The sequence below is a fragment of the Streptomyces sp. Act143 genome (assembly GCF_003143935.1).
Classification (GTDB): domain Bacteria; phylum Actinomycetota; class Actinomycetes; order Streptomycetales; family Streptomycetaceae; genus Streptomyces.
In genome coordinates, this window is the sequence record NZ_QFRX01000001.1 from 8,009,021 (window position 1) to 8,065,016 (window position 55,996).

The window sequence follows — 55,996 nt, forward strand, 5'->3', positions numbered from 1 at the left end:
CGGGCTTGCAGCGGGCGGTGGGGGAGAAGCTGGGGCTGCCGGTGGTCGACGGGGTGGGGGCCGCGGTGAAGCTGGCGGAGTCGCTGGTCGGGCTGGGCCTGGGGACGAGCCGGGTGGGCGGTTATGCGCGACCGTTGCCGAAGGGGCGGGTTTGGGGGAGGCGGGTGGAGTGAGGGTCCGGCGGGTGGAGCGAGGGGGCAGATGAGGGAGGGGCCGGCAGGTGGAGTGAGGGGGCGGATGGGGGAGGGGCCGGCGGGTGGAGCGAAGGGTCTGGATGAGTGAGGGGCCGGCGGGGGCAGTGAGCGGCCCGCATGGGTGAGGGGCCGCCGTCGGGGTGATCCTGGTGCGGGCCGGGCGGGCGTGCGCCGGTGTGGGGGCGGTGCGGTCGCACACTTCCGTCGGGACGAGTCGCGCCGCCGCCTGCGTCCCGCGCCGCTCCCGGCGCCTGGTATCGGCGGCGGGAACGGAGTTGCCGGTGTTCGGGTGGTCGTCACTGGCCGGTGGGCGGGCTTCGCGTGCGGTGCTCGCCGTGCTGCTCGTCGGCGTGTGCTGCACCGGCGCCTCGGGCGGGGTGCCGGACGGCGGCCCGTGCCGCCTCGGACAGCCCGCGGCCTCGGCGCACTGCACTGCCCCCGAGTCGTTCTGGACGAACCCCGACTCACGGGCCGCCCGGCAGGCCGCCGAGTGGAGGCGGGCGGGGCGGCACACGGAGGCCGCGTTGATGGACCGCATCGCGACGCGCCCCCAGGCCGAGTGGCTGAACGGCCCGCACCCCGGCCCCGTCGTCCGCGCCCGCACCACGGCCGCGGCGCGCACCGGCCGGACGGCCGTACTCGTGGCGTACTACATCCCCCACCGCGACTGCGGCCTGTTCTCCACCGGAGGTGCCCCGAGCGCGGCTGCCTACCGCGCGTGGGTGGACGAGTTCGCCGCAGCCCTCGGCGACCGGGCCGCCTATGTCATCGTCGAACCGGACGCCGTCGCCCAGGTGGTGGCGGGCTGCACACGGATCGTCGCGAAGGACCGCTACGCCCTGCTCGCCTACGCCGTCGACCGTATCGAGCGGCGCCCGCACACCCGCGTCTACCTCGACGCGGGCAACTCCGGCTGGATTCCGGAGGCGTGGCGTCTGGTCGACGCCCTGAAGGCGTCGGGAGGGACCCGCGCCGACGGCTTCGCGCTCAACGTCTCCAACTTCCAGACGAGCGCCGCCAGTTCCACCTACGGGGACCAGCTCTCGAAGGACCTCGGCGGCAAGCACTACGTCATCGACACCAGCCGCAACGGCAACGGGCCCTACGCCGGCACCGACGGCTGGTGCAATCCACCCGGACGCGCCCTGGGCGAACCCCCGACGGCACGCACGGGACACCCTCGGCTGGACGCGTACCTGTGGATCAAGCGCCCGGGTGAGTCCGACGGAACCTGCCGGGGTGGGCCGGCGGCGGGCCGCTGGTGGCCGTCGTACGCGCTGGGGCTGGCCCGAAACGCGCGCCGCTGATCCTCCTCGGGTTGCTCACGGCTGCCAGACGTACCGCACGTCCGGCTCCCGCTCCTCGTTCCCGCTCCCGTCCGTCGACTCGGCCGCGACGAAGCCGTGCCGCTCGTAGAAGCGGTGGGCGGGCTTGTTGACCTGGAAGGTCCACAGGTGCAGCCCCTGCGGACTGCGCTCCTTGGCGAGCGCGACGAACCGGTCCCCGACGCCCCGCCCGCGCCACTCCGGGGCGAGGTAGAGCTGGGAGAGCAGGTCGCCGTCGAGCACCATGACCCCCACGATCTCCCGGTTCCCGGGACCGGACGTCTCCGCGACCCAGGTGTCCCGCAACGGCACGACCACCGCCCGGAAGTAGTCCCGTACCTCGTCGTCGGACCGTGGCCGGACGACCGTCGGCAGTGCGGCACCGAACGACCGCAGCCAGACGTCGGCCGCCGCGGCGGCGTCAGGGGCGGTGGCCCGGCGTATCGAGACGCCTTGTCCGGCGTTCATCGCGCCTCCTCCGGGACCGCGGCCGTCGCGGTGATCTCCACCAACTGGCCGCTGTACCCGAGGCAGGCCACGCCGATCAGCGTGGACGAGTGCGGCCCGGTGCTGAGCCCGGACGCCTCCACGACCTCCCAGACGGCGGAGAGAGCTGACGTCTCATTGCTCACGACATACACGTCCGTGGAGAGCACGTGGGTCAAGTCGCTGCCGATCACCCGCAGTTGCTCCTCCAGATTGGCGATCACCTGCTCGGCCTGGCGCACGGGGTCTCCCTCGCCGACCAGTCGGCCCTCACCGTCCAGCGGCACCGAACCGGCGAGGAACGCGAGTCTGGTCCCGGCCTCCACGACGGAGGCGTGGGAGTAGGTGGGGGGCGGGAAGAGGGCGGGGGCGGTGACGCGCCGGATCAAAGCGGCTCCCGAGGCGGTGGACGGGGAACGGGCAACCCGGCGATCATCCACGGAGCGGTTGTGCAGCGCATCCAATTTTTCCGGCAGGGCCGTCCGACCCGGCCGCAGCTCCCGACTCCGCTCCGCCGCCTCGACTCGCTCGACGCGATACAGGCGCACCGGGGGCGCCGCTCTGACCCGCGGATTCACACTCAGTCGGTCCGGCGGCCCGAGCAGCCGGTGCACCATGCTCCCGGCCCAACCCCGCATACGCAGTCCGGCCAAGGAGACGTACCGCCGTCCGTCCTCCTCGTGCTCCCCACGACCCGCACTCGTCATCGCAGCCTCCCCCGTGGCACACCACGACCTCCCGGCCGCGGCCCGTCCGTCACACTCTGTGACGACGCATCCCATTGAAGCGCGTCCCACTGACAATCGTCCGAGCCGGCGGCTGCCCGTGGACAACCGCGCATAACCGCTCGACGCGAGGAGGCGGTCGGTGCCAGCCTTCGGCGGACGGCGCTTCGCGCGACGGGCGCCCACAGCCGCAAGTGCTCTGCGTTTCAGGAGGCTCGTGCGTGTCCCGCACCGCCCATCACGTCCCCAGCCGGCACCGCATCCTCCCCGCCTTCTGGGCGCTGGGCCTGCCGGGCCCGTGGACCGGCCACGCCATGCCTGAACTCCGCTACTCGCACGCGGAGTTGGCCCGCGCCCGCCGCGGGGGGCGGCGCCCCGTGCCGAGGCGTGTCGTGCGGAGCTTCACGTCGTACACGTACTCCCGGGCGCTGAACGAGCGGACGAGCAGCCCCTATGAGCGCCGCGCCCGTGCCGCCCTCCAGGCCTTCCGGGCCGCCGCTCACCGCGAACTGCGCGCCGCTGCCGCCGATCCCGCCGCTACCGCGGAGGCGCTGCCCCGGCGGGCCGAGGACCTGGACCATCCGCCGGTCCGGCATCGGCACCGGGATCTCCGGGATGCCTGAGCGAGAGGGGTCTCCCCGCTCCCGGACGCGGAACCGGCCCCTCCGCGACAGGCCGTACGGCCGAACTCCCCGCGCCCGACATGGACTTCACGCCCCGGAACGGTCAGGACCCCTGTGGCCTGTGGGGGGGGGACCCCGCCCCCGAGGACCGTGGCGTCGGAAGATCGATCAGGTCGCTGACGTCCGCCACCTCCTGAAGAGTTCGCGCCAGCGAGACCAGGGTCTGACGAACCTCGCCGATCCGTTCGCGCAACGCGCCCGCGTGTTCCCACTCCCGTTCCCACGCCACCGGGTCGTACCCCTCCGGGCGCTGGGACTCGTACGCCGTCAGCCGCGGATGCCACGCCGCGAGCAGGGGCCGCAGGACGCGGTTGAGGACCGTGACCGCGAGGACGCCGAAGCTGACGTGGCCCGGGGCGAGGGGCGGGGCGACGTCCGGGCCGTAGCGGCGCAGTATCTCGCGGGTCGTGTTGAAGAAGGTGTAGAGGGAGGACAGCGCCTCGCGCAGGAAGCCCTCACCCGGGTCGAGTTCCTCGACCGACACGCGCGTGACCAGCTCCAGGTACAGCTCCCAGGCCGCGCTGCGCTCCGCGTCCGCCGGTTCCCACGTGCCCGAGATCTCGCCCACGAACGGAATCGTCAGCTTGGCCGTGACCTGAGCCGGGCCACCCGGTCGACGCCGCCTGCGCTGCCTGTTTGCCATGATCGACCTCCCCGGTACCCACAGTAGGGTAAGTCGCCGTGTGGGACGTCTTCCTCAGCTACAGCCGCGGTGATGTGGAGCGGGTCCGTCCGCTCGTGCGCGCGTTGCGCGACGGCGGGCTGGCGGTGTTCACGGACGAGACCGGGGTCGCCTCCTTCACCGGCATCAGCGACACCATCCGCCGCGAACTCGCCCGTTCCAAGGCCCTGTTGGCCTACTACTCCACCGGCTACCCGGAGCGCGCGGCCTGCCAGTGGGAGCTGACGACCGCCTACTTGGCGGGACTCGGGGAGGGCGACCCGCGGCGTCGTGTCATGGTCGTGAATCCGGAGCGGGGCACCGGCCACATCCATCCCGTCGAACTCCGGGACGCCCGCCACGCCACGCCCGACGACCCCGGCGCCCTCGTCGCGGACGTGCACGCGCACGTGGCCCGCCTCGACACCCCCATGACGATCGCCGAACCAGGCCTACGACGCTGGCGACTCGGTACCCCCGAGCCGCGTCCGGAGTTCCTCGGCCGCCTTTCCGAACTCTGGCAGGTCCACTCCGCCCTGCACGCCCACTCCGCCCCGCTCGTCACCGGCCGCGCCGCCGCCCACGCCGTGCAGCTCCGGGGCATGGCCGGCATCGGCAAGACACTGCTCGCCCAGGAGTACGCCCTGCGCTTCGAGGCGGCGTACCCGGGCGGTGTCTGCTGGGTGGACGGGGAGTCGTACGACGCGTCCGTGCGCGCCCTCGGCACGGCCGACCTCTTCTCCTACTTCGACGACCTCGGCAAACCGTTCCTGTGGATCGTCGACGCCGTCCCCGCGGGCCGCCTCGCCGCGCGCGACATCGCCGCCATGGCGGCGCCCCACCCGCTGGGCCGCACCCTCTTCACGCTCCGCACCCGTTCCTACGACGCCCTCGGCACCGCCGTCGACCTGGGGCCGCTCGACGCGCCCCACGCGCGCGTGGTGGCCGGAGGGGACGAGGTCCTGGCCGAAGCGGTGGGAGGACATCCGCTCGCCCTCGCCCTGCTGGGCCGGGCGGTCTCGTCCGGGGAGCGGCCCCGGACCTTGTACGACCGTCTGCACGCCCGCGGCCGGTCACTCCTCGACACGCTCGCGGCGGAAGACGTGACGGGGGCGGTCGTACGGGACGTGGACACGGCGGACGCCGCCGACGTCCTGCGCTGCGCGGTCGCCCTCCACCCCCTGCCCCTGACCACGGAGGACGCCGAACGCGTCCTGGCCTCCGCCGACCGCGTCCCTCAGGCCGTCGCCCGCCGACGGGCGGCCAACGGAATCCGTGAGCTGCGCGCCCACAGCCTGCTGACCCCGGACGCCGACGACGGCTGGGCTCTGCACCCCATGACCCTGCACGCCTGGCACCACCACGACCCGTCCCCCGCCCGCACCGAGGCCCTGCGCCATGCCGCGCTGCGCACCCTTTACGGCCGCCGCGGCCCGGTTACGCTGGCCTTCCCCGGCAGCCGAAGGGAGGCACCCATGACAGCGCCGAGCGAGTCGGAGCGGATGGCGGCCTTCGACATCCAGGTCGAGTTGGTCACCCGGATCGGGGTGCAGGAACTGGCGCCGGGGACGGGCAGTCTGCGCGAGGCGCTGACGTCCCTGAAGTCCCTGATCGACTTCACGCGCGCGACGCTGCACACGTACAGCATCGGGCTGGAACGGGGTTCGGCCGGTGGCGCCCCTACTGTCCAGAGCCTCGCGTACGGTCTGATCAACGACGTCATCCGCCCCTTCACGGCCGCCTGGCACCCGCGTCTGGCCGCGTACGAGGCCCGCTGCCCGGCGGACACCGCCCCGCTCGACCACGAGACGGCCTGGCCGGAGGCGGACACGATGCGTGCCGAACTGGCCTCGCTCCAGGGGCCCCTGCGGTCTATCGCCGGTCGGCTGGGGGACATCTCGGGGGCGGACTTCGGGGTGGCTGCGGGCGCGTGAGGGCGGGGACGGCCGATGCCGGGCTTTGGGCTGGTGGCGGGCGTGTGATGGAGGGGGTGGCCGACGCCGGGCTTCGGGGTGGTGGCGGCGCGTAATCGCGTGGAAGTGCGGCACCCGGCTTCGTACGCTGCCCTCATGCCCACGCCCGCCCTCTCCGACGCCGCCTTCCTCGACAGCACCGCCGATCGCCTCGCCGCGCTGCCGACCGTCCGGGCGGTCGCCCTCGGCGGCTCCCGCGCCCAGGGCACCCACGGCCCCGACAGCGACTGGGACCTGGCCGTCTACTACCGCGGCCCCTTCGACCCCGCCGACCTCCGCGCCGTCGGCTGGGAGGGCGAGGTGTCGGAGGTGGGCGGCTGGGGCGGAGGCGTCTTCAACGGGGGCGCGTGGCTGACCGTCGACGGGCGACGCGTCGACGTCCACTACCGCGATCTCGACGTCGTGGAGCACGAGTTGGCGGAGGCGGAGGCGGGGCGGTTCCGGGTGGAACCGTTGCTGTTCCATCTCGCGGGGATTCCGAGCTATCTGGTGGTGGCGGAGCTGGCGATCAACGAGGTGCTGCGGGGCGAACTGCCGCGCCCGGCGACCTATCCGGAGAAGCTGCGCCGTGCAGCGCGCGACCGCTGGCACGGCACGTCTCGGGCGACCTTGGCCTACGCACGCGCCAACCATGCCCCCTCGGGCCGTCTGACGGAGACCGCGGGCGCCATTGCGACGGCCGTCGTACAGGCGGGACACGGGGTGTTGGCGGGACGCGGAGAGTGGGTCACCAACGAGAAGCGGCTGGTGGAGCGGGCAGGTCTGAGGTCCGTGGACGCCGTCGTCGCATCGCTCTCTGCGGGGGCAGACGCGGACGCGTTGAGTCAGACGATTGATCAAGTGCAGGCGCTGTGTGAGAAGGCGGCAACCTGAGGCTCTGCTTTGAGCGAGAGCATCATGCTTTGGTGTGAACAGCAGCTCTTGCCATGTGGCTGGATCGGTTTTCCCGTAACGCTCAAGGGCCCGTGCCCACATAGAGACAGGCCAGGCCAGCCCTCGTCGCAGGCGGGACCCGACGCTCATCGACGTGCATGCACTCGTCTCTTTTCAGCCACATCCGCATATTTGCCCAGCATGTACAGTCCGATCCCCGCTTGAGGGGATATGCGGATGGCGCGAGTGCGCCGTGAACACGGGGAGAGACAAGTGAAGAAGACCCTGCTGACCACGGGGATCGTAGGCGCTCTGATGGCAGTGACGGCCGCACCGACCGGCGCCATCTCCGACACCGGCTCGACGGCTCTGCCCGGCACGGGCGCGAAGGTGGTGGCCAGCGCGTGGCACTGCAACGTCTATGCCGACAAGTGTTCCTTCAAGACGTCGACCAAGGCCATGAAGGGGCGCCACAAGTACAAGGTCAGCAAGATCACCAACGTGGCGACGGTGAAGGCCAACGGCTGGCAGGCCACCCTTTCGCTCAGTCCGAGCGGCACGATGGTGAGTGAGAACACCCGGCAGGTCAGCTGGACGAACAAGAACTCCTGGATCGCCGACATCAGCGGGATCGCCGATCCCGGCGGCTCGCTCAACACGAGCATTACCACCTGCTCCGACGGCGGCGCCTTCAAAGCCGGTGTGAAGGCGTTCGCCTCGGCGTGTGCCAACGACTGACCCGCGAACGCGTGAAGAACAGCCTTCTTCCGGGCCGCACAGGACGCCGCGGCCGGATGATCGCCGCCGTGGCGGTGGCGTGTGCCGCGGCTGTCCTGGGGGTCTCCATGTGCGGTGGCGGGCCGGTGAACCGGCCCACCCGGCCTGGTGCTGAACTGGCTGAGCACCTCGACGCCCTCCGCGGAGCCAATGATCTTGTCCGCGCCACCCGGGCCGACGTCGGACGGGACCCTGCGCTGTACCCGACGGCGTACGGCCGTCTGGAGGCCGAAGTGCGCGCGGGCGAACGTACCGGCAAGCCGATGCCTGAGGTCCGTTCAGGTGCTCTCACGAAACTCGCGCGCACCGACATCCTGGACACCCCCGCCTGGCGGGCGTACTACGTCTGTCTGTCGCTGGCCGGCTCCACGACGGGCGACGCGGTGACGATCTTGGAACGAGCCGGGCTCCGCAAGGACGCAGAGAAGGAGGCGCTCGCCTATCTCCGCTCACCGGACCCTGAAGACGATGCCCTGACCTCGCTTGCTACGCGGGCCGCATTCCTGGACACGCTGAGCTGCACTGGCCACGACGGTGATGCGCCCCGCGCAGCCGTGGACCGCCTTGCCGCGGACACGGCTCGCGTCGGGCAACCCGTTCCGGTGCTCTACGCGGTGGAGGCGCTGCGGACGGTGGGCGTGCACGTTCGTCCGGCACGGGCTTTGCGGGACGCTGACGGGCTGCTGAAGGCCGAGTGCACCGCTCTCGACCCCATCCAGCGAGCCGCTCTGGCGTTGCTGCGGCAGCAGTCGACGCCGCAGACCCGTAAGTGCCTGAAGCCCGCGCTGCACAACCCCGATCCCCAGACCCGGTGGCTGGCCCGGCGCGCACTCACGATCGGCGTCAGCAATGACGCATCGTCACTTCCCGCGCCGAAAGGGCACATCCGAACGGACGGTCTCGTCGCCAAGTCTCCAGCTCAGCTCGGCACCCTCACTGCCACGTACAACGCCGCCCGCGCCCTGACCGCTGGTGCGCAACAGGGGCGTGTGCCGGACTGGTTGACGCAGCAGCTGAAACAGCTGGGCTCCGGCCGCGCCCTCGAACCGTCCGACCGCCTGCTGCTCGCCATGACATGCCACCGGCTGTCCCTGGCATGTGGCCCACAAGCGGAGAAAGGAGCCAAGGAGATTGCCAGGCTCCCGGTACCTCGCCGATTGACGCGGGAGAACCAGCGTCGCTGGTACGCCGCCACGGTGGCTCGGGCGGAGTTCGGTCTGCCGTGCCGCCATGCGTCCATCGAGCTACCGCGAGGTGACGAGTCCGTGTTGTCCGCACGCTCGCTGCGCATCGTGGTGGCTCTCGCAGACGCCGGTTGTGCGACCGAGGCGGAACGGCTCACCGAGAAGGCTGATCTTGTTGCTCAGGCCCGTCGGAGCCTGGGGGATGGTGATCTCCTCAGCGCTTCGGACGCGGTCCAGGCGGCCCTCGCTTCCGACCAGAGCATCCCGCAGACCTTCTGGGACGACCTGCCCGGACTGATGGAGCCCTACCGCGACACCAAGTACCCCGACCTGTATGCCGATTCACCAGGCGGCACTGCTTCCGCGGACGCCACGAGAGCCGCGTATTACCTCCTCGCCTGATCCCACACCCCAAGGAACTCCGCGACATGAACACAGCCTCCCCACCCGCGGTCATGGCCGAAGGCCTGGCCTTCACCTACCCGACCGGCGGCGGACTGGCCCGCGCCGACCTCGTGCTGGAGGCGGGCGCGACGGCCGCCGTGGAGGGCCCCTCCGGCTCAGGCAAGAGCACCCTCCTCGCCCTCCTCGGGCTCATCCTCACGCCGGCCGCGGGCTCCCTGTCCGTCGGCGGGACGGACACCGGCTCTCTGACGCCGAGCGAGCGGGATCGGTTGCGGCGATGTGAGATCGGGATCGTTCTTCAGGACCTCGGGCTCCTGACCTTCCTCAACGCGTGGGAGAACGTCGCCGCCGCTTTCGGGCCGCGGCTCGGGCGGCATCGTGGTGCGGCTCGGGATCTGCTCGGGGACCTCGGAATGGCGGAGCTGGCCGACCGCCCCGTCTCCGAACTCTCCGGTGGGCAGCGGCAGCGCGTCGCCGTTGCTCGGGCCGCTGTGAAGCAACCCGTGCTGGTCCTGGCCGACGAGCCGACCTCGGGACTCGACCCGAAGAACGCCGACCTCGTGATGGGCTCCCTGCGTTCGTGCGCCGCGCAGGGCGCCGCCGTACTGCTCGTCACCCACGATCGCGGCGTCGCCACGACCTGCGATCGGCGGTACGCGCTCGACGAGGGAGTGCTGTCTCCCGCCTCCATGGAGAACGCTCGCACCGACAACGCTCGCAAGGAGAATCTGACATGAGCCGTTGGAGTCTCTACACCTGGAAGCGGGACGGGCGTTCGCTGCGTCGCGCGCTGCCCACCCTCGCCGTCATGGCCGCCCTGCTCACCACCGCCGCAGGAGTCGCCGCCGGCGCCGCCGGGGCCGTGGAGCGGGACGTGCTCGGGTCGGGTGGGCTCACCCAGGTCGAGTTGTCGTCGTTCGAGGGGGACGACTCGGTTCGGCCGCTCACCGACTCCGCTCTACGAGATGCAGAGCAGACGCCCGGCGTCCGTCACGTCGTCGCCGACTACTCTGCCACCCTGTACGCCGAGGACGAAGGAACGTACGACCTCACCAGCCACACCCTCACCCCGGCCGACGACCTGCCCGTCACGAGGGGTGCCGTGCCGGCCCGACTCGGCCGGGACCAGGTCGTGTTGCCTGCCTCCGCCCAAGGAACCGACTTCGCCCCGCTTCTCGGTCGTACCGTCGCCTTCGGGTACACGAGAGCGACTGGGGCCGGGGCCGGTACGACCGCCGTCGTCAAGCTGCACATCGTCGCCCTCTACGCCCCGAGTTGGCAGGCCGACGGACCCGGTGTCGCGTATCTCTCCGAGGACACCGCCGCCCTGCTCGCCGCGGCGCGCGCCGGGCAGACCGTGGAGGCGTTCCGGGGCAAGGAGGGTGCTCAATCCGCCGTCGTCGTGGTCGGGCATCAGAGGCAGGTTGCCGGGATCGTCAAGTCCTTGCAGAGCGGCGGCTTTTCCGCCTCCGCAGTGTCCGACCGGGTCCGGCATCTGCCCGGACTCTTCGGGGCCGCCGATCTCGCGATGCGTGGCGGTGTGCTCGTCCTGGCACTGGGCGCCGTCTGGCTCGGTGCCGTCCGGGCCGCGGACAGTGCGCGGGTGCGGATCGGGCAGCTCGCGATTCTGCGGATTCTCGGGTCCGGGCGCGCTGAGCTGCGGCGGATTCTGCTCGGTGAGGCCGCGTTGTCCGGGGGAGTGGCGGGGACGATCGGGGCGGTTGTCGGTACCGGGGTGTCCGTCGTGCTCGCCGGGCCGCTCAGTGATGTTCTCGGTCTGCCCATCACCGTTCCGGATGCGTTGCCCGGTCTGGAGATGGCGATTGCGGCACTCTTGCTCCCCGGTCTTGGGCTGGCCGCCGGAACTCTGCTCGGCAGCCGGGAAGTTCTGCGCCGCGATCCTTATCTCACCGCTCGCTCGCACAGCTGACGGCGCGATGCCACAAGGTCCCGAATAATCCTTCGAAAAGGGGCCCTTGTCGCTGCTAACGTCCCTCACGTGGCAAAACTCAACCAGATCATCGCAGTCGAGAAAGGCGTCAAGTCCAAGGCGCACCAGGACCTGACGGCCGCTCACCACGGGCTGCAGAAGCCCGCGTTGCTGGCCGGCATTTCGCGTACGTATCAGCCGAAGGACGAGGAGGGCGAGCAGCTGCCACCCGAGTCGACGCGGGTGCAGGTCAAGGCCGAGGACGTGCTGCGGGAGACCGCGGCCACGCTTACCCGGCTGTTCGATGTGACCGCCACCAAGGACTGGGCCAATTGCGAGGCCCGTGCGGACGTGACCGTGGACGGGCGGGTGCTGGTCGCCGGCGTTCCCGTCTCCTATCTGCTGTTCCTCGAGAAGCAGCTCGTCGATCTCAACACCTTTGTGCGGAAGCTGCCCGTGCTCGACGCCTCCGAGGCGTGGGTGCAGGACCCGTCGACCGACTCGTGGAAGACCGAGCCGGTGCGGACCCTTCGTACGAAGAAGGTTCCCCGTAATCATGTGAAGGCCGAGGCCACCGAGAAGCATCCAGCCCAGGTCGAGGTCTATTACGAGGACATCCCCATCGGGTACTGGACCACCGTGAAGTTCTCCGGTGCTCTTCCCGCCCGGCGCGTCAACGAACTCCTGGACCGCGTCGAGAAGTTGCAGAACGCCGTGAAGTTCGCCAGGGAAGAGGCCAATGGCGCGGAGGTCGTCGACCAGCGGGTCGGGGACGCCGTGTTCGGTTACCTCTTCGGGTAACACCCACAGACCCCCTGGTCCTTGTGATTTGTGACCGGGGTGCGCGAGGAGCGCAAGCTGAAACTGAAGCTTGTCGTGATGAAGCGGTGTCAGGTCCCAGAACCGGCCGCGGTCAATCTCAGACTCTCGCTCCAGATTCAGTATTCGCCGTCGATCGCCGGATCGACCGGGCCCAGACCCAGGGCGTCGAGATGCTGGTTCAAGTCCAGTCCGCACAGCTCGATGTGCGGTGGTCCAAAGGCAGGACGCGACGACATGATGACTGATCTGGGTCCTCAAGCGTGCCGGCGTGCGAAATGGACGGCATCACTCAGGGCCCGGGGGCAGGCTACGCCCTCGGGCCCGCTCCCGTTTTGCGGAGCCCGCGGACAGTTGCGTTCATAAAGAAACCGGCCTCCCCGCCAACCGTCACACCCCCGAAATACGACCGCCCCATTTCCTCCCCCTACGCGATCTACCGTGGACACCTACCGCCCGGCCACCGTCGCCCGAAGGCACACCCCCGCCCTCGACCAGACGACAGGAGCCTCGTGCCACGTTCGTTCGCTCTCCCGCCCTGGCTCGCCCACACCCTCCGTACCCAGCGCGGCCCGGTTCCCTGGAACGCCGTCGTGCGCGGTGCCCTCTCCGCCGGGCCGCTGCTGCTCGCCGCCGTGCTCGCCGACCGCACCTCCCTCGGTGTCGTCGCCGCCATCGCCGCGATGCTCGCCGGGATCAACGACCGGCCCGGCAGCCGGCGGGCCTCCGTCCAGCGGATCGGGGTGCCGGCGGTGGCCGGGGCGCTGGGGATGCTCGTCGGGACGTACGCCGGACAGGACGTCTCCGCGCTGCCGCTCACCCTGCTGCTCACCGGGCTCGGGCTGGTCGCCGGGGGCGTGAGCGCCATCGGGCCCGTCGCCTCGGGGGCCGGTACGCAGCTGCTCGTCGCCTCCGCCATCGGGGCCGGGATGCCGTTGCCGGAGGCCGGTTGGCAGCGGGCGGCCGGCTACCTCGCGGGCGCCGGATGGCTCCTCGCGCTGCGCCTGGCCCTGCCCACGCCCGGCTCCCTCACCGGTGACTTCCGGTTCGACGGAGAGCGGGAGGCGGTCGCGCGGGTGTACGACGCCGTCGCCGACCTGCTCGACGCCGTCGGCGCCGAGCACGCCACCGCCCGGCGCGCCGCCCTCACCGCCGCCCTCGACCACGCGCAGGACGCCCTCGCCGGGCCCCGGCTGCGGCGCTACGCCAGCTCCGCCACCGAGCGGCGCCTGCACGCGCAGTACGCGGCAGCCCTCCCGCTCGCCGAGGCCGCCACCGCGCTCGCCTGGGCGGGCGAAGCCCTCACGGGCCGGGCGGGGCGGGCCTCAGCCGGGCCCCGGCGGCTCGCCGTCGCCGTACGGGAGAACACGCACACCGGGCCGCTGCCCGCGCCCAGCCGGTCGGCGCCCGCCCTGCGCGCGCTCGACGACGCCCTGCTGCACGCTGCCGAGGCCTTCGACCGGGGCAAGGGCGGCGATCTGCACACCCGTCCGCGCTCGGCGGGGGATCTGCTGCGGGCCGCGTTCGGCAGCGGCGGACGGGAGTACGGGCTGCGGGTCGCCCTCTGCTTCGGCGCCAGCGCCGCCATCGCCCAGGGCCTGCACCACGCCCACTGGTACGGGCAGCACGAACACTGGTACTGGCTGCCCGCGACCGCCGTCTTCCTCGTCAAGCCGGATCTGGGGCCCCTCGCCTCCCGCGTGCTGTGCCGGGCCGCGGGGACCGTCCTCGGCGCGCTCGTGTTCGCCGCGTTCGCCGCCGTGCTGCCCCGGCCCGAGGGGCTCATCGCGCTGGTCGCGGTGAGCGGGGCGCTCATCCCGGTCGCCACCCGGCACTTCGCCGCCCAGACCGCCGTGGTCACCGTCCTCGTGCTCGCCCTGGTGATGGTCGGCGGCGAACCGCAGGCCTCGGCCGGCCGGATCGGTGAGACGTTGCTGGCCTGCGCGATCGTCCTCCTGGTGGGCCACCTGCCGATGCCCGGGCAGCGCGGCGGCGGTGTGCGGGCCCGGCTCGGCACGGCCGGCGCCGCCGCGCAGGCGTATCTCACCCATGTGCTGAGCGACCCGGACGACCGTGCCACCCGTTGGACCCTGCGCCGCGAGGCCTACCGGACGCTGGCCGAGGCCCGTACCGCCCTCGCCCTCGCCGCCGCCGAACTCCCCCCGCTCGCCCGGCACTCGGAGGGCGCGGAAGGGGTGGTCGGCACGCTGGAACGGCTCGTCGACACGACCACCGCGTGTGCCGTCCACCTCGACGACTGCGGACGGCTCGAACCGCACCACACCACACGGCTCTCCGAGCTGCTCGCGGAGTTGGCGCGCAGCCGCGTTCAAGTTGGCCTGCGACTGCCCGAGTTGTCCCTCGCCGGCTAGCCGGTCCGCACCCACACCGGGGCGTGATCCGACCCCGGCGCCCCTCGCCGCTCCCTCGGGTCCGGGCCCACCGACGGCAGTCGGGGAGCCGCCTCGCCCGGCAGGCCCGTCCCCGCCGCCGCCAGGCGGAAGACCAGGCGATGGCTCACCAGGATGTGGTCGATCAGCTCGCGACGCCCGGAGTTGAGGCGGGAGTAGCGCTGGTCGGCGGGAATCATGGGAGCGGTGTTCCAGAGCCGTTCCCCGTCACCCTGGTCCGGCTTGTCGAAGCCTGGTGTGCCGATCTCGGAACCCTGTGGGCCGAGCAGGATCTGCGTGGTCGCCGCCTGCACCTCGTCGTTCAGATCCCCCAGCACCACGACGTCCCGCTCCCGTCCGTCCCCCGCCAGCAGCGCATCGGCCAGGGCGCGCAGCGCCGTCGCCTCCGCCGCCCGCCGGTACAGCGCGTACGCCGCGCAGCGGGCCCGTTCTCCCTCGTCGCGCGGCAGGAACCGGCCGTCCGGGTAGGCCAACAGCTTCGACTTCAGATGGCAGACCGCCGCCCGCAGCGGGCCGTCGGGCGTCGCCGCCTCCACCGCCAGGAAGCCGCGGCCCGTCTGCCCGGTCGTCCCGCCCTCGTCGTCCGCCTGCACCGGACGCAGCCGCGCCGGGAACGCGTTCGTGTCGGACAGCACCTCGAACGGGACGCGGCTGAGGAAGCCGACCCGGATGCCGCGGCTGTCCGGGTGCCGGGACAGGGCGATGTGCCAGGTGCCGTCCAGCATGCCGGTCAGGTCCCGCAGCGCCTCCGGCTCACCGACCTCCTGCACGCCCAGCAGTGTCGGGTCGAGCGCCGTGATCACCGCGGCGAGGGCGGCCAGCTTCGTCTCGTACGCGGCCTTGTCCTCGGGGCCGAACGGGCCGCCGGGGCGATACAGGTTCTCCAGGTTCCAGGTGCCGATGAGCATGCCGGTCCCCCTTCCGCACGCTGCCGAGTGGTGAGGCCAGCGTGCTCGTCCGGGCGGCGCCGCGACAGAGCCGGGACAGGATGCGCGGTTCGGCTCACCCGACCCGACGACGACGCCCTACGTTGGCGGGATGACCGACTCTCCCGCCGACCTCGTCATCACCGGTTGCACCGCCCTCGTGCACGACGATCAGGAGCGCGTCGGATTCGAGGAGAACGCCACGATCGTCGTACGGGACGGCGTCATCGAGTCCCTCACGGCGACCGCGACCGAACCTCCGTCCGCCGCCGAGCACATCGACGCCCGTGGCCAGGTGGCCATGCCCGGGCTCGTCAACTGCCACACCCACGCGCCCATGGTCGCGCTGCGCGGTGTCGCCGAGGACCTGCCGACCGAGGAGTGGTTCAACGACGTCGTCTGGCCCGTCGAGTCCAACCTCACCGCGAAGGACGTGGAGGTGGGGGCCCGGCTCGCCTGCGCGGAGCTGATCCGCGGGGGCGTCACCTGCTTCGCCGACCACTACTTCGCCATGGACGCCGTCGCCGCGGTGGTCGAGGAGTGCGGCATCCGGGCGCATCTCGGGGAGGCGTACTTCTCCTCCCAGGGGCCCCAAGGGCGGGAAAGGTCAGTGGAGTTCGCGCTCCGCAACCGTGGCCGGGCCGCCGGCCGCGTCACCACCGCCCTCGCCCCGCACGCGCCCTACACCGTTGACGACGCCGACCTCGCCGCCACCGCCGACCTCGCCCGCGCCCACGGCCTCCCCCGTCCACCTCCACGCCGCCGAGAACCGCGACCAGGCCGAGACCAGCCTCCGGCGCCACGGCGTCACCCCCATCGAGGTCCTCGCCCGCACCGGTGTCCTCGACACCGACGTCCTCATCGCCCACGGCACCGGCATCCTCGACCGCGACCTGCCCGTCCTCGGCGCCGCCTCCGGCCGGGTCTCCGTGGCCACCGCGCCCCGCGGCTACCTCAAGTTCGCCTGGCCCACCACCACACCCGTCCGCGCCCTGCACGACCTCGGCATCCCCGTGGGCCTCGCCACGGACGGCGCCGCCTCCAACAACTCCCTCGACGTGTGGGAGTCGATGGCGCTCACCGCGCTCGTCCAGAAGTCCACGACCGGGGACCCCCGCTGGATGACATCCCGTCAGGCTCTGCACCACGCCACCCTCCAGAGCGCCCGCGCGATCGGACTCGGCGACACCCTCGGCACCCTCGCGCCCGGCCGCCGCGCCGACATCGTCCTCGTCGACCTCACCGGCCCGCACACCCAGCCCGTCCACGACCTCGCCGCCACCCTGGTGCACAGCGCCCGCTCCTCCGACGTCCGCACGACGATCGTCGACGGACGCGTGCTGATGCGCGACCGCGAGCTGCTGACCATCGATGTGCCCGGCGTCGTGCGGGAGTTGGGGGCTCGGCTGCCGGCCCTCCTGGACCGCGGGCACGGCAGGCGCATCCAGGAGTACGACACCTGAGGACCGTCCGGAAGAAATTCTCCGGCGCGGCGATGAGTTCCGCCCTTCCCGACGGTCACCACCTCAGAACGGACCGTTGCACAGGAGGGGCCATGTCGCTTCCGGAGATTGTCTCGCGTGCGCAGTGGCGCGCGGCACGCGGAGAACTGCTGGTCAAGGAGAAGGCGGCCACCCGGGCGCGGGACGCGCTCAACGCAGAGCGGCGGCGGCTGCCCATGGTGGAGATCGGGACGGAGTACGTCTTCGAGGGCGGCGACGGGAAGGCGACGCTGCTCGACCTCTTCGAGGGGCGGTCCCAACTCGTCGTCTACCACTTCATGTTCGCCCCCGAGTGGGACGCGGGCTGCCGCAGCTGCTCGGCGTTCCTGGACCAGATCGGGCATCTGGCGCATCTGAAGGCGCGGGGGACGACGTTCGCCGCCGTGTCCCGGGCGCCGTACACGAAGATCCTGCCCTTCAAGGCGCGGATGGGATGGACCGTGCCCTGGTACTCGTCGTACGGCAGCGACTTCAACGCCGACTTCGAGGCGACCCTGGTGCACGAGGGCGAACTCGTCGAGCGGCCCGGCGTCAGCTGCTTCCTGCGGGAGCGGGACCGCGTCTTCCACACCTACTCGACGTACGAGCGAGGCCTGGACGGGCTCGGCTCGACCACCAGCCTGCTGGACCTCACCGCGCTGGGCCGGCAGGAGGAGTGGGAGCAGCCCGAGGGGCGCGCGTCGGCGCTGGGGGCGCCCGCGGGGAGCGAGCGCGTCCGGTATCACGACGAGTACGAGGAATGACGCGGAGAGTGTCGCGAATGACGCGGACGGTTACGGAAGTGACCGTTCGGTAACCGCATTTTCACGCTGCGCGCCGAAGCCGTGTCGAGTACGTCTCAGTCCCGCAACTCAGCGAGCCGTTCGCCCCCTCCACAGCGTTAACTCCTTACAAGAACGACGCTTATCGGAGGTGCGAGATGGTGAACGGGCGAACGGTGCTCGAGCGCTTTCCCGCCGGTGGCCCGCGGGGCTCCTGGCCCGCGGAGGAGTTCGCGCACGCGCGACGGATGGAGGGCACGCCCGCCGAGGTCGTCATGGACCTCGCGACGGACGCGTTCCTGGTCGTCGTCCCCGCGGACCCGGCGATCAGCTCGCCTTCGGTGCCGTGAACTGGTCCGCCTGGAGCGAGTACAACTCGGCGTAGACGCCGCCGGTCGCCAGCAGCTCCTCCGGGGTGCCCGACTCGACGAGCCGGCCCTGCTCCAGCACATGCACCAGGTCCGCGTGGCGCACGGACGCCAGCCGGTGGGTGATCAGGACCACCGTCTGCCCGCTGCCCGCCAGCGCGCGGATCTTCTCGAAGACCTCCAGCTCGGCCCGCGCGTCCAGGGCCGCCGTCGGCTCGTCCACGATCAGGATGCGACCGCGCCGATAGGCCGCCCGCGCGATGCCGAGGCGCTGCCACTGCCCGCCCGAGAGCTCGTGCCCGCCGCTGAAGTGGCGGGCCAGCAGGGTGTCCAGGCCGCGCGGCAGATCCGCCACCACGTCCTGGGCGCCGGCCTCGGCAATCGAGTCGGCCATCCGCTCCTCGGTCAGCGGCGCCGCCGACCGGCCGACCGCCACATTGACCCGGGCCGTGAACGGCCAGCGTTTGAAGTCCTGCGCCACCATCGCGATCCGCTCGGCGAGCAGCCGCCGGTCCGCGTCCGCCGTGTCCACGCCGTCCCACAGGATGCGGCCCCGGTCCGGCTTGTAGAGCCCGGCCAGCAGCTTCACCATGGTCGTCTTGCCCGAACCGTTCTCGCCGACCAGCGCCACGATCCGGCCGAGCGGGAGGGTGAGCGTCACGTCGTCCAGGGCCGGGCGCGTGGACTCGCCCGGGTAGCTGAAGCTGACGTTCTCGAAGCGGATCTCCCGCGGGTCCTCGGGCAGTTCCCGCCCGCCGACCGGTATCGCCCGCTGCTCCGCCTCGACGTACAGCCGCTGGAGGTCCCCGACGAAGAGGGCCTCCTGGTGGAGCTGGTTCACCTCCAGGACCAGGCTGTCGAGACTCGCCGAACCCGAGCGGATCGCGATCACGGCCGTCCCCGCCACCGACAGCGCCATCGCCCCGGCGAGCAGCAGCCCGCCGAGCGTCGCGTACGTCGCCACGGTCGCGAGCCCCGTCCAGAACGCCGCGAACAGCCCGGTCCGGGCCGCGAGCCGCGCCAGCCGGGCCTGCTCCGCCTCCGCGACCTCCGACATGGCCCGGTAGTGGCGCAGCAGGAAGGGCGCGACGCCGTGCACCCGGATCTCCGGTGCCGCGGTCGGTTCGGTGAGCAGTTCGCTGAGCAGATGGCCGGCGCGGGCGTGCTGCACCCAGGTGTGGAAGGACTCGTACCGGCGCCGGGCGATGGTCAGGGCGCTCCAGGCGCTGGGCAGGGTCATGGTCACCAGCAGCGGCAGCAGCGCCGGGTGGAGCACGGTCAGGACACCGGCCGCGGCGATCAGGGAGATCGCCGCATTCATGACCCGGGTGGCATAGGCGATCATGCGGCGCGCGGACGAGGCGCCGTACTGGGCGGTGTCCAGCAGCTTGTGGAAGGCGTGGTCCTCGATCGCGGCCAGCTCCACGGCCGCGGCCCGCTCCAGATACCGCTCGGTCGCCACCCGCTCCACCTTCGGTTCGAGGCGCCCGGTGGCGTACGTCGACGCGGCCCGCAGCAGCGCGGCCACGAGCATGACCGAGCTCATCGCGACGAGGGCGGGGACGGCACCCCGTAACCGGTCCTCGATCGGCCCACCGCCGATCAGCCGCCCCAGCACACTGTTCACGGCCAGCAGACTCACCGCCTGCGCCGCGCCCCGGCCCGCCTCGGCCCCGAGCACGACCTTCGCGGCCCGCCGGTCGGCCTGCCAGGCGAGCCGGAAACTGAGCGAGAGCAGCGCGGGGAGCTGCCGCACCATCTCCCGGAACGTCAGCTGGAGCCGGGCGTCGGAGTGGCTGTTCCAGCCCGTGTCGTAGCGCAACGGCCCACCGAAGAGCAGCCGCTCCGACTCCGACACCTCCGGCGCACCGGTGCCGTGCTTCTTCCCCACCGTCGACCTCCCCCGATCGTGGACGGACGGCCACTATCGCGGGAGGGGGCGTGCGGGGGGAGAGCGCGGAGACCGGGCACGGTTACGCGCGGGCGTGCGCCCTGGTGGACGCCGGGTGCCCTTTTTCCGGGTGCCCCCTTTTACGGTGAGCGGGGCGCCCGGCGCCGGGGCGTGCCGTGCCGTGCCGGAGGCTCAGGCGGGACGGGGCGTCGGGCCGTGCCGGATGCTCAGGCGAGACGACGGGGGCGTCGGGCCGTGTCGCAGGCGCAGGGCGCGGCTGGGCACCGGTCCGTGTCGCAGGTTCAGGCGCTGACCGGCCGTGACCAGGCGGGTGTCGTTCCCGTCAGCCGGCACAGGGCCAGGTACAGGGGGATCGGCGGGGTGTAGGGGACGGTGCCGTCCGGCTTGTGGATCAGACCGGGGACGGCTGGGGCGTCGGGGACGATCGCCCCGGCGGCGTAGCGCGCGGGTGCGGGCCACTCCAGGGCGTAGTCGGAGTCCGACGGAACGATCCACCACCAGTGCGCCTCATCGGCGTAGACGCAACCGACGCGGGGCAGCCGGGGCATCACCAGCGGGCCGAACCGGGCGGGCACCGCCACCGCGTCGCAGCCCAGCGGGGCCGTCATGCCGTCGGGCACGGGGAGCCGTCGGGGGGCGACCGGTGTGTGCAGTCCCCGCCGGAGGCGGACCAGCGTGTCCAGCGTCATTGCCTGGCCACCGGTCGCAGCCCTCAGAGCCATGGGCCCCCCGTCCCGTGGTGCGGCGCCGTTCCGTGGTGCCGGGATGTGCCGTGGTGGCGGGCTTCCGCCCCGTCGTACCGGACTTCCGTGCCGTCGTGCCAGGGCGCCCCGTAGTGCAGGGCTTCGCCGCCGTCGCGGCGGGGCCTGCCGAGATGCCAGGACTCGTGCCCGGCGGGCCAGGGCTCCGCACCGTGGTGCCGGGGAGCCCCGTCGTGCCGGGTCTCCGTGCCGTCGGCGCGGGGGGTTCCGTCGTGCCGGGCTCTGGCCGCGTCGGGCCGGGGTATTCCGTGGCCGTGCGCGGGGGTGGCGTCGCTGTGCCCGGCAATCGCGTCACCGCCCCCGGATATCGCCTGGTGGTGCGCGTCGGCGTCGGCGTTGACGGGAGCGTGGTGGTGCGTGTCGGCGTCGACGGGAGTGTCGTGTCGCGCGTCGGTGTCGAGGGGGGCGTGATGGTGCGGGTGGGCGCCGACGGGAGCGTCGTGTCGCGCGTCGGTGTCGAGGGGAGCGTCGTGTCGCGCGTCCGCCTCGTCGTCCTCGCCGCCGGAGCCGCCGGCCGGGCCGGGCTTGGGGCGGGCTCCCCAGCCGAGGTCGTTGCGCGGGGCGCAGTCGGTCCGGTCCGGGGCGTGGTCCAGGTCCTCGCCCGGGGCGGCGCCCTCGCGGGACAGTTCCGCCCAGACCAGGAGGCCGGGGCCGTGCTCAAGGGTGCCCCACGAGTCACACAGGGCGTCGACGAGAAGCAATCCCCTCCCGTGCTCCTCCTCGCCGCGCGGTGCGCACGGGTGCGGCTCGCCCGGGGCGCAGCCCTCGTCACGCACGGCTATGCGCACCAGGTCGTCGCCGTCGTGCAGCTCGCAGACTATGTGGCTGCTCGCCGTGTGCACGATCGCGTTGGTGACGAGCTCGGAGACCACCAGGGCCGCCGTGTCGCAGGTGTCCTCGCAGACCGCCCAGCCGTTCAGCCGGGCCCGCGTCAGCCGTCTGGCCTGCGCGGCGGAACCCGGATGCGCGGCCAGCTCGAACCGGAACCGGCGCTCGGCAGCGGGCCCCGAGGGGCGGCCGACTCCCGATGCGGCACCGAGGCTGTGGGGACCTGCGGCGGCGTCTGTTCCTAAGGGCGCGGACGGAATCACGCTTGCCACTATCGCCCCGCCGTGAACACTTGGCAAGTGTCACTCTGAAAATTGCAGAGTGCTGTGTGACGGTCTGGACGGCCGTGGCACACTGCTCGCAACAGCATGTCGAGCGGCGCCAGTTGAGATCACCGGAGATCCGACCAGGTCTTCGAATAGGTCTTCGAATGGCGCCGTCCGGCTGCCAGGATTCTTTTGCACAGGTTTTTACGGGTCCACGGACCCCAGGGAGGGCCCACGGGCCCCGGGAACGTCCAGGAGGTGGAGGGTGAGCGAGCCGCGGTCCGCGCCGACGGTCGGCCAGGTCGTCCTCGGCCGGCGCCTGCTGGACCTGCGCGAACGCGCCGGTCTCAAGCGCGAGGAGGCCGCCAAGGTGCTCCGCGTCGCCCCGGCCACCGTCCGCCGCATGGAGATGGCCGAGGTCGGCCTCAAGATCCCGTACCTCCAGCTGCTCCTGAAGTCCTACGGCGTCTCCGACGAGGAGGCCGACGCCTTCGTGCAGCTGGCCGAGGAGGCCAACAAACCCGGCTGGTGGCAGCGGTACCACGACATCCTGCCCGGCTGGTTCTCGATGTACGTCAGCCTCGAAGGTGCCGCCAGCCTCATCCGGTCCTACGATCCCCACTTCGTGCCCGGGCTGCTCCAGACCGAGGACTACGCCCGCGGTGTGCTGAAGTCCGGAGCCATCGGCCAGACCCGGCCCGAGGACATCGAGCGTCACGTCGCCCTGCGAGTACAACGCCAGGAACTGCTCACCCGTCCCGATGCCCCCCGTTTCTGGGCGGTCATCGACGAGACTGCGCTGCGCCGCCCGGTCGGCGGCCCGGAGGTGATGCGTGCCCAGATCGACAAGCTGCTCGAGGCCACGAAGCTGCCCAACGTGACGTTGCAGGTCGCCCCGTTCGCCAACGGGCCGCACCCCGGCACGTACGGGCCCTTCGTGCTGTTCCGATTCGCCGTGCCGGAGCTTCCGGACATGGTTTACAGCGAGTACCTGACCGGCGCCGTCTACCTGGACGCGCGCGCCGAGGTGGCGACCCATCTCGAGGTCATGGACCGCACGGCGGCGCAGGCCGCTACGGCACATCGCACGAAGGAGATCCTCCGGGATCTCCGCAAGGAGCTGTGAATGGATCGCATCAAGCCGCGCATACCGGTCTACAACGGCATGCCCGCGCGGGAGTTGGGCAGTGAGGGCTGGCACAAGCCGTGGAGCGGCGGCAACGGCGGCAACTGCCTGGAGGCGATGAAGCTCGCCGACGGCAGGATCGCCGTCCGTCAGTCCACCGACCCGGACGGTCCGGCGCTGATCTACACCACGGCCGAGATGACGGCGTTCATCGAGGGCGCGAAGGCGGGGGAGGCGGACTTCCTGCTGTCGTGACCCCATGGGTCCGGCGTCGGCCTGAACTTCTTGTCCGTAGTGCTGATCGATGAACGCGATAAATGTGATGAACGCTCACTGGAACCAGGAGGCGATGCACTGCGGAGCGTCCACCAGCCGGCTCACCACGACGACCGGCAGCGGCGACTGCTCCGCCTCGCCGGGGCTGAGGTTCAGGCCGTAGTGGATCTGCTCGATGGAAGGCGGTCCGACCGCGCGATTGCGCCGGACCGCCTGGGCGGACGACTCCTAGCCGGTCTGCACCAGGTACGCCGCCGCCATGGTCCCCGTACGGCCGACTCCCGCGCCGCAGCGCACGAACACCGGTCCTGACGCGCGGGCGACGGTGTCGAGGAACGTCCGCACCTGTCCGGGCGTCGGGGTCTGCCCGTCCCGGGCGGGCAGACGTACGACATCCAATCCCGCCCTGCCCGGCTCGGCGAGCTGCGCCGCGCTCAGGTCCTCGGCGCGCAGGTCGACGACCGTGGTGATGCCCATGGCGGCCAGCGCCCGGTATCCGGCGGGGGAGGACGCCGCGGCCCGTCCGCCGACCGAGGTCACCACGGGTACCGTCCCGCAGCAGTCGGCGCGGCGCGCTGCCCCCGATGTCCAGGGCGGCGGCGAGTCCCCGGGCCATGGGGGCCACCCACAGGTCCTCCTTCAGCGGCTCCAGCGGCTCCAACTGCTCCAACTGCTCCGGCAGCGTCTCGGCGACCGGCCCGGGCCAGAGCAGCCATGCCCCGCGCGGCGGTCGCGCCGCCATCGCGGTGATCGGGCGGCTCCGGAACAGCCACAGCCGCCCGCCCTCGCCGAAGCCGAACTCGATGTCCTGCGGCCCGCCGAACACCCGTCGGGCCCGCCGCGCGAGCCACGCCAACCGGAACAACTGGGAGCGGGTGAGCAACTCACCGGTCCGCGCGAGGTGCTCGACGCGGCGCGGGGCCTCAGCCTCTGACGGCTCCCGGGGTTCTGGTCGTTCCGGTCGTTCCGGTTGTTCCGGCTGCTCCGGTCGTTCCGTCCGCAGCAGTCGGCCGCGCCTGCTCAACCAGTAGTCCGTCCCGGCCTGTTCCCCGCCGGCCAGGCTGTCCGGACCGCCGCGCACCGCGCTGACCAGCACCCGGCCGGTCCGCCCCGCGACGGGATCGGCCCCGAACATCACTCCGCCGACTCGCGTGGTCAACATGGGCTGCACGAGCACCGCCATGGGCGCCGTGGACCCGTCGGGCCGGCGCGCGGAGTCGAGCACGGTCCGTACCGCCGTACGGAAGTCCCGCCAGCCGCGCACGTCCAGCACGGAGGCGAACTGGCCCGCCAGCGATGACTGTTCGGTGTTCTACGTGACGTTCGTCGAGCGTCGTCATCGCACATCCTCCAGGACCGACCGCCAACAGGGGGGACGCGCGGGGGTGGCCCTGCGCCTGACGGCGGAACGAAGGATGGGGCGAGCCTCTGCCGGACCGACCGGCCGACCGGACCGGCCGACCGGACTGATCGGATCGGCCGGATCGGAGACGGCCGTGGCACGCCTCCTGTCCCGAGGATCCCGCCGCTGTTCCGACCCATGGAGCCCGTAAGCCACTTTTCGGACAGGCGGCAGAAGAAATCCGAAGGTGGTAGGACAGGGCTCGCGGCACCTGGTCCAGCCGAAACGATCCTCGTCTCGTCCTCGCGCGGGAGCCGCGGGGCGGCGGGCTCATCCGAAGACAGGAGCACCGGTGCCCGGCGCGGCGCCCGGCGGCAGCGCCGTGCACAGTGCCTCCAGCGCCGTCCCGTACGCGTGCTCGGCGGGTGTCGCGTACCCGACCACCAGCCCGTCCCGGACCGCCGTGTCCTCCACCGAGGCGTCCGGATGCCGGAACTCCGCCAGCCCGTCGAGCGCGATGCCCTGCCACACGGCGGCCTTGACGGCTGACCGCTCGGTGCCGGGCGGCAGCCTCAGTACCGCGTGCAGCCCGGCCGCGATGCCGGTGACCTCGATGTGCGGCGCGTGCGCGGCGAGCGCCGCGACCAGGCGGTCCCGTCGGCCGCGGTACCGCTGCCGCATCCGCCGCACATGACGGTCGTACGCCCCGGAGGAGAGGAAGTCGGCGAGCGCCAGTTGGTCGAGGACGCTCGCCCAGGCCTCCCGTTCGCCCTTCGCCGCGAGCACGCCGTCGACGTACCGCTCCGGCAGCACCATCCACCCCAGCCGCACCGCGGGCGACAGGCTCTTGCTCACCGAGCCGATGTAGATCACCCGCTCCGGATCGAGCCCCTGGACCGCCCCGACGGGCTTGCGGTCGTAACGGAACTCCCCGTCGTAGTCGTCCTCCAGTACCACCGCGTCCCGCGCGCGTGCCCAGTCGACGACGGCGGCCCGCCGCTCGGCGTGCAGGGGCCCGCCGGTCGGGAACTGGTGCGCCGGTGTGAGCAGTACGGCCCGCTCGCGCGCCAACCGCCCGACGTCGGCGCCGTGTTCGTCGATCGGCAGCGGTACGGTCCGCACGCCGGCGTCCGCGAGCAGCGCACGGTGGAAGGGGAGTCCGTACGCCTCCACGGCGAGCGGACCCCGCAGCACCCGCTCAGGGGAGCCCAGGAAGAGCAGCCTCAGGGCGTGTGCGAAGCCGGAGCAGATCACGATCCGTCCCGGCTCGGTCCGTACGCCACGTGCGCGTGCCAGATACGCCGCGAGCGCCTCCCGCAGCTCCACGCGCCCGGCGGGGTCACCGGGCCCGAAGACCTCGTTGGGCGCCTGCTGGAGGGCCCGCCGGTAGGACGCGAGCCATGGCGCACGGGGGAAGGTCGACGCGTCCGGGGTGCCCTGCCGCAGATCGTGCCGCGGCCCTCGCGCGCGTGGCGGCGTCTTCCCGGCTCTCGTGGGTACGCGCGCGTGCCCCGGGCGCAACGCCTCGGTCCGCTCCGCCACCCGGGTTCCCGAACCCTGGCGCGCCGTGAGCCAGCCCTCCGCGACGAGTTCGGCGTACGCGTCCGCCACCGTGTTGCGGGCCACGCCGAGGTCGGCGGCGAGCGAACGGTAGGGCGGCAGCGGGGTGCCGGGGGCGAGCCGACCGCTCCGTACGGCCTCCCGCAGCGCATCGCAGAGAGCGGCCCGCCTGCTGCCCGGCCCCGGCCTGCTGAGCTCCAGCTCCAGATGCAGATCGGAGCCGATCCGCTCCGCGGAATTGACCCACGCATTCGCCATGGAATTGCACCCTACAGCCGGTCTTTCCTGGCCGTAGATTCGACGGCATGACGACGAACGCGAACACGATCGCTGCCCCCGTGACGACCCGACCGAACGCCTCCGAGACGGTGCGCCCGAACACCTCCGAGACGCCTCGGCTGAACTTCGCCAAGTCCGCCCCGAAGGTCTTCCGCGCCCTCATCGGCTTCGACGCCGCCGCTCGTGAGGGCCTCGACCCGACCCTGGTCGAGCTGATCCAGATCCGCGCCTCGCACCTCAACCACTGCGCCTACTGCCTCCACATGCACACCAACGACGCCCGCAAGGCGGGCGAGAGCGAGGACCGGCTGCACATGGTCGCGGTATGGCGCGAGGCCCGGCACTTCTTCACGGAGAAGGAGCAGGCGGCGCTGGCCCTGACCGAGGCGGTGACGCTGGTCGCCGACGCCGGAGTCCCGGACGAGGTGTACGCGCAGGCCGCGGCCCACTTCGACGAGAAGGAACTGGCGCAGGTGCTGGCGCTGATCTTCGCGATCAACACCTGGAACAGGGTGGCCTTGGCGACGAAGAAGGTCGCGGGCACGGACGAGCGTGGCTGAGCCGGGTGAGACGTCATGGGCCGGTCGTGACGAGCGTGGCGGAGCCAGGTGAGACGGTCACGGGCCGGTCGTGACGAGCGTGGCGGAGCCGGGTGAGACGGTCACGGGCCGGTCGTGATGAGTGGGTGTGAGTCCGGTCGGATGGTCATGGACCGGTCGTGATGAGCAGGTCTGGGCCGGTCGGATGGTCATGGGGCGGTCGTGATGAGCGGGTCTGGGCCGGTCAGACGGTCATGGGGCGGTCGTGCGGGCCGATGGGTGCCGGCAGTTGCGAACTTCCCGTCAGGTGCCGGTCGACCGCCGCCGCCACCGCCCGCCCCTCCGCGATCGCCCACACGATCAGCGACTGCCCCCGCGCGGCGTCCCCCGCGGCGAACACGCCGGGGGCGCTCGTCGCGAACCCGGCGTCCCGCGCGATCGTGCCGCGCGGCTCCATCGCCAGCCCGAGCTGGTCGACGAGCCCGTCGCCGCGGTCGGGGCCGGAGAAGCCGAGGGCGAGCAGCACGAGGTCGGCGGGGAGCGTCCGTCCGGTTCCCGACACCGGCCGCCGCTCCGCATCGACCTCGACCAGGTGCAGCGAACGCACATGCCCGTCGGCGTCACCGGTGAACCGGAGCGTGGACGCCGCGAACAGCCGCGCGTCCGCGTCCGCCGCCGGAGCGGTCCGCAGCGCACCGGCCTCCTCGTGCGCGGCGGAGAGCCGGTAGATCCTCGGGTACGTCGGCCAGGGCTCGGTGTCCTCGTCGCGTTCGGTGCCCGGCTGGGCGTAGATGTCCAACTGCGTGACGGACGCGGCGCCTTCGCGGACCGCGGTCCCCAGACAGTCGGCCCCCGTGTCGCCGCCGCCGACGATGACGACGTGCTTCCCGGCGGCGGACATGGGGGAGACCTCCAGGTCGCCCTGGCACACCCGGTTGGCCAGCGGCAGATACTCCATGGCCTGGTATATCCCCGTCAACTCCCGCCCTGGCACGTCCAGTTCACGCCACGCCGTCGCCCCGGTGGCGATCACGACCGCGTCGTACCGCGCCCGTAGCTCCGCCGCCCCGATGTCCCGCCCGACCGCCGTGGACGTACGGAACTTCGTCCCCTCGGCCCGCATCTGCTCGATGCGGCGCTCCAGATGGTGCTTCTCCATCTTGAACTCGGGGATGCCGTAACGCATCAGTCCGCCGAGCCGGTCGTCCTTCTCGAACACGGCGACCGTGTGACCCGCCCGCGTCAACTGCTGTGCCGCCGCCAGTCCCGTCGGGCCCGACCCGATGACGGCGACGGTCCGACCGGACAGCCGGTCGGGCGGCCGGGGTGGCGCGAAACCGAGCTCCCAGGCCTGGTCGGCGATGGCGGCCTCGACGTTCTTGATGGTGACCGCGGGCTGGTTGATGGCGAGCACGCACCCTGCCTCGCAGGGGGCCGGACACAACCGACCGGTGAACTCGGGGAAATTGTTGGTGGCATGCAGCCGGTCGGCGGCGGCCCGCCAGTCGTCGCGGCTGACGAGGTCGTTCCATTCGGGGATGAGGTTTCCGAGCGGGCAGGCTTCGTGGCAGAACGGTACGCCGCAGTCCATGCACCGGTCGGCCTGCTTGTCGATGATGGGCAGCAGCGCCCCGGCGACATACACCTCGTCCCAGTCCCGGACCCGCTCCTCCACGGGCCGACGGGGCCAGTCCTGACGGGGGGTGGTCATGAATCCCTTGGGATCGGCCATGGCCGTCTTCCTTGCGTCGACGTCGACGGGCCGTGCGTCATCGGGCGGCACTCTTTCGGCCACGATACGTCCGCTCGGCCACACCCGCAGAGTGTGTGGGACAGCGCTTTCCCGAAGGGCTCGGGAGGGCCGGGGACCGAGGGAGCAGGCTAGGTGAGGGCCAGTACGTACGCCACCGCCGCCGCACCGGAGGCGATCATGCGGACGTGGTTCCACATCGTCCACTCGCGTATGTATGTCGGCCAGTACGCGGCCGCTTCGGGGGTACCGGCGTCCAGCTTGAGCAGAGCGTCGTTGCGCGGCACGTTCGCCACCATCGTCACGCCGAAGGAGCCGACCAGATACAGCGCACTGCCCAGCAGCAGTTCGACCGTGCCGTCGTCGGGCAACAGCACGAACGTCACCACCGCCAGCACCGCGCACAGCACCGCCGAGCCGACGAACACGAGCATGAACGCCGGCCGCAACGCGGTCACGTTGATCGCCTTCATCGCCGCGACCCCTTGCGCCGGCGGCAACGCGGCGAGCCCCTTCATCACGAAGGTCGAGAACGCGCAGAACGCCCCGGCCACCAGACCGGTCCCCAGCACGCCCAGCACCGTGAGTACGAAGTACGGTCCATGGATCATCTCAACGTCAACTCCCGCATCGAGCCGAGATCCTGCCCGGCACCAACCGTCACCACAAGTGAATTCCCGTACGGGAAGCGTCACCATGGCCGATCGGCGCAGGTGCATACGCAGACGTCCAGGAGAGCCTTCCCGGAAGCCGACCAACACCGCCCTCCGAGCTCGGTGACATGTCCTGCTGTGCGAAAACGCCGGGTGGGGTGAGGGCAGCGGGTGCGGTGGTCGGGTTGGCGGTCGGGCCTGTTGTCATGCCTGTGGTGTTGGCTATAGCTCTGTTTGCGGTGAGGGTGATGGCTGTGGCTGTGGCTGTGGCTGTGATGAGGACGGTAGCCCCCGCCCTCAGCCAACGCCGGCCTCCGTGTCCGCCCCGACCGTCCGCCACCCACCCAGTACTCCCTCCACCGCCACCGAGATCCTCCGCCGAGCCTCATGCCGAGGGACCCCACTCATCAGCAACTGGTCGTACGGCGTGTCCAGATGTCGTACCGACGCCACCACCGCCGAGACGACAGCCCCCTCCGACAACGCCCGCCCCGCCGCACTCCGCCCCACCCGCCCGCTTCCCCGCATCGACGCGTGCGCGGCGATCCCCAGGGCCCGCTCTTCCGGACAATGCGGAAACAGCCGCCGGATCTCGGCCGCGAACGCCGCCGTGAACCGCACGTCCTCGACCGCCCGCCGCCGAGCGTCCCGCGCCCGGCGGCGCCGCCGCGCCTCGGCATCCGCCAGGCACCGCGCCTCCGCCCGGACCAGCGCCGCCTCCTCGGCGAGGACGCCCTGCCGTTCGTACCGCCCCTTGCGCCGGTTGAACCGTACGACCACCGCCGACAGCGCACTCTCCTCCCGCGATCTGCGTGTCAGCGCGGTGTCCCCGCGCGGCAGGAACACCAGGTGGCCGAGGTCGGCGCAGTCCAGACACCGCGGGGCTCCGTCCTCCAGGACCAGCATCGCCAGTGGCCCGCGCCGGCATTCGGCACACTGCTTCCGCTTGAGAGGCTGCACGACGAGAAGTCCGGCGCGGTGCTGGGGAGTTGCCAGATGGGCCATACAACATTCATTCCCACGACCGGACCACGAACCACCGCCCACCCACCTCGACCCCACCCCCTGGACGCCGCCTGTCTACTGCGACCCCGTTTCCTGGACGCCGTCTGCCTACCGTGACCCCGTTTCCTGGACGCCGCCTGTCCACCGCGACCCCGTTTCCTGGACGCCGCCTGCCTGTCTCGACGCACCCGCTCATCGCCCTTCCCTCTCCCGACCGGAACGCGTCCCGGCCGTCGGTTGACGCATGATGGGCCGTGTGCGACTCGAAGCGATCACCTGGGACCGGCTCGGCGACCTCCTCGCCGACCGCCTTCTCGACCTGAAGCCGGCCGACGGCGGCCCCTGGCCGCGCATCGCCTTCGACGGCGCCCCGGCGGCCCGCCCGCAGGATCTCGCCGAACGAGTCGCGGAGGCGCTCCGCATACGAGGTCGCTCTTCCCTCGTCGTCGGCACCCGGGGCTTCCTGCGCCCCGCCTCGCTCCGCTTCGAGTACGGCCACCAGGACGTGGAGGCGTATTACGACGGCTGGTTCGACACCGGCGCCCTGTGGCGCGAGGTCTTCGGCCCCCTGGAACCGGGCGGCGACGGCCGTGTCCTGCCCGACCTCTGGGACCCCGACACCGACCGCGCCACCCGCAGCCCCTACGTCCAACTCCCGCCCGGCAGCTTGCTGTTGCTGCACGGTCCGCTCCTGCTGCGCCACTGGTTCCCCTTCGACCTGACCGTCCACGTCCTCCTCTCCCCGGGCGCCCTGCGCCGACGCACCCCCGAGGCCGAGCAGTGGACCCTGGAGGCCTTCGAGCGCTACGAGCGCGAGACCGACCCGGCGGGCACCGCCGACGTCCTGGTGCGTGCCGACGATCCCCGGCATCCGGCGTGGCGGGGCTGACGGGGGCCCCGGCCATTCATTTTGAGAAGATCCATCAAATCACTTTTATATGCGCGTGCATGTAACTACGCTGGGCCCCATGACGACTTCCACGAGCGCTCACCTCTCTTTCGACGACTCCGTCCGCGCCCTCCTCGACGGCAAGAACTTCGCCAGCGTCGCCACCCTCGGCCCCGACGGCGCCCCGCAGAACTCTGTGGTCTGGATCAAACGCGAGGGCGACACCGTCCTCTTCTCCTCCGTCGACAACCGCCAGAAGGTGCGCAACCTCCGCCGCGACCCTCGTATCAGCGTCTCTGTCTACGACTTGGCCAACCCCTACACCTCGGTAGAGATCCGCGGCACCGCCGAGATCCTCCCCGACCCGGACAAGCGCCTCCCGCACGACCTCGCGCACAAGTACCTCGGCATCGACCCGCCCGCCGAGAAGGAGGACGAGACCCGCGTGATCATCCGCATCGTGCCGCGGAGGATCGTGGGCTTCTCTGCTTGAGCCAGGACCGGCCGGCCGGTCCTGGCTCAAGCCGGTGCGGCATCGGGGCGCGGCGTCGTCACGGGTTCCGGGTGCGCCGGGTCCGTGCGGCGGCGAGAATGAACGGCGCCGGGACTAGCGGTGCCTCCTGCTCCGCGCCGGCCGTCCGGCACCGGGAGGTACTTCATGACCACCGCCGGAGACATCATGCACCGCGGCGCCCAGTGGATCCCCGCACACGAGACCCTGGACCGCGCCGCCCAGCTGATGCGCGAGCTCAACGTCGGAGCCCTGCCCATCAGCGACGCGAACGAACGGCTCTGCGGCATCCTCACCGACCGTGACATCGTCGTCGGCTGCGTGGCCATGGGCCACGACCCCGCCAAGGTCACCGCCGGTGAGATGGCCCAGGGGACACCCCGCTGGATCGACGCGGGCGCCGATGTCGGCGACGTGCTCCGGGAGATGCAGGACCACCAGATCCGCCGACTCCCCGTCATCGAGAACAAGCGCCTGGTCGGCATGATCAGCGAGGCCGACCTGGCCCACCACCTGACGGAGGACCAGATCGCGGCCTGGGCGGAGAGCGTCTACGCGAAGAGCACCACGCGCTGACCGACGCCGTCGTCGTCCCGGTGCTCCTCAGAGCCAGCCGTTGCGCCGGAACCCGCGGTACAGCACCAGGCACGCCACGGATATGACACCGAGGACCATCGGATATCCGAACGTCCAGTGCAGTTCCGGCATGTGCTCGAAGTTCATGCCGTACACCCCGCAGACCATCGTCGGCACGGCGACGATCGCCGCCCAGGCCGTGATCTTCCGCATGTCCTCGTTCTGCGCGACGGTCACCTGGGCTAGGTGTGCCTGAAGGATCGAGTTGAGGAGTTCGTCGAAGGCGGCGATCTGCTCCTTGGCGCGCAGCAGATGGTCGGAGACGTCACGGAAGTAGGTCTGTATCTCCGAGCCGACCACCCGGATCGGCCGGGTGGACAGCTCCTCGATCGGGCGGGCGAGCGGCACCACGGCCCGCTTCAGTTCGAGGAGTTCCCGCTTGAGCTGGTAGATGCGGCCCGGGTCGGTCCGTGCGCCGTCCTGGGAGAAGACGTCTGTCTCGACCTGGTCGATGTCGCCCTGGACCGCGTCGGTGACGCTCAGGTAGTCGTCGACGACGTGGTCCGCGATCGCGTGCAGTACCGCGGCCGGCCCCTTGGTGAGCTGCTGTGGGTCGGCCTCCAGCTCTTCGCGCAACGGGCCCAGTGAGCCATGCATCCCGTGGCGCACGGTGATCACGAAGTCCTCGCCGACGAAGACCATGATCTCGCCGGTGTTCACCACCTCGCTCGTCGCCGTGAGTTCCTCGTGCTCCACGTAGCAGACCGTCTTGAACACCGCGAACAGTGTCTCGTCGTACCGCTCCAGCTTCGGACGCTGGTGCGCCTCGATCGCGTCCTCCACCGCCAGCGGGTGCAGTTCGAAGAGCTCCGCGATGCCCGCGAACTCCTGGTCCGTCGGCTCGTGGAGACCGAGCCAGACGAAACCGTCCCCGTGCTTGCGCACCTGCTCCACGGTGTCGACCAGGTCACCGCCGCCCGGCACCCGGGCCCCGTCCCGGTAGGACACGCAGTTCACCACCGAGGAGCCCAGGGGTGACCGGGCGGGATGACTCAGGTCGACGCGCGGTCGGCGCCGGGCCAGCCTCGCCACCCTGCGGAGACCGCCGACCCTGCCGAGGCTCGTGACCTTCCGCAGATTCCCTGCCATGGACATCTGGATCTCCTTGCATGGATGCCCGCTCGTCGCATTGCTGCGCCCTGGCGTGCCAGTGTGCCAGCCTTGCGTGAGACGCGAGCAAGCCTGTGGGAGCAGGGCGTTCCGCTTTGTTCCCGCCTGTGGACGACGGGCTGGAAAGATGGTGCGGGGTGCTCGGGTACCCCACCCCCGCCCCCACTCCTGGAGCCGGACCGCCGCACTGTCGCATCGGAGCGTCGACCATCGTGGACAAGCGGGACAACTGGGATGATCGCGACATGATGCGAACCGATGGGTATCTCCTCGACAACCGGCAGACCGAGGCCGGAGAGCGTTTCGACGCCTTCGCCTCCCTCTTCGACCCCACGACGTTCCGGCACCTCGAAGGATTCGGCATCGGACCCGGCTGGCGCTGCTGGGAGGTCGGCGCCGGCGGCGCGTCCGTGGTGTCCTGGCTGGCCAAGAAGGTGGGGCCGACCGGGCGGGTCGTCGCGACCGACATCGACACCTCCCGGATCGCCCCGGCCGCCCGGCCGCCGGTGGAGGTGCGGGTCCACGACGTCGGAGCGGAGGAGCCGCCGGGCGAGGGCTTCGACCTGGTGCACGCGAGGCTCGTGCTGGTCCATGTGCTGGACCGGGAGCGGGCGTTGCGGTCGATGATCGAGTCCCTGCGGCCCGGCGGACGGCTGCTGGTCGAGGACGCCGACCCCGCCCTGCAGCCCCTGACCTGCCCCGACGAACACGGTCCCGCCGAGCAGTTGGCGAACCGGCTGCGCACCGGCTTCCGCCGACTCCTCGCCGACCGCGGCGCCGACCTCTCCTACGGCCGCCGACTCCCGCGCCTCCTGCGGGAGGCCGGTCTGTGCCGGGTGGAGGCCGACGCCTACTTCCCGCTCACCTCACCCGCCTGCGCGGCCCTGGAATCCGCCACGATCCGGCAGGTCCGCACCGACCTCGTCACGGCGGGCCTGGCCACGGACGAGGAGATCGACCGACACCTGGCGAACGTCGCGTCGGGCGCGATGGACCTGGCGACGGCACCGATGATCTCGGCGTGGGGGCGGAAGGCATAGGGGAGTCGGGCGGAGGAGGGGGCGCGAGGCCCGGCCACCCGACTACCGCGGCGCCCACCCCTGCCCATGAGGTGACGTTCCGCCGGTGCTGGGTCCGGATCGTCGCTCCGCCGGCGGCCTGCCTCCCACCGCCTCGACCGCTCTCGCCCCCGCCCGGCACCCTTCCCGCGCCGCGTCCTCCGCTTCGGCACCGGTGAGGAGGGCGGCGAGGAACGCGCCGGTGAACGCGTCGCCGGCCCCCGTCGTGTCGGTGGGAGTGGCCGGGACCGCGGGGACACGGGCGGACACGGTGCCCGAGCGGGCCACCAGCGCACCGTCCGAACCCTGCTTGGCGACCACCAGCGGAACATGACGGCTGAGCTTGGCCGCCGCGTCCTCCGCATCGGGCAACCCCGTGAGCAGGTACGCCTCGTCGCGGCTGGGAAGGAGGATGTCGATCCCCTCCACGAGCGTGAGGAACCGGTCGACGCCCAGCTTGTCGAGGAACCCCGCCGACGCCGGATCCAGGCTCACCGGCACTCCGCGCGCGCGTGCCGCCTCCAGAGCCACCGCCACGAACGCCCGGCTCGGCGCGGCGAACAGCAGATAACCCGACAGGTGCAGCCGAGCCACCCCGTCGAGCAGCGCGTCCGACCAGTCGTCCGCATCGAGCCGCAGGGAGGCCCCGCTGTCCGTGAGCAGCGTCCGTTCGGCGGCGGCATCGGTGTCGACGAGGCAGATCACCGTGCCGGTCGGCGCCTCCGGGTCGACGACGAGCCGGGGCCGCACCCCGCATGCCGTCAGCTCCCGCTCGTGCCAGGCTGCCCCCTCCGTGCCCACCCGGCCGAGCAGCCGGACCTCGCCGCCGCCCCAATGTGCCGCCCAGCAGGCCACGTTGGCACCGGCCCCACCGGGCAGCGTCCGGATCGCCGCGACCGTGTCCGTCCGCGCCGCGAGCGGCCCCCGATGCCGGGCGACGACATCCGTGATGACGTCCCCGACAACCAGCAAGGCCCCGGACGCCGGACCAACGCACGCCACCTCGCGCTGAGGCTCCTCGAGTGAGCCGGTGGACGCACCCGTGTTCCCGCGTCTCTTGAGTGAGCCGGTGGGTGCGTCGGCGTTCCCGTGCCTCTCGGGTGAGCCGGTGGATGCGCCGGCGTTCCCGTGCCTCTCGGGTGAGCCGGTGGATGCGCCGGCGTTCCCGTGCCTCTCGGGTGAGCCGGTGGGTGCGTCGGCGTTCCCGTGCCTCTCGGGTGAGCCGACGGACATGCCCGCGTCTTCGTGCCCCTCGGGTGAGCCGACCGGCATCGCTGCCTCCCCAGGGCCCTGCGAACCACCGGTGGATGCCGTCCCGCCCCCGACCCCCTCGCCGCGCACCGCTACACCCCGGCCCAGGCCGCCGCGATCCGTCCCGCCAACCGCACATTGCCGCGCACCGCCGCCAGATTCGCGCTCAGCGAGGCGCCGTCGGTGTGCCGTACCAGGTAGTCGAGCAGGAACGGCGTGACCCCCTGGCCCGTGACGCCCTGCTCCTCGCACGCGTGCAGCGCGTCGGCCAGTACGCGCGCGTGCAGCTCGGGATCCAACTGCTCCGACTCGGGGACGGGATGGGCGACGATCAGCGCCGACTCGGTTCCGCCCACGGCGTCCTGAGCTCGCATCACCTCGGCCACCTGCTCCGGGGTGTTCAGCGTCCAGTCCACCGGGTGGCCCGAGTCGGACAGATAGAAGCCGGGGAAGTGACCCGTCCCGTACCCGGCCACCGCCACGCCCAGTGTCTCCAGCCGCTGCAGCGTCGCCGGCACGTCCAGGATCGACTTCACGCCCGCGCACACCACCGTGATCCGCGTACGCGCCAGCAGCCCGAGGTCGGCCGACTCGTCCTGCGTCACCGTCCACTCCCGGTGCACCCCGCCGAGCCCGCCCGTCGCGAACACCCGGACGCCCGCCAGCGCCGCGAGCAGCGCGGTCGCCGACACCGTGGTCGCCCCGCTGGCCCCGGCAGCCACCGCGAGCGGCAGATCGCGATGCCCCAGCTTGCGCATCCCGTCCTCGTTGGCGACCCGCTCCAACTGCTGCTTGTCCAGGCCGACATGAGGCCGCCCGTCCAGCACCGCGATCGTCGCGGGAACGGCGCCCTCCTGCCGTACGACGTCCTCCAGCTCCAGCGCCACCTGGAGGTTGCGCGGTCGCGGCAACCCGTGCGCGATGATCGTCGACTCCAGGGCCACCACGGGTCGACGCGCGTCAATCGCCTCGCGCACTTCTTCGGAAACCACCAGCACCACGCGCCTGCCTCCTGTCGATCGTCCTTCCCTCATCTCTGGCGGGCGGCACGCCCGGCCAAACCCTTGCGGGGCGGCGGAGGCGACACCAGCCTGGGGTGCATGACGGACAACTCGACACGTCTCGACCATGTCGTCCTCTGGGTGCGGGACCCGGTGGCGTCGGCCGACTTCTACGAGAAAGCGGTCGGCATGCAGCCCCTGAGGGTCGCCGACTTCGCCGCCGGTACCGCGCCCTTCCCTTCCGTGCGGCTCAACGACGAGACCATCTTCGACCTCGCGCCGACGGCCGGAGCGAGCCACGCGACGATGCTCCCCGGCGCCGCCGACAGCGCGGGCCACCCGGTCAACCACATCTGCCTGGCCCTGCCGGGCGACGACTTCGACGCGCTCCGCACCCGCCTGGAGGAACGCGCGGTGCCGGTCTCGGAGATCCACCACGACTCCTACGGCGCCCGCGGCACGGCCCCGCGCAGCTTCTACTTCCGCGATCCGGACCAGAACATCTTCGAGGTACGGCACTACGACTGACCCGCGCGCGAGGGGGCCCGCGCACGCGTGGACCCCCTTCGGGCGCGTCAGACCGGCCGTACGCCCTTGAGCGCCCCGTGCGGGTCGAGCACGTACTTGCGGCTGGCGCCCTGGTCGAACTCGGCGTAGCCGCGCGGTGCGTCCTCGATGCCGATGACGGTCGCGTTGACCGCCTTGGCGATGTGCACGCGCTCGTGCAGGATCGCCATCATCAGGCCCCGGTGGTACTTCATCACCGGGCACTGACCGGTGGTGAACCGGTGGCTCTTGGCCCAGCCGAGCCCCAGCCGTACCTTCAGCGTCCCGGCCTTGGCGTCCTCGTCGACCCCGCCGGGATCGTCCGTGACGTACAGGCCGGGGATGCCGAGGGCGCCGCCCGCGCGGGTGAGGCCCATCAGCGAGTTGAGGACCGTGGCGGGCGCCTCCTGCGCCTCCGGGCCGTGGGCCCGGGCCTCGAAGCCGACCGCGTCGACCGCGGCGTCCACCTCGGGCTCGCCGACGATCTGCGCGATCTGCTCGTCCACGCTGCCGCTCGAGACGTCGACGGTCTCGCACCCGAAGCTGCGTGCCTGGGCGAGCCGCTCGGCGTTGAGGTCGCCGACGATGACGACCGCGGCGCCCAGCAGCTGCGCGGACGCGGCCGCCGCCAGTCCGACCGGCCCCGCCCCGGCGACGTACACCGTCGAACCCACCCCGGCGCCCGAACTCACCACGCCGTGGAAACCGGTCGGGAAGATGTCCGACAGCATGGTCAGATCGAGCAGCTTCGCGCGGGCCTGGTCCCGGTCCGGGAACTTGAGCAGGTTGAAGTCCGCGTACGGCACCATGGCGTACTCGGCCTGACCGCCGACCCAGCCGCCCATGTCGACATATCCGTAGGCCGCCCCGGGCCGGGCCGGGTTGACGTTCAGACAGATGCCGGTGGCGCGTTCCTTGCAGTTGCGGCACCGCCCGCAGGCGATGTTGAACGGTACGGAGACGATGTCGCCCACGTCGATCGTCTCGACGTCCGGCCCCCGTTCGACGACCTCTCCGGTGATCTCGTGTCCGAGGACCAGCCCCTCGGGTGCGGTCGTCCGCCCGCGCACCATGTGCTGGTCGCTGCCGCAGATGTTGCTGGCGAGCACCTTGAGGATCACACCGTGCCGGCACTTCCGGCCGACGTTCTCGGGTGCGACGCCCGGCCCGTCCTGCAGTTCGAGTGTCGGGTAGTCGATGGTCCTGACCTCCACCGCGCCCGGCTTGAGATACGCGACTGCCCTGTTTCCGCTTCCGCTCATGCGTGATCGCCGTCCCTTCGGCTCCGATGTCTTCGGATGCCAGTGGCTGTGCGCATGGCGGAGTCTGCTACCGCGGCGGCCTTCCGGCCAGCCGTCGCGCGCGGACCGGGTCGACCGCTGTCAGCGGCATGCCACCGAGGAGGTGGACCGCCCCTCTGAGCAGCCGCTCAGAACAGCGGCTCGGGAAGCACCCCCTCCAGGGCGAGCAGCTGCCGCTTGGTCTCCAGCCCGCCCCCGAACCCGCCGATCCCGCCGTCGCTCTCCACGACCCGGTGGCAGGGCACGACCACCGGCAGCGGGTTGGAGCCCATCGCCACCCCGACCGCCTGAGCCGCACCCGGCTGGCCCACCCGCCCGGCCAGATCGCCGTACCCCACGACGCTGCCGTACGGCACCCCGGCCGCCAGCTCGCGCAGCACCTGCCGGTTGAACCCGGAGATCAGCGACCAGTCCAAGGGCAGCTCGAAATCGCGCCGCTGACCCGCGAAGTACGCCTTCACCTGGCGTATCGGCTCGGCCAGCAGCGGTGAGCCGGGCTCTTCGACGGGTTCGCAGCCCAGCCGGGAGGCGAGCCGGTCGAGCGTGTTGGCGCGCACCGCGTCGGTCGCGTGGAACACGACATTGACGAGGCCGTCGCGGGTCGCGGCCAGCAGCAGGGGGCCGATGCCGGTGTCGACGACGGCCCAAACGACCCGCTGCTCGTTCTGCCCATGGCTGTCCATGCGCCCACCGTACGACCCGCCACTGACAACGACCCGCGGGCCGGCCCCGCCCGCCGTCCTGGCGGCTCAGGACCCGCCGGTCGCGTCCCGCACCACGTCCGGCTTGTTGGTGATGACGCCGTCGACGCCGTACCCGGCGACCCGGCGGGCCGTCTCCGCGTCGTTGACGGTCCAGGTGCAGAGCTCCAGCGGCTTGCCGTGCGCCCCGTCGAAAGCGTGCACGGTGGCGACGTACCCGGCGGTGATGGTGCTGTGGGAGGGGTTGATCTGGTCGGTGAACCTCGCGTAGGCGGACAGCTCCGCCACGGACGGCGTACCGAGGATGCCGGTCTTGACGCCGGGCTTCAGTTCGTGGACGGTCCGCACGCTGTCCACGCTGAAGCTCTGCACGATCAGTCGGCTCGCGCGGTGCCGCCGGTCGAGCCAGCCCTCGTTGGCGAGGACCTTCAGGGTCTGCTGCTCGATGCCCGGATAGAGGGCGGGGTTCTTGATCTCCAGGAGCAGCTTCTGGCGGTTGCGGTCGACCCGGTGCACGTACTGCTCCAGGGTCGGCACGCGCGCGCCCGCGTAGGACGGGCCGAACCAGCTTCCCGCGTCGAGGCGCGCGATCTCGGCGGCGGTGAAATCCTTCACCTTCCACGGGGACCGGCCGGGGAAGACCTCCTCGACGTCGGTGGTGCGCCGGAGGCTGTCGTCGTGGATGACGACGAGCTCGCCGTCCTTGGTGCGCTGGACGTCGTTCTCGACCCAGCGGATGCCCATCCGGGCCGCGGTGTCGACGGCGGCCAGAGTGTTCTCGGGCGCGTAGGCGGAGGCGCCCCGGTGCGCGATGACCGTGGGCCGTTCGCCGTCCTCGGCGGCCCGGACGTCGGAGGAGGGGAGCAGGAGGGTGGCGGCCCCCAGGAGCGCGGTGGTCGTGGCGGCAACTGCGCGCGCGTGCATGCGTACTCCTTGCGTCGAGCGTGCACGGACAGCTCCACTGTGACAGCAGAGGGTCAACAGGAGGGGAGTACAGAATGGCCACAGACTGAATGGAGTTGCCCAACTCCGCTCACCGGTGCCGCACAACTGCGGCAACGGCGTGGCAAGGGCGTGTTTCTTTGCCGGAAAATCGTTCGACCATTCCGGTGGGGGTCATACTCTTCGCCTCAACCCTGACCGCTCCAGCGGTCCTGGGAGGGGGCGTATTTCAGCACATTCCGGGACGCAAGAAGGCGGAAGGGTAGCCGCGCATGCAAGGCACGGTCGACGGATTCAGTTACGGACTCGTCACACCGCTGGTGGCCTACCTCATGGCCTGCCTGGGGGGCGCCCTCGGCCTGCGCTGCACCACCAGATCCATGCTGGTGTCGAACTCGTGGCGCCCGGGCTGGCTCGCCCTCGGCGCCGCCGCGATCGGCTCGGGCATATGGACCATGCATTTCGTCGCCATGATGGGGTTCACCGTCAAGGAGGCCCCGATCCATTACGACAAACCGTTGACGTTCGCGAGCCTGGGCGTCGCGATCGTCATGGTGGGTATCGGGATCTTCATCGTCGGCTACAAGGGCGCGAGCGGAACGGCCCTGTTCACCGGGGGCACCATCACCGGACTCGGCGTCGCCTCGATGCATTACCTGGGCATGGCGGGGATGCGGCTCAACGGAAATCTGGAGTACAACACGTTCACCGTCTCCGCCTCCGTCGTCATAGCCATGGTCGCCGCCACCGCCGCGCTATGGGCGGCCGGCCAGGTCAGAGGCCTGATGTGGAGCGTGGGCGCGAGCCTCGTCATGGGGCTCGCCGTCAGCGGCATGCACTACACGGGCATGGCCGCCCTCAGGGTCCATCTGCACGGCGGCTCCGCCGCCCCGTCCTCGGGCGACTCGCCCGCGGAGCTGCTGGCGCCCATGCTGGTCGGCCCCCTTGCCTTCCTCCTGATCGCCGGCGTCGTCGTGATGTTCGACCCGCTGATGGTCATGGGCAAACCCGACTGGACGCCCGTCGAGAACAAGCCAGGTATCCCGGCCCATACCGATGCCTCGCACACCGCCCGCCGCCCGGCCGTCCGCACCCGCCGCAGCGTCGGCCACCGCGGCTCCCGCACCCCGCAGAACCGCTGATCGGACCGCGTTGTCAGTGGGGGGTCGTACGGTGGTTCCATGCGGCCCGTTTCCCACATCGAACGCACGGTGGCGCCCTTCGAGGTCGTCAGCCCCTACCAGCCCAGCGGTGACCAGCCGGCGGCCATCGCCGACCTGGCCAAGCGCATCGAGGCCGGTGAGAAGGACGTCGTCCTCCTCGGCGCGACCGGCACCGGCAAGTCCGCCACCACCGCGTGGATGATCGAGAAGCTCCAGCGGCCCACCCTGGTGATGGCCCCGAACAAGACCCTGGCCGCCCAGCTGGCCAACGAGTTCCGGGAGCTGCTGCCGAACAACGCGGTCGAGTACTTCGTCTCGTACTACGACTACTACCAGCCCGAGGCCTACGTCCCGCAGTCGGACACCTACATCGAGAAGGACTCCTCGATCAACGAGGAGGTCGAGCGACTGCGGCACTCCGCGACCAACTCGCTGCTCACCCGCCGTGACGTCGTCGTGGTCGCCTCCGTCTCCTGCATCTACGGCCTCGGTACCCCGCAGGAGTACGTGGACCGGATGGTCCCCCTCAGGGTCGGCGACGAGATCGACCGTGACGAGCTGCTGCGCCGCTTCGTGGACATTCAGTACACGCGCAACGACCTGGCCTTCACCCGTGGCACCTTCCGGGTCCGCGGCGACACCATCGAGATCTTCCCGGTCTACGAGGAGCTCGCCGTCCGCATCGAGATGTTCGGCGACGAGATCGAGGCCCTGTCCACGCTGCACCCGCTCACCGGCGAGATCATCAGCGACGACCGGCAGCTGTACGTCTTCCCCGCCTCCCACTACGTCGCCGGCCCCGAGCGCATGGAGCGGGCCGTCAACGACATCGAGAAGGAGCTGGGGGAGCGCCTCACCGAGCTGGAGAAGCAGGGCAAGCTCCTGGAGGCCCAGCGGCTGCGCATGCGCACCACGTACGACCTGGAGATGCTCCGCCAGATCGGCTCCTGCTCCGGTGTCGAGAACTACTCGATGCACTTCGACGGCCGCGAGCCCGGCTCCCCGCCCAACACCCTGCTGGACTACTTCCCGGACGACTTCCTGCTGGTCATCGACGAGTCCCATGTCACGGTCCCGCAGATCGGCGCCATGTACGAGGGCGACGCCTCCCGCAAGCGCACCCTCGTCGACCACGGCTTCCGGCTGCCCTCCGCCCTCGACAACCGCCCGCTGAAGTGGGAGGAGTTCCAGGAGCGCATCGGGCAGACCGTCTACCTGTCGGCCACCCCGGGCAACTACGAGCTCTCCCGCGCGGACGGCGTCGTCGAGCAGATCATCCGGCCGACGGGCCTCGTCGACCCCGAGGTCGTGGTCAAGCCCACCGAGGGCCAGATCGACGACCTGGTGCACGAGATCCGCAAGCGCACCGAGAAGGACGAGCGCGTCCTGGTCACCACGCTCACCAAGAAGATGGCCGAGGATCTCACGGACTACTTCCTGGAACTCGGCATCCAGGTCCGCTACCTGCACAGTGACGTCGACACCCTGCGCCGCGTCGAACTGCTGCGCGAGCTGCGCTCCGGCGAGTTCGACGTCCTGGTCGGCATCAACCTCCTCCGCGAGGGCCTCGACCTGCCCGAGGTGTCCCTGGTGGCGATCCTCGACGCCGACAAGGAGGGCTTCCTGCGCTCCGGCACGTCCCTGATCCAGACGATCGGCCGCGCGGCGCGCAATGTCTCCGGCCAGGTCCACATGTACGCCGACAAGATCACCCCGGCGATGGAGAAGGCCATCGACGAGACCAACCGGCGCCGGGAGAAGCAGGTTGCGTACAACACGGCACGCGGCATCGACCCGCAGCCGCTGCGCAAGAAGATCAACGACATCGTGGCCCAGATCGCCCGCGAGGACGTCGACACCGAGCAGCTGCTCGGCTCCGGTTACCGCAAGCAGAAGGACGGCAAGGGCGCCAAGGCCCCCGTGCCCGCCCTCGGCGGCAAGGCGACGGGCGGCAAGGGTGCCAAGGGCAGGGCCAAGGAGACCGTCCCGACCGACCGGCCCGCGGCCGAGCTGGCCGGGCAGATCGAGGAGATGACCGCGCGGATGCGGGCCGCCGCGGCGGACCTTCAGTTCGAGATCGCGGCCCGGCTGCGCGACGAGGTCTCCGAGATGAAGAAGGAACTGCGCCAGATGCAGGAGGCCGGCCTGGCCTGACGGACAGCCGCGGGCGCCGGTCCCCGTCCCGGGACCGGCGCCCGCCCGCATACTCCGGCCTTGTCCCGAGCAGACCTCGGCCGCGCCCGGCCACGCCCCTGCGAAACCTCGGACAAGCCCCGGAGGGCCCCCATCGGTCCGTGAACGCGCAGTGTTGCAAGACCGACACAAAGTACGGACCCGGGTAGCGGCATTGTCAGTGCCCCCGCATAGGGTTCTGGTCAACCGCGGACTCCGCGGCAACAGGGGACAGCTCGAGAGGGGAATCAGCGCGTGACCGTCAACATGACCAAGGGTCAGGCCATCAGTCTGCAGAAGAACGACGGCGGCAGCCTGACCGCGGTGCGCATGGGTCTCGGCTGGCAGGCGGCCCCCCGTCGCGGCCTGTTCGGCTCGCGCACCCGCGAGATCGACCTGGACGCCTCCGCCGTCCTGTTTGCGGACAAGCAGCCGGTCGACGTCGTCTTCTTCCGCCACTTGGTGAGCGACGACGGCTCGGTGCGCCACACCGGCGACAACCTCGTCGGCGGTGTCGGCCAGGGCGGCGACGACGAGGCGATCCTCGTCGACCTGTCGCGCGTCCCGGTCCACATCGACCAGATCGTCTTCACCGTGAACTCCTTCACGGGCCAGACCTTCCAGGAAGTGCAGAACGCGTTCTGCCGTCTGGTCGACGAGACCAACGGCCAGGAGCTGGCCCGCTACACGCTCGCGGGCGGCGGCGCCTACACGGCCCAGATCATGGCGAAGGTGCACCGCAACGGCCCGGGCTGGACGATGACGGCCCTCGGCACCCCGGCCAACGGCCGCACCTTCCAGGACCTGATGCCGGCGATCCTGCCGCACCTGTAGGCCGCCCGGCCAGGGCCCGTGTCCCCGGCATGATCCGCCGGACGGGCCCTGGCGGCACCCGACACCGAAAGCGACACAGGGGGACGAAGGCATGACGGCCGAGCTGGTGCGGGGGCAGAACCACCCGCTCTCCCAGGCCCGCCTAGAGATCCGGGTCTCGGCCGGCCAGCCGGTCGTGGCCGGCGCGACGCTCAGCGACGAGCACGGCAAGGTCCATGGAGTGGAGTGGGTCGCCCACCCGGGCGCCCCCACCCTGCCGGGCCTGGAGGTCTCCCGGCAGGCCGCCGCCGACCACCGTCTCGCGGTGGACCTCGGCGCCGTGCCGGAGGCCGTGCACCGGGTCAGCGTGCTGCTCGCTCTGCCCACCGGGGTCGGTGGTCCCGTCAGGTTCGGCGGCCTCGCCGCCCCCTTCGTCGCGGTCACCGGCCTCGACGGCTCCGAGATCGCCAGCTACACCATCACCGGCCTTGAGGCCGAGTCCGCCGTCGTCGCCCTGGAGCTCTACCGCCGCCAGGGCGCCTGGAAGGTCCGCGCCGTCGGCCAGGGATACGCGGGCGGCCTCGCCGACCTCCTCGCCGACCAGGGCATGCCCGAGGCCCAGCACCTGGCGAGCGGCATCAACGAAGCCGTCGCCCAGGGCCTCGCCCGCTCGGTCCAGGCCCCCCGCACGACCGACGGCGACCGCACCCGGCACGCGGCCGCACCGGCGCTCGGCTCCGACCAGGGCGGCCAGGCGGCCCAGGGCGCCACCGGCCCCGTACCGCCGCAGCCGCCCGCGTCGCCGTACGGCACCCAGGCGCCGGGCACACCGGGACAGCCCGCCTCCCCGTACGTCCAGCCCTCCGGCAACACCGGCCGGCCGCCCGCCTCGCCCTACGACCCCCCGGCCACCGGTGCCGGTCACCCGCAGGGCGCCGCGGCCCCGTCCGCCGACGCTCAGCCGGGCCCCGCCACGGGCAGTCCCGTCGACTACAGCCACCCGCGCCGCCAGACCACAGCCCCGCCGCCGCCCCCGCCGACCGCGCCCCCCGCCCAGCCCGGACAACCCGCGCAGCCCGTCGCGGGGGACGCGACCGGGTGGTCCATGGAGGAGCGGCTCTACAACCAGGTGTGGGGCATGTTCGAGGACCTGGCCCGCACCATGGCCGCGTACCGCAGTGCGGTCGACTTCGCCGACTCGCGCATGGAGAAGGAGCTGGACCAGGCCCTGTCCGACCCGCGCAGCCGGATCGGCGGCCAGGGCGACGCCGCGCGCGAGGCGGCCCAGGCCAAGCACGCCCAGCTGGTCGACCAGGCCCGTACGGCCCTGGACCGCGACCTCGCCCAGCTCACCGCCGAGGCCGACGTCGTCGAGCCCGCGCTGCCCGCGGCCTACGCCCGCTGGGACAACCCCGTCTGGCACGGCTACCGCGTACCGATGGAGATCCCCATGGCGCTGCGCCTGGGCGACCTGCATCTTCCCGAGGCCCCGCAACTGCGCATCCCCATGCTGGTCAGGCTGCCGCTGGAGCGCGGCCTGTGGATCGACAGCGGGCGGGCCGACTCGCTCGACGGTTCCTTCACCGACTCCCACGAACTCAAGCGGCTGGCGATGGAGACGGCGGTGGCCCACGCGGCCCGGCTGCTCGCCGTCTATCCGGCGGGCGAGTTCGGCGTGCACGTCATCGACCCGGCCGGCTCGGGAGGGCAGGCGCTCGTCCCGCTGGTGCAGACCGGGGTGCTGGCCGGCCCGCCCGCGCTCGGCGCTGCGGGCGTCGCGGACGTCCTGGCCCGGCTCACCCAGCGCGTCGACCTGGTGCAGATGGCGGTGCGTGGAGGCGCGCCCGACTCGCTCCCGCCGGGCTTCGACACCTCCGAGCAGCTGCTGATCGTCAACGACTTCCCGCACGGCTTCGACGACCGCGCCGTGACCCAGCTGCGCTACCTCGCCGACGAGGGCCCGGCGGTCGGCGTCCATCTGATGATGGTCGCGGACCGCGAGGAGGCCGCCGCGTACGGTCCGTTGCTCGACCCGCTGTGGCGTTCGCTGCTGCGACTGAGCCCGGTGCCCGACGACCATCTCGCCGACCCGTGGGTGGGTCATGCCTGGACGTACGAGCCTTCGCTCGTGCCGCCGGGCAGCCAGGTGCTCCAGCAGGTGCTGAACCTGGTGGCGGCAGCCCGCACCAAGTACACGTAAAGGCGCCTTGACCAGGCTCTTTGACCTTTCTTTTGCCAATCGCTTTACCTTCCCTTGGTGATTGGGGTACCGTTTTCCTCACGGAGGGGAGTACTCCCTGTCGACTGCGGCGTACCCGTCAATACGGAACAGATCCCCATGGATCTGCTCCCGGGGCGTCGGCCCACCTTGGGTGGAAGAGACCTCCGGCAGCGCGACGACGCTGGTTATTTGCCGTTACGTAATGCCGGAGGATCAGTGGATGTTTCCGTGACCCTGTGGGTCCTGACCATCGTGGGCCTCGCCGCCCTCATCTCGGTCGACTTCTTCATCGGCCGCAAGCCGCACGACGTGTCCATCAAGGAAGCCGGGATCTGGACGGTCGTCTGGATCGCCCTGGCCGGTCTCTTCGGCCTCGGCCTGCTGATATTCGGCGGGGGCCAGGCCGGCGGGGAGTTCTTCGCGGGCTTCATCACCGAGAAGTCGCTGAGCGTCGACAACCTCTTCGTCTTCGTCCTGATCATGGCGAAGTTCGCGGTGCCCTCGCAGTACCAGCAGCGCGTGCTCCTGATCGGTGTCCTCATAGCCCTGGTGCTCCGCGCGATCTTCATCGCTGCGGGCGCGGCCATCCTCGCCAGCTTCGCCTGGGTGTTCTACCTCTTCGGCGCCTTCCTGATCTGGACCGCCTGGAAGCTCATCCAGGAGGCCCGGGCCGACGAGGAGGACGAGGAGTTCGAGGAGAACAAGCTGCTCAAGGCCGCCGAGCGCCGCTTCGGTGTGGCCGACCGCTACCACGGCACCAAGCTCTGGATCGAGCAGAACGGCAAGCGGGTCATGACCCCGATGCTGGTCGTGATGCTCGCGATCGGCACCACCGACGTGCTCTTCGCCCTCGACTCCATCCCCGCGATCTTCGGCCTGACCCAGGACCCGTACATCGTCTTCACCGCCAACGCGTTCGCGCTGATGGGTCTGCGCCAGCTGTACTTCCTCATCGGCGGCCTGCTGAAGAAGCTGGTCCACCTCAGCTACGGCCTGTCGATCATCCTCGGCTTCATCGGCGTCAAGCTGGTGCTGCACGCCCTGCACGAGTCCGGTGTCCATGTCCCCGAGATCAGCATCCCGGTCTCCCTCGGCGTGATCTGCTCGGTCCTGATCGTCACCACGATCACCAGCCTCCGCGCCTCGAAGAAGCAGGCGGCGGCCGAGGCGGCGCAGAAGCCGATCGATGGCGCTCCGAAGGACAGCATCGACGCCTGACCACGTCGGACGTAGGAACAACCAGCACCGGGAGTGCCGTATGACCGATTGCCGCCCCTCGCTCCCGGTGCTTCCGTTGAGGGCGGAGCGTCTCCGTACCGGAGACGCCACAGCCGGGCGGAGGCACCGTGGACGCACCGATGAAGTTCGTGCAGATCATCGATTTCGAGACCGACCGCATCGACGAGATGCGGGAGCTGGCCCAACAGGCGGAGGAGAGTGCTGCCGGCCGCAGCGAAGGTCCCACGCGCCGCCTCGTCCTGAGGGACCGCAACCAGCCCAACCACTACCGCGTCGTGATCGAGTTCGACTCGTACGACGAGGCCATGCGCAACAGCGAGCATCCGGACACGACCAAGTTCGCGGAGCAGATGGCGGCGATCTGCACCAAGCCGCCGACGTTCATGGACTGCGACGCCGTGGACGTCACCGACTTCAGGTAGGACCTGCCGGGGCCCGTGCCGCCGGGGTGCGTGGCCCCTTCGCCTCTGCGACGATCGCATCATGATCGCTCGGCTCAGGTCGCTCACGACCCGGTGGACGTTCCTCGTGCCGGTACTGGCGGTCGTGCTCCTGGTGTTCACCTGGGGGCGCGACCTGCCGGGCGCGGTCGTCGCCCTGGTGACCCTGGTGCTCGCGGGAGCGGTCCTGGCCGCCGTGCACCACGCGGAGGTCGTCGCCCACCGGGTCGGCGAACCCTTCGGCTCGCTCGTCCTCGCCGTCGCCGTCACCATCATCGAGGTCGCGCTGATCGTCACCCTCATGGCCGACGGCGGCGACAAGGGCTCGACCCTCGCCCGCGACACGGTCTTCGCGGCCGTGATGATCACCTGCAACGGCATCGTCGGCATCTGCCTGCTGGTGGCCTCCCTGCGGCACGGCCTCGCCGTCTTCAACCCCGAAGGCACCGGCGCCGCCCTCGCGACCGTCGCCACCCTGGCCACCCTCAGCCTGGTGCTGCCGACCTTCACGACGAGCAAGCCGGGCCCGGAGTTCTCCGGCGTCCAGCTCACCTTCGCCGCGCTGTCCTCGCTCGTCCTGTACGGCCTGTTCGTCGCGACCCAGACCGTGCGGCACCGGGACTACTTCCTTCCCATCACCCGCCAGGGCGAGGTCGTCACCGCCGACGACCATGCCGACGCGCCCTCCGCCCGCACCGCCCTGATCAGCCTGGGCCTGCTGGGCCTCGCCCTGGTCGGGGTCGTGGGCCTGGCGAAGGGCGTGTCGCCCACCATCGAGTCCGGAGTGGAGGCCGCCGGGCTGCACCACGCCGTCGTCGGCGTGATCATCGCGCTGCTGGTGCTGCTCCCCGAGACCATCGCCGCGCTGCGCGCGGCCCGCCGCGACCGCGTGCAGACCAGCCTCAACCTCGCGCTCGGCTCGGCGATGGCCAGCATCGGCCTGACCATCCCCGCCGTCGCCCTGGCCTCTGTCTGGTTGTCGGGCCCGCTCGTCCTCGGCCTCGGCTCCACCCACATGGTGCTGCTCGCCCTGACCGTGGTCGTCAGTTCCCTGACCGTGGTGCCCGGCCGGGCGACGCCGCTCCAGGGCGGGGTGCATCTGGTGCTGTTCGCGGCGTATCTGGAGCTGGCGATCAATCCATGACCGGCTCGGCGGCGCTGCCCGCCACCGGTCGCGTCTCCGGGAGCAGCGCGAAGCAGCCCAGGCTGAGCAGCGCGATCCCCGTCAGATACGCCCCCACCCCCCACGGCACGCGACCGCCCTGCTCGGCCAGCGCCGTCGCCACGATCGGTGTGAGCGCGCCCCCGAGGACCCCGCCGAGGTTGTAGCCGACCGCGGCACCGGTGCACCGCACCCGCGGCTCGTACAGCTCCGGCAGGTAGGCGGCGATCACCGCGAACATGGTGATGAAGGCGAGCAGCGCGCCGAGGAACCCCAGGAACATCAGCAGCGGTTCACCGGTCGCGAGCAGCGCGACCATCGGGAACATCCACAGAGCCGCCGCAGCGCACCCGGTCAGACACAGCGGCCGCCGCCCGTACCGGTCGCCCAGCAGCGCCGCCGGCGCGGTGAGCGCGCCCTTGACCACGACCGCGGCCATGATGCAGGTCAGCATCACCGTACGGCTCACGCCGAGCCGTTCGGTGCCGTAGGCGAGGGACCACGTCGTCACGGCGTAGAAGATGGCGTACCCGACCGCGAGCCCGCCGGCCGTCAGCAGGACCAGCCGCCAGTGGTCGCGCACGACCTCGACGAGCGGCACGCGCGCGTGGTCCTCGAGTTCGAGGAAGGACGGACTCTCCGCGAGCGACGACCGCAGCCACAGCCCCGCCACGGCCAGTACCCCCGCCGCCCAGAACGGCACCCGCCACCCCCACGACGCGAACTGCGCCTCGGTCAGCGTCGCCGACAGCGCCAGCATCACACCGTTGGCGAGCAGGAAGCCCAGCGCGGGCCCGACCTGCGGGAAGCTCGACCACAGGCCGCGCCGCCCGGCCGGCGCGTGCTCCGCCGTCAGCAGCACCGCCCCGCCCCACTCCCCGCCGAGGCCCAGCCCCTGCAGGAACCGCAGCACGAGCAGCAGCAGCGGAGCGGCCACCCCGATCGCGTCGAACGTCGGCACACACCCCACCGCCACCGTGGCCCCGCCGGTCAGCAGCAGCGAGGCGACGAGGACCGGCCGCCGCCCGTGCCGGTCCCCGATGTGCCCGAACAGCACCGATCCCAGCGGCCGGGCGACGAACCCCACCCCGAACGTGCCGAACGCGGCCAGCGTCCCGGCCAACGGTGAGAAGGTCGGGAAGAACAGCGGCCCCAGGACCAGCGCCGCCGCGGTCCCGTAGGCGAAGAAGTCGTAGAACTCGATGGCCGTCCCGGCGAGGGAGGCGGCCGCGAGCCGCAGCATGGAGGGCGCCCTGACGGTGCGTACGTCGTGCATGCCGCGTCAACCACCCGCGGTGATCACAGGTTACGGGGGCGTGCGGAGGCATGTCCTCCGGATCAGTACGTGACCGTGATGCGCCGTGCGGGACCGTCGACGCGCACGAGTCCGCCGTAGGGGATGACGAGTTGAGGGTCGGTGTGTCCGAGGTCCACGTCGAAGACGATCGTGGTGTCGGGGGCGTACGTGCGCATCGCGCGCAGCACGGCCTCGCGCTGGTCGGCGGCGTAACGGGCGGCCTCCTCGGGGCTGTTGGGCCGCTCGAAGGACCAGGTCTTGGGGCGGCCCATCAGGAGCGCGGAGAAGCGCCGCAGCAGGCCGCGCTCACCCATGTTGCGCAGGACGCGGAAGACCTCCGTGCCGCTCGGCAGTTCCTCCGAGGTCTCCAGGAACAGCACGCCGCCGTCGAATTCAGTAACGTCACGCGGTATCTCGCGGTCGGCCATCAGCAGCCAGGAGAGGATCTCCAGGTTGCCGCCCCAACTGCGCCCCTCGGTCACGCGGTCGGGGTTCACCCAGGTCCACCCCGTGCCGGGCCGGGTCTGCGGCTCCTCGGCGAAGGTCGCCGGGTCGGCCCAGTCCCGGTTGACGTCGTTCCAGCGCTCCGCGGGCCGCAGTTCGTACGCGCCCGAGGTGAACAGCGCCGCCCCCAGGGACTCGGCGGTCAGCGCGTCCATGGCGACGGGCCTGCCGAGCTGCACCATCACGGTCGCGCCGTGGTAGCCGACGATCCCGGTGCTGCGGAGATACGCCAGCAGGTTCGTGTTGTCGCTCATCCCGAAGAACGGCTTCGGGTTCGCCCGGATCAACTCCCGGTCAAGGTACGGCAGTACGGTGATCTGGTCGTCACCGCCGATCGAGGCCATGACGACCTTGATGTCCGGATCGGCGAAGGCGGCGTTGACGTCGGCGGCGCGCTCCTGCGGCGTCGCGCCCATGCTCCGGGTGGTCGGGTACTCGACGGGTTCCAGGCCGTACACCTCGCGCAACCGCTCCAGGCCCAGTTCGAAGGGGCGCGGGAAGAGCCCCGGCAGCCCCGCTCCGGGCGAGATGACCGCTATACGGTCGCCGGGCACGGGCTTGGGCGGGTACGAGATCGTCGTCATCGCAGGATGGTACGGGCCGTCACCGCGTCGTCGCACCGTGATAAACCGGGTCTGAGCAGCGGTCTTCAACGGGCCGCCCACCCTTCACCGGACCGGAGGAACCGTGCCCCGCACCCTGGCCAACGCCCCGATCATGATCCTCAACGGCCCCAACCTGAACCTGCTCGGGCAGCGTCAGCCGGAGATCTACGGCAAGGACACCCTGGCCGACGTCGAGGCCCTGTGCGCCAAGGCGGCGGCCGCGCACGGCGGCACGGTGGACTTCCGGCAGTCCAACCACGAGGGCGAGCTGGTCGACTGGATCCACGAGGCGCGGCTCCACCACTGCGGGATCGTCATCAACCCCGGCGCCTACTCGCACACCTCGGTCGCGATCCTGGACGCGCTCAACACCTGTGACGGACTGCCCGTGTTGGAGGTCCACATCTCCAACATCCACCAGCGCGAGTCCTTCCGCCACCACTCCTACGTCTCCCTGCGCGCCGACGGTGTCATCGCGGGCTGCGGGGTGCAGGGGTACGTGTTCGGTGTGGAGCGGGTCGCCGCGCTGGTGGGGGCGGCACAGGCCGACGTGTAAGGACCGTCGGCCTGGCAGGCGGTCGTTACACCACGGCCGTTACACCACGGCCGCTGCGCCACGGCCGTTGCACCGCCCCTTACAGGCGCCCCGCCTCCACGATCCGCCGCAGGAAGCGCCGTGTGCGCTCCTGCTGCGGGTCGCCGAAGATCTGCTCGGCGGTCCCGCGCTCCAGGACCACCCCTCCGTCCAGAAAACAAACCTGGTCGGCGACGTCCCGCGCGAAGCCCATCTCGTGCGTGGCCAGCACCATGGTCATGCCGTCGCTCTTGAGGTCACGGACGACGTTCAGCACCTCGCCCACCAGCTCCGGGTCGAGCGCGGCGGTGATCTCGTCGAGCAGGAGCAGCCGGGGACGGACGGCGAGCGCCCGCACGATCGCCACCCGCTGCTGCTGGCCGCCGCTCAGCCGATCCGGGTACTCGCCCGCCTTCCCGCCGAGCCCGAGCCGCTCCAGCAGCTCCCTGCCCCGTTCCTCGGCCTCCGCGTGGGACACCCCGTGCACCCGGCGCGGGGCGAGGGTGATGTTCTCCAGCACGGTCATGTGCGGGAAGAGGTTGTACGCCTGGAAGACCACGCCGATACGGCGGCGTACCGCGTCCTGGTCGACGCGCGGGTCGGTGATCTCCTCGCCGTCCAGCCAGATCGCGCCGTCGTCGATCTCCTCCAGGAGGTTCGCGCAGCGCAGCAGCGTCGACTTGCCGGAACCGGAGGCGCCGATCAGCGCGGTCACGGTGTGCGGGGCGACCTCCAGATCGACGTCCCGGAGCACCACCGAGCCGCCGAAGGTCTTGCGGACCGCCTCCATCCGCAGCACCGGCGCGTCCGCGTCACTCATGCGATTCCTCCCTGGGCCCGCCGCCGGTCCATCCGAGCCGTCACCCAGTCCGTGAAGCGGGTCATCGGGATGGTCAGCGCCACGAACACCAGGCCCGCGACGATGTACGGCGTGTAGTTGAGGCTGCGGCCCACGATGATGTCGGCGGCCCGTACGGCGTCCACCGCGCCGCCGATCGACACCAGCCCGGTGTCCTTCTGCAGCGACACCAGGTCGTTGAGGAGCGGCGGCACCTGGCGCCGTACCGCCTGCGGCAGCACCACGTACCGCAGCGCCTGCCGGTTGCTGAGACCGAGCGAGCGGGCCGCGGCGCGCTGCGAGGGATGGACGGACTCGATGCCGGCGCGGAACACCTCGGCGACGTACGCCGAGTACGTCAGCGTCAGCGCCGTGCCGCCCAGCCACACCGGGTCGACGGTCACGCCCTGGAGCCGCAGCGCGGGGACGCCCAGCACGACGATCATGAGGTTGATGATGAGCGGAAGCCCACGGAAGAAGTCCGTGTAGGCGGCGGCCAGCACCCGCAGCGGGAAGAACACCGGCCCGCGCAGCGTGCGGGCGATGGCGATGAGCATGCCGAGGACGAGCACGGCCACGCCGCAGATCAGCAGCAGCCGGACGTTGAGCCACAGTCCTTCGAGGACCTTGGGCAGCGCCTCGCGCGCGTACTGCCCGTTGAAGAAGGTCTCCTTGGTGCGCGGCCAGCCGGGCGCGTTGACGACGACCAGGTAGAGGACGACCGCCGTGGCGAGCGTCGAGACCGCGGCGATCGCCGCGGCGCGGCGGGAACGGGCGCGCTTGTGGCGCTCGCGCTCGATCCGCCGCGCGGAGGGCGTGTACGCGTCGCCCGGGTCAGGCGTGCCGGCGTCCGACTCGTCCTTGGTGAGCGTCACTTGAGCACCGGGGCGTCGACGGCGTCCGACAGCCACTGCTGCTCGATCTTCGCCAGCGTGCCGTCCTCGCGCAGGGCGTTCACGGCCTCGGTCACACAGGGGGTGAGCGCGCTGCCCTTGTCGAGGACGAGACCGAACTGCTCCGGCGTGCCGCCCTGGTTCTCGAACTGGCCGACGATCTTGGCGTCCGTGACCTCGGCCGCGGTGATGTAGAAGGCGGTCGGCAGATCGGTGACGATGGCGTCCACCTGACCGTTCTTCAGCGCGGACTTGGCCTGGTCGTTCTTGCCGTACACGGCGGCGTCCTGGGTCGGCTTCACGACGTCGTCGATGTAGTCGAGGCTGGTGGTGCCGACCTGGGCGCCCAGCTTGAGGCCCTTGAGATCCGCGATGCTCGTCGCCTTCGCCGCCTTGGAGCCCTTCAGCGCGATGACGGCCTGGCGCACGTCGTAGTAGCCGGACGAGAAGTCCACGGCCTTCTTGCGCTCGTCGCTGATCGACACCTGGTTGATGTCGAAGTCGAACGTCTTCTCGCCGGGCGCGAACGCCTTGTTGAAGGGAACGCTCTGCCAGACGACGGCGCTCTTGTCGTAACCGAGCCGCTCCGCCACGGCATAGGCGACCGCGGACTCGAACCCCTCGCCGTTGGCGGGCTTGTCGTCCTTGAACCACGGTTCGTACGCGGGTTCGTCGGTGGCGACGGTCAGCTTCCCGGACGTCTTGGTCACGAGCTTGCCCTTGGCGCACGCGGCGCCCGTCGCCGACCCCGAGGGCTTGGCGGCCGAGTCCTCCTCGGGCTGCGGGGCGCAGCCGACGGCGGTGGCGAGCAGGGCTGTCGTTGCGGCGGCTACGGCGCGGCGCAGGGCGCGGTGGGCGAGGTGCATGGCGGGAGATTGGCAGTACGTCGCCCCGTTTGTCGAGGTCACGTCGGCTTTTGTCCGCATACTGGGAACCGGTGTTGCGTTCTCGTGAACGCCGCCTGTGCGGGCGGCTCGCCGGGGCCGCCGGTCGAGGGCGGGGATCGGAAGACCGGCGGCCCGTACCGCGCAGGAGCCGTCATCCTGTGCGGGGCTGGCACCAGTTGACCGCGCAACAACGCAGGCCGGGAGCGTGCGGATGACACCGGCGTGTGCGAAGGGTTCACACGGGGCGCGTGCGTGCGCCCGTGTGCCCGGCCGGCGAAAGCGCCCTGTGCGCCCCGACGTTCACCACCCGCGCGCGTGCCACTCCGGCAGATGCGGTCGCTCCGCGCCCAGCGTCGTGTCGTTGCCGTGCCCGGGGTAGACCCACGTCTCGTCGGGGAGTGCGTCGAAGATCTTCGTCTCGACGTCGTGGATGAGGCTCGCGAACGCCTCAGGATCCTTGCGGGTGTTCCCCACCCCGCCGGGGAAGAGGCAGTCGCCGGTGAAGACGTGGGGGTGGCCGTGCGGGTCATCGTAGACCAGGGCGATCGAGCCCGGCGTGTGCCCGGCCAAGTGGCGGGCGGTGAGCTGGACATGGCCGACCTGGAGGGTGTCGCCGTCGTCGACGAGGACGTCGGTCGGCACCGGGATGCCGGCGGCGTCGTCCCGTCCCGCGTAGGTGCGGGCGCCCGTCGCCTCGACGACCCGGGCGAGCGCCTGCCAGTGGTCGCCGTGCTGGTGGGTGGTGACGACGGAGGTGATGCCGTCGTCACCGATCATGCCGAGCAGGATGTCCGCGTCGTTGGCGGCGTCGATCAGCAGCTGCTCGTCGGTGGCCCGGCAGCGCAACAGGTAGGCGTTGTTGTCCATCGGGCCGACCGCGATCTTGGTGATCATCAGGTCCTTGAGCTCATGCACGTCGGCCGGGCCGCCGACGGTCACCTG

The 55,996-nt window shown here is 71.4% G+C and carries 52 protein-coding genes and 3 pseudogenes (2 of these 55 cut by a window edge); 30 read left to right on the top strand and 25 right to left on the bottom strand.

All coding sequences use genetic code 11. The annotated features are described in order from the left end of the window. Together DI272_RS36550 and DI272_RS36555 are read left to right on the top strand one after the other, a co-directional pair. Positions 1 to 173, top strand: the final stretch of a protein-coding gene (locus DI272_RS36550) for an aspartate/glutamate racemase family protein (protein ID WP_109499461.1). The gene continues 547 nt to the left of window position 1, outside the view; 173 of the gene's 720 nt are visible here — the last part of the coding sequence; its start codon lies off the left edge, out of view; its stop codon occupies positions 171 to 173. 302 nt (positions 174 to 475) lie between these two features. Further along, the gene (locus tag DI272_RS36555; protein WP_258314784.1) at positions 476 to 1,501 is read left to right on the top strand and encodes a glycoside hydrolase family 6 protein; all 1,026 of its coding nucleotides are present in this window, start codon (positions 476 to 478) and stop codon (positions 1,499 to 1,501) included. Between the two features lie 15 nt (positions 1,502 to 1,516). Here DI272_RS36555 and DI272_RS36560 read toward each other — a convergent pair whose 3' ends face one another. Together DI272_RS36560 and DI272_RS36565 are read right to left on the bottom strand one after the other, a co-directional pair. After that, positions 1,517 to 1,987 carry a GNAT family N-acetyltransferase gene (locus DI272_RS36560; RefSeq protein ID WP_109499462.1) on the bottom strand — a complete coding sequence of 157 codons (471 nt, stop codon included), beginning with the start codon at positions 1,985 to 1,987 and terminating at the stop codon, positions 1,517 to 1,519. Beyond that, the gene (locus DI272_RS36565) at positions 1,984 to 2,394 is read right to left on the bottom strand and encodes a RidA family protein (protein WP_109499463.1); all 411 of its coding nucleotides are present in this window, start codon (positions 2,392 to 2,394) and stop codon (positions 1,984 to 1,986) included. Before DI272_RS36565 ends, DI272_RS36560 begins: the two co-directional genes overlap by 4 nt. Positions 2,395 to 2,951: 557 nt before the next feature. Between DI272_RS36565 and DI272_RS36570 the strand changes: the two genes are divergently transcribed. Further along, positions 2,952 to 3,353 (top strand): hypothetical protein, encoded by a 402-nt coding sequence (locus DI272_RS36570; RefSeq protein ID WP_109499464.1) that lies wholly within the window; start codon positions 2,952 to 2,954, stop codon positions 3,351 to 3,353. Positions 3,354 to 3,456: 103 nt separating this feature from the next. Here the strand turns inward: DI272_RS36570 and DI272_RS36575 are convergent, their stop codons facing one another. Continuing rightward, positions 3,457 to 4,056 carry a hypothetical protein gene (locus DI272_RS36575; RefSeq protein ID WP_109499465.1) on the bottom strand — a complete coding sequence of 200 codons (600 nt, stop codon included), beginning with the start codon at positions 4,054 to 4,056 and terminating at the stop codon, positions 3,457 to 3,459. A 38-nt stretch (positions 4,057 to 4,094) separates the two neighbouring features. Here DI272_RS36575 and DI272_RS36580 point away from each other — a divergent pair, with 38 nt between their 5' ends. The 8 genes from DI272_RS36580 (at position 4,095) to DI272_RS36620 (ending at position 14,407) form a co-directional block, all read left to right on the top strand. After that, a complete protein-coding gene (locus DI272_RS36580; RefSeq protein ID WP_109499466.1) occupies positions 4,095 to 6,008 on the top strand; it encodes a toll/interleukin-1 receptor domain-containing protein in 1,914 nt (637 codons plus the stop codon). Positions 6,009 to 6,143: 135 nt separating this feature from the next. Beyond that, positions 6,144 to 6,920 carry a nucleotidyltransferase domain-containing protein gene (locus DI272_RS36585; RefSeq protein ID WP_109499467.1) on the top strand — a complete coding sequence of 259 codons (777 nt, stop codon included), beginning with the start codon at positions 6,144 to 6,146 and terminating at the stop codon, positions 6,918 to 6,920. Positions 6,921 to 7,193: 273 nt separating this feature from the next. Further along, positions 7,194 to 7,658, top strand: coding sequence for a hypothetical protein (locus DI272_RS36590; RefSeq protein ID WP_109499468.1), 465 nt, complete (start codon positions 7,194 to 7,196; stop codon positions 7,656 to 7,658). A 56-nt stretch (positions 7,659 to 7,714) separates the two neighbouring features. After that, positions 7,715 to 9,283 (top strand): hypothetical protein, encoded by a 1,569-nt coding sequence (locus tag DI272_RS36595; RefSeq protein WP_109499469.1) that lies wholly within the window; start codon positions 7,715 to 7,717, stop codon positions 9,281 to 9,283. A gap of 26 nt (positions 9,284 to 9,309) precedes the next feature. After that, complete coding sequence (locus DI272_RS36600; RefSeq protein ID WP_109499470.1) at positions 9,310 to 10,023, top strand: ABC transporter ATP-binding protein; 714 nt, start codon at positions 9,310 to 9,312, stop codon at positions 10,021 to 10,023. Beyond that, positions 10,020 to 11,216, top strand: coding sequence for an FtsX-like permease family protein (locus DI272_RS36605; protein WP_109499471.1), 1,197 nt, complete (start codon positions 10,020 to 10,022; stop codon positions 11,214 to 11,216). Before DI272_RS36600 ends, DI272_RS36605 begins: the two co-directional genes overlap by 4 nt. Before the next feature lie 69 nt (positions 11,217 to 11,285). After that, the gene (locus tag DI272_RS36610; protein ID WP_109499472.1) at positions 11,286 to 12,017 is read left to right on the top strand and encodes a hypothetical protein; all 732 of its coding nucleotides are present in this window, start codon (positions 11,286 to 11,288) and stop codon (positions 12,015 to 12,017) included. A 530-nt stretch (positions 12,018 to 12,547) separates the two neighbouring features. Continuing rightward, on the top strand, positions 12,548 to 14,407 hold the full coding sequence (locus DI272_RS36620; protein WP_109499473.1) for an FUSC family protein: 1,860 nt from the start codon (positions 12,548 to 12,550) through the stop codon (positions 14,405 to 14,407). On the opposite strand, the gene DI272_RS36625 is transcribed toward DI272_RS36620, so the two are convergent. Further along, entirely contained in the window at positions 14,404 to 15,354 is a 951-nt protein-coding gene (locus DI272_RS36625; protein WP_109499474.1) for an endonuclease/exonuclease/phosphatase family protein, read from the bottom strand. The two genes, DI272_RS36620 and DI272_RS36625, sit on opposite strands and share 4 nt — an antisense overlap. A 130-nt stretch (positions 15,355 to 15,484) precedes the next feature. Here DI272_RS36625 and DI272_RS36630 point away from each other — a divergent pair. The 3 genes and pseudogenes from DI272_RS36630 to DI272_RS36640 all read left to right on the top strand — a co-directional run bounded on the left by DI272_RS36630 (position 15,485) and on the right by DI272_RS36640 (position 17,985). Further along, positions 15,485 to 16,835: pseudogene (locus tag DI272_RS36630) on the top strand (amidohydrolase). Between the two features lie 92 nt (positions 16,836 to 16,927). Further along, positions 16,928 to 17,617, top strand: a complete 690-nt coding sequence (locus DI272_RS36635; RefSeq protein ID WP_109499475.1) for a DUF899 domain-containing protein — start codon at positions 16,928 to 16,930, stop codon at positions 17,615 to 17,617. Between the two features lie 179 nt (positions 17,618 to 17,796). Beyond that, positions 17,797 to 17,985, top strand: coding sequence for a hypothetical protein (locus tag DI272_RS36640; RefSeq protein WP_109501237.1), 189 nt, complete (start codon positions 17,797 to 17,799; stop codon positions 17,983 to 17,985). Here the strand turns inward: DI272_RS36640 and DI272_RS36645 are convergent. The 3 genes and pseudogenes from DI272_RS36645 to DI272_RS36655 all read right to left on the bottom strand — a co-directional run. Beyond that, positions 17,963 to 19,894: an ABC transporter ATP-binding protein gene (locus tag DI272_RS36645; protein WP_109499476.1), complete on the bottom strand. Its 1,932-nt coding sequence runs from the start codon at positions 19,892 to 19,894 to the stop codon at positions 17,963 to 17,965. The genes DI272_RS36640 and DI272_RS36645 overlap by 23 nt on opposite strands. Before the next feature lie 302 nt (positions 19,895 to 20,196). After that, positions 20,197 to 20,637: a hypothetical protein gene (locus DI272_RS36650; RefSeq protein WP_181387435.1), complete on the bottom strand. Its 441-nt coding sequence runs from the start codon at positions 20,635 to 20,637 to the stop codon at positions 20,197 to 20,199. Positions 20,638 to 21,119: 482 nt separating this feature from the next. Beyond that, a pseudogene (locus tag DI272_RS36655) lies at positions 21,120 to 21,776 on the bottom strand (ATP-binding protein); the annotation flags it as partial. Positions 21,777 to 22,035: 259 nt separating this feature from the next. On the opposite strand from DI272_RS36655, the gene DI272_RS36660 reads away from it, so the two are divergent. Further along, positions 22,036 to 22,896 (top strand): helix-turn-helix transcriptional regulator, encoded by an 861-nt coding sequence (locus DI272_RS36660; protein ID WP_109499477.1) that lies wholly within the window; start codon positions 22,036 to 22,038, stop codon positions 22,894 to 22,896. Next, positions 22,897 to 23,151 carry a DUF397 domain-containing protein gene (locus DI272_RS36665; protein ID WP_109499478.1) on the top strand — a complete coding sequence of 85 codons (255 nt, stop codon included), beginning with the start codon at positions 22,897 to 22,899 and terminating at the stop codon, positions 23,149 to 23,151. A gap of 249 nt (positions 23,152 to 23,400) precedes the next feature. Here DI272_RS36665 and DI272_RS46090 read toward each other — a convergent pair whose 3' ends face one another. From DI272_RS46090 to DI272_RS36675, 3 genes and pseudogenes are all read right to left on the bottom strand, one after another. Then, complete coding sequence (locus tag DI272_RS46090; RefSeq protein ID WP_181387587.1) at positions 23,401 to 23,649, bottom strand: protein-tyrosine phosphatase family protein; 249 nt, start codon at positions 23,647 to 23,649, stop codon at positions 23,401 to 23,403. 319 nt (positions 23,650 to 23,968) lie between these two features. After that, a pseudogene (locus DI272_RS45730) lies at positions 23,969 to 24,445 on the bottom strand (PEP/pyruvate-binding domain-containing protein); the annotation flags it as partial. A gap of 399 nt (positions 24,446 to 24,844) precedes the next feature. After that, on the bottom strand, positions 24,845 to 26,332 hold the full coding sequence (locus DI272_RS36675) for a PLP-dependent aminotransferase family protein (protein ID WP_109499479.1): 1,488 nt from the start codon (positions 26,330 to 26,332) through the stop codon (positions 24,845 to 24,847). 47 nt (positions 26,333 to 26,379) lie between these two features. On the opposite strand from DI272_RS36675, the gene DI272_RS36680 reads away from it, so the two are divergent. Further along, the gene (locus DI272_RS36680; protein WP_258314785.1) at positions 26,380 to 26,913 is read left to right on the top strand and encodes a carboxymuconolactone decarboxylase family protein; all 534 of its coding nucleotides are present in this window, start codon (positions 26,380 to 26,382) and stop codon (positions 26,911 to 26,913) included. 223 nt (positions 26,914 to 27,136) lie between these two features. On the opposite strand, the gene DI272_RS36685 is transcribed toward DI272_RS36680, so the two are convergent. From DI272_RS36685 to DI272_RS36695, 3 genes are all read right to left on the bottom strand, one after another. After that, complete coding sequence (locus DI272_RS36685) at positions 27,137 to 28,624, bottom strand: glutamate synthase subunit beta (protein WP_109499480.1); 1,488 nt, start codon at positions 28,622 to 28,624, stop codon at positions 27,137 to 27,139. 149 nt (positions 28,625 to 28,773) lie between these two features. Continuing rightward, positions 28,774 to 29,253, bottom strand: coding sequence for a DUF1772 domain-containing protein (locus tag DI272_RS36690; protein WP_109499481.1), 480 nt, complete (start codon positions 29,251 to 29,253; stop codon positions 28,774 to 28,776). A 339-nt stretch (positions 29,254 to 29,592) separates the two neighbouring features. Next, positions 29,593 to 30,300, bottom strand: a complete 708-nt coding sequence (locus DI272_RS36695) for a DUF2293 domain-containing protein (protein ID WP_109499482.1) — start codon at positions 30,298 to 30,300, stop codon at positions 29,593 to 29,595. A 247-nt stretch (positions 30,301 to 30,547) separates the two neighbouring features. Between DI272_RS36695 and DI272_RS36700 the strand changes: the two genes are divergently transcribed. The 3 genes from DI272_RS36700 to DI272_RS36710 all read left to right on the top strand — a co-directional run bounded on the left by DI272_RS36700 (position 30,548) and on the right by DI272_RS36710 (position 32,276). Then, a complete protein-coding gene (locus DI272_RS36700; RefSeq protein WP_109501240.1) occupies positions 30,548 to 31,189 on the top strand; it encodes a uridine kinase in 642 nt (213 codons plus the stop codon). 79 nt (positions 31,190 to 31,268) lie between these two features. Then, positions 31,269 to 31,682, top strand: coding sequence for a PPOX class F420-dependent oxidoreductase (locus tag DI272_RS36705; protein ID WP_109499484.1), 414 nt, complete (start codon positions 31,269 to 31,271; stop codon positions 31,680 to 31,682). A gap of 165 nt (positions 31,683 to 31,847) precedes the next feature. After that, positions 31,848 to 32,276, top strand: coding sequence for a CBS domain-containing protein (locus DI272_RS36710; protein WP_109499485.1), 429 nt, complete (start codon positions 31,848 to 31,850; stop codon positions 32,274 to 32,276). Positions 32,277 to 32,303: 27 nt separating this feature from the next. On the opposite strand, the gene corA is transcribed toward DI272_RS36710, so the two are convergent. Continuing rightward, positions 32,304 to 33,431: a magnesium/cobalt transporter CorA gene (corA, locus tag DI272_RS36715; RefSeq protein ID WP_109499486.1), complete on the bottom strand. Its 1,128-nt coding sequence runs from the start codon at positions 33,429 to 33,431 to the stop codon at positions 32,304 to 32,306. 260 nt (positions 33,432 to 33,691) lie between these two features. Here corA and DI272_RS36720 point away from each other — a divergent pair, with 260 nt between their 5' ends. Next, complete coding sequence (locus tag DI272_RS36720; protein ID WP_109499487.1) at positions 33,692 to 34,486, top strand: methyltransferase; 795 nt, start codon at positions 33,692 to 33,694, stop codon at positions 34,484 to 34,486. 42 nt (positions 34,487 to 34,528) lie between these two features. Here DI272_RS36720 and DI272_RS36725 read toward each other — a convergent pair whose 3' ends face one another. Next, entirely contained in the window at positions 34,529 to 35,506 is a 978-nt protein-coding gene (locus tag DI272_RS36725) for a carbohydrate kinase family protein (RefSeq protein WP_109499488.1), read from the bottom strand. A gap of 341 nt (positions 35,507 to 35,847) precedes the next feature. Continuing rightward, positions 35,848 to 36,753: a pseudouridine-5'-phosphate glycosidase gene (locus tag DI272_RS36730; protein WP_109501241.1), complete on the bottom strand. Its 906-nt coding sequence runs from the start codon at positions 36,751 to 36,753 to the stop codon at positions 35,848 to 35,850. A 102-nt stretch (positions 36,754 to 36,855) separates the two neighbouring features. On the opposite strand from DI272_RS36730, the gene DI272_RS36735 reads away from it, so the two are divergent. Beyond that, a complete protein-coding gene (locus DI272_RS36735; protein ID WP_109499489.1) occupies positions 36,856 to 37,284 on the top strand; it encodes a VOC family protein in 429 nt (142 codons plus the stop codon). Positions 37,285 to 37,331: 47 nt separating this feature from the next. Here DI272_RS36735 and fdhA read toward each other — a convergent pair whose 3' ends face one another. The 3 genes from fdhA to DI272_RS36750 all read right to left on the bottom strand — a co-directional run bounded on the left by fdhA (position 37,332) and on the right by DI272_RS36750 (position 40,228). Further along, positions 37,332 to 38,564: a formaldehyde dehydrogenase, glutathione-independent gene (gene fdhA, locus DI272_RS36740; RefSeq protein ID WP_109499490.1), complete on the bottom strand. Its 1,233-nt coding sequence runs from the start codon at positions 38,562 to 38,564 to the stop codon at positions 37,332 to 37,334. A gap of 167 nt (positions 38,565 to 38,731) precedes the next feature. Next, positions 38,732 to 39,286: a methylated-DNA--[protein]-cysteine S-methyltransferase gene (locus DI272_RS36745; protein ID WP_109499491.1), complete on the bottom strand. Its 555-nt coding sequence runs from the start codon at positions 39,284 to 39,286 to the stop codon at positions 38,732 to 38,734. A 66-nt stretch (positions 39,287 to 39,352) separates the two neighbouring features. Beyond that, positions 39,353 to 40,228 (bottom strand): glycerophosphodiester phosphodiesterase family protein, encoded by an 876-nt coding sequence (locus DI272_RS36750; RefSeq protein WP_109499492.1) that lies wholly within the window; start codon positions 40,226 to 40,228, stop codon positions 39,353 to 39,355. A 290-nt stretch (positions 40,229 to 40,518) separates the two neighbouring features. Here DI272_RS36750 and DI272_RS36755 point away from each other — a divergent pair, with 290 nt between their 5' ends. The 7 genes from DI272_RS36755 (at position 40,519) to DI272_RS36785 (ending at position 49,438) form a co-directional block, all read left to right on the top strand. After that, positions 40,519 to 41,388: an MHYT domain-containing protein gene (locus DI272_RS36755; RefSeq protein ID WP_109499493.1), complete on the top strand. Its 870-nt coding sequence runs from the start codon at positions 40,519 to 40,521 to the stop codon at positions 41,386 to 41,388. A gap of 39 nt (positions 41,389 to 41,427) precedes the next feature. Next, a complete protein-coding gene (uvrB, locus tag DI272_RS36760; protein WP_109499494.1) occupies positions 41,428 to 43,563 on the top strand; it encodes an excinuclease ABC subunit UvrB in 2,136 nt (711 codons plus the stop codon). Positions 43,564 to 43,836: 273 nt separating this feature from the next. After that, positions 43,837 to 44,415: a TerD family protein gene (locus tag DI272_RS36765; protein ID WP_109499495.1), complete on the top strand. Its 579-nt coding sequence runs from the start codon at positions 43,837 to 43,839 to the stop codon at positions 44,413 to 44,415. Positions 44,416 to 44,506: 91 nt separating this feature from the next. Then, entirely contained in the window at positions 44,507 to 46,594 is a 2,088-nt protein-coding gene (locus DI272_RS36770; protein WP_109499496.1) for a TerD family protein, read from the top strand. Positions 46,595 to 46,831: 237 nt separating this feature from the next. Next, positions 46,832 to 47,833, top strand: coding sequence for a TerC/Alx family metal homeostasis membrane protein (locus tag DI272_RS36775; RefSeq protein ID WP_109499497.1), 1,002 nt, complete (start codon positions 46,832 to 46,834; stop codon positions 47,831 to 47,833). Between the two features lie 128 nt (positions 47,834 to 47,961). Further along, on the top strand, positions 47,962 to 48,276 hold the full coding sequence (locus DI272_RS36780; RefSeq protein ID WP_375138088.1) for a hypothetical protein: 315 nt from the start codon (positions 47,962 to 47,964) through the stop codon (positions 48,274 to 48,276). Between the two features lie 61 nt (positions 48,277 to 48,337). Further along, positions 48,338 to 49,438, top strand: a complete 1,101-nt coding sequence (locus tag DI272_RS36785) for a calcium:proton antiporter (RefSeq protein WP_109499499.1) — start codon at positions 48,338 to 48,340, stop codon at positions 49,436 to 49,438. On the opposite strand, the gene DI272_RS36790 is transcribed toward DI272_RS36785, so the two are convergent. Both DI272_RS36790 and DI272_RS36795 read right to left on the bottom strand, forming a co-directional pair. Further along, the gene (locus tag DI272_RS36790; protein WP_181387436.1) at positions 49,428 to 50,732 is read right to left on the bottom strand and encodes an MFS transporter; all 1,305 of its coding nucleotides are present in this window, start codon (positions 50,730 to 50,732) and stop codon (positions 49,428 to 49,430) included. The genes DI272_RS36785 and DI272_RS36790 overlap by 11 nt on opposite strands. Before the next feature lie 62 nt (positions 50,733 to 50,794). After that, on the bottom strand, positions 50,795 to 51,841 hold the full coding sequence (locus tag DI272_RS36795) for a S66 peptidase family protein (RefSeq protein ID WP_109499500.1): 1,047 nt from the start codon (positions 51,839 to 51,841) through the stop codon (positions 50,795 to 50,797). 103 nt (positions 51,842 to 51,944) lie between these two features. Between DI272_RS36795 and aroQ the strand changes: the two genes are divergently transcribed. After that, positions 51,945 to 52,418 carry a type II 3-dehydroquinate dehydratase gene (gene aroQ / locus DI272_RS36800; protein ID WP_109499501.1) on the top strand — a complete coding sequence of 158 codons (474 nt, stop codon included), beginning with the start codon at positions 51,945 to 51,947 and terminating at the stop codon, positions 52,416 to 52,418. A gap of 79 nt (positions 52,419 to 52,497) precedes the next feature. Here aroQ and DI272_RS36805 read toward each other — a convergent pair whose 3' ends face one another. The 4 genes from DI272_RS36805 to DI272_RS36820 all read right to left on the bottom strand — a co-directional run. Continuing rightward, entirely contained in the window at positions 52,498 to 53,256 is a 759-nt protein-coding gene (locus DI272_RS36805; protein ID WP_181387437.1) for an amino acid ABC transporter ATP-binding protein, read from the bottom strand. Continuing rightward, positions 53,253 to 54,149 carry an amino acid ABC transporter permease gene (locus tag DI272_RS36810; RefSeq protein WP_109499502.1) on the bottom strand — a complete coding sequence of 299 codons (897 nt, stop codon included), beginning with the start codon at positions 54,147 to 54,149 and terminating at the stop codon, positions 53,253 to 53,255. Before DI272_RS36810 ends, DI272_RS36805 begins: the two co-directional genes overlap by 4 nt. After that, complete coding sequence (locus DI272_RS36815) at positions 54,146 to 55,033, bottom strand: ABC transporter substrate-binding protein (RefSeq protein WP_109499503.1); 888 nt, start codon at positions 55,031 to 55,033, stop codon at positions 54,146 to 54,148. Before DI272_RS36815 ends, DI272_RS36810 begins: the two co-directional genes overlap by 4 nt. 321 nt (positions 55,034 to 55,354) lie before the next feature. After that, positions 55,355 to 55,996 carry the 3' portion of an MBL fold metallo-hydrolase gene (locus DI272_RS36820; protein ID WP_109499504.1) on the bottom strand. The gene runs 15 nt beyond the window's last position, so the window shows 642 of its 657 coding nt (coding positions 16–657); its start codon lies beyond the right edge, outside the window; its stop codon occupies positions 55,355 to 55,357.

What these genes read in the sequence shown, in the direction of transcription:
- DI272_RS36560 (WP_109499462.1), bottom strand. Translation starts at nt 1,987, where the DNA reads ATGAACGCCGGACAAGGCGTCTCGATACGCCGGGCCACCGCCCCTGAC.
- DI272_RS36575 (WP_109499465.1), bottom strand. Translation starts at nt 4,056, where the DNA reads ATGGCAAACAGGCAGCGCAGGCGGCGTCGACCGGGTGGCCCGGCTCAG.
- DI272_RS36585 (WP_109499467.1), top strand. Translation starts at nt 6,144, where the DNA reads ATGCCCACGCCCGCCCTCTCCGACGCCGCCTTCCTCGACAGCACCGCC.
- DI272_RS36595 (WP_109499469.1), top strand. Translation starts at nt 7,715, where the DNA reads ATGATCGCCGCCGTGGCGGTGGCGTGTGCCGCGGCTGTCCTGGGGGTC.
- DI272_RS36600 (WP_109499470.1), top strand. Translation starts at nt 9,310, where the DNA reads ATGAACACAGCCTCCCCACCCGCGGTCATGGCCGAAGGCCTGGCCTTC.
- DI272_RS36605 (WP_109499471.1), top strand. Translation starts at nt 10,020, where the DNA reads ATGAGCCGTTGGAGTCTCTACACCTGGAAGCGGGACGGGCGTTCGCTG.
- DI272_RS36625 (WP_109499474.1), bottom strand. Translation starts at nt 15,354, where the DNA reads ATGCTCATCGGCACCTGGAACCTGGAGAACCTGTATCGCCCCGGCGGC.
- DI272_RS36635 (WP_109499475.1), top strand. Translation starts at nt 16,928, where the DNA reads ATGTCGCTTCCGGAGATTGTCTCGCGTGCGCAGTGGCGCGCGGCACGC.
- DI272_RS36650 (WP_181387435.1), bottom strand. Translation starts at nt 20,637, where the DNA reads ATGGCTCTGAGGGCTGCGACCGGTGGCCAGGCAATGACGCTGGACACG.
- DI272_RS36665 (WP_109499478.1), top strand. Translation starts at nt 22,897, where the DNA reads ATGGATCGCATCAAGCCGCGCATACCGGTCTACAACGGCATGCCCGCG.
- DI272_RS46090 (WP_181387587.1), bottom strand. Translation starts at nt 23,649, where the DNA reads ATGGGCATCACCACGGTCGTCGACCTGCGCGCCGAGGACCTGAGCGCG.
- DI272_RS36675 (WP_109499479.1), bottom strand. Translation starts at nt 26,332, where the DNA reads ATGGCGAATGCGTGGGTCAATTCCGCGGAGCGGATCGGCTCCGATCTG.
- DI272_RS36680 (WP_258314785.1), top strand. Translation starts at nt 26,380, where the DNA reads ATGACGACGAACGCGAACACGATCGCTGCCCCCGTGACGACCCGACCG.
- DI272_RS36685 (WP_109499480.1), bottom strand. Translation starts at nt 28,624, where the DNA reads ATGGCCGATCCCAAGGGATTCATGACCACCCCCCGTCAGGACTGGCCC.
- DI272_RS36690 (WP_109499481.1), bottom strand. Translation starts at nt 29,253, where the DNA reads ATGATCCATGGACCGTACTTCGTACTCACGGTGCTGGGCGTGCTGGGG.
- DI272_RS36695 (WP_109499482.1), bottom strand. Translation starts at nt 30,300, where the DNA reads ATGGCCCATCTGGCAACTCCCCAGCACCGCGCCGGACTTCTCGTCGTG.
- DI272_RS36700 (WP_109501240.1), top strand. Translation starts at nt 30,548, where the DNA reads ATGGGCCGTGTGCGACTCGAAGCGATCACCTGGGACCGGCTCGGCGAC.
- DI272_RS36705 (WP_109499484.1), top strand. Translation starts at nt 31,269, where the DNA reads ATGACGACTTCCACGAGCGCTCACCTCTCTTTCGACGACTCCGTCCGC.
- DI272_RS36710 (WP_109499485.1), top strand. Translation starts at nt 31,848, where the DNA reads ATGACCACCGCCGGAGACATCATGCACCGCGGCGCCCAGTGGATCCCC.
- corA (WP_109499486.1), bottom strand. Translation starts at nt 33,431, where the DNA reads ATGTCCATGGCAGGGAATCTGCGGAAGGTCACGAGCCTCGGCAGGGTC.
- DI272_RS36720 (WP_109499487.1), top strand. Translation starts at nt 33,692, where the DNA reads ATGATGCGAACCGATGGGTATCTCCTCGACAACCGGCAGACCGAGGCC.
- DI272_RS36735 (WP_109499489.1), top strand. Translation starts at nt 36,856, where the DNA reads ATGACGGACAACTCGACACGTCTCGACCATGTCGTCCTCTGGGTGCGG.
- fdhA (WP_109499490.1), bottom strand. Translation starts at nt 38,564, where the DNA reads ATGAGCGGAAGCGGAAACAGGGCAGTCGCGTATCTCAAGCCGGGCGCG.
- DI272_RS36745 (WP_109499491.1), bottom strand. Translation starts at nt 39,286, where the DNA reads ATGGACAGCCATGGGCAGAACGAGCAGCGGGTCGTTTGGGCCGTCGTC.
- DI272_RS36750 (WP_109499492.1), bottom strand. Translation starts at nt 40,228, where the DNA reads ATGCACGCGCGCGCAGTTGCCGCCACGACCACCGCGCTCCTGGGGGCC.
- DI272_RS36755 (WP_109499493.1), top strand. Translation starts at nt 40,519, where the DNA reads ATGCAAGGCACGGTCGACGGATTCAGTTACGGACTCGTCACACCGCTG.
- uvrB (WP_109499494.1), top strand. Translation starts at nt 41,428, where the DNA reads ATGCGGCCCGTTTCCCACATCGAACGCACGGTGGCGCCCTTCGAGGTC.
- DI272_RS36770 (WP_109499496.1), top strand. Translation starts at nt 44,507, where the DNA reads ATGACGGCCGAGCTGGTGCGGGGGCAGAACCACCCGCTCTCCCAGGCC.
- DI272_RS36785 (WP_109499499.1), top strand. Translation starts at nt 48,338, where the DNA reads ATGATCGCTCGGCTCAGGTCGCTCACGACCCGGTGGACGTTCCTCGTG.
- DI272_RS36790 (WP_181387436.1), bottom strand. Translation starts at nt 50,732, where the DNA reads ATGCACGACGTACGCACCGTCAGGGCGCCCTCCATGCTGCGGCTCGCG.
- DI272_RS36795 (WP_109499500.1), bottom strand. Translation starts at nt 51,841, where the DNA reads ATGACGACGATCTCGTACCCGCCCAAGCCCGTGCCCGGCGACCGTATA.
- DI272_RS36805 (WP_181387437.1), bottom strand. Translation starts at nt 53,256, where the DNA reads ATGAGTGACGCGGACGCGCCGGTGCTGCGGATGGAGGCGGTCCGCAAG.
- DI272_RS36815 (WP_109499503.1), bottom strand. Translation starts at nt 55,033, where the DNA reads ATGCACCTCGCCCACCGCGCCCTGCGCCGCGCCGTAGCCGCCGCAACG.